At 38.5% G+C, this 49,455-nt stretch carries 35 protein-coding genes and 4 pseudogenes; 19 read left to right on the top strand and 20 right to left on the bottom strand.

The window, feature by feature from the left end:
- Positions 1-192: 192 nt before the first annotated feature.
- A pseudogene (locus tag JCM17102_RS27940) lies at positions 193-596 on the top strand (hotdog fold thioesterase).
- 7 nt (positions 597-603) lie between these two features.
- On the opposite strand, the gene JCM17102_RS15550 reads toward JCM17102_RS27940, so the two are convergent.
- Entirely contained in the window at positions 604-1,476 is an 873-nt protein-coding gene (locus JCM17102_RS15550) for a DUF3108 domain-containing protein (RefSeq protein ID WP_033886944.1), read from the bottom strand.
- Positions 1,427-3,331 (bottom strand): Ig-like domain-containing protein, encoded by a 1,905-nt coding sequence (locus tag JCM17102_RS15545; protein WP_025075836.1) that lies wholly within the window; start codon positions 3,329-3,331, stop codon positions 1,427-1,429. The genes JCM17102_RS15550 and JCM17102_RS15545 overlap by 50 nt, the downstream gene beginning before the upstream one ends.
- Positions 3,332-3,693: 362 nt before the next feature.
- Here JCM17102_RS15545 and lacZ point away from each other — a divergent pair, with 362 nt between their 5' ends.
- The 5 genes and pseudogenes from lacZ to lpxA all read left to right on the top strand — a co-directional run bounded on the left by lacZ (position 3,694) and on the right by lpxA (position 13,581).
- Positions 3,694-6,801: a beta-galactosidase, LacZ type gene (gene lacZ / locus JCM17102_RS15540; RefSeq protein WP_025075835.1), complete on the top strand. Its 3,108-nt coding sequence runs from the start codon at positions 3,694-3,696 to the stop codon at positions 6,799-6,801.
- 184 nt (positions 6,802-6,985) lie between these two features.
- Positions 6,986-8,152: an efflux RND transporter periplasmic adaptor subunit gene (locus JCM17102_RS15535; RefSeq protein WP_025075834.1), complete on the top strand. Its 1,167-nt coding sequence runs from the start codon at positions 6,986-6,988 to the stop codon at positions 8,150-8,152.
- A gap of 16 nt (positions 8,153-8,168) precedes the next feature.
- Positions 8,169-11,389, top strand: a pseudogene (locus tag JCM17102_RS27935) (efflux RND transporter permease subunit).
- 11 nt (positions 11,390-11,400) lie between these two features.
- On the top strand, positions 11,401-12,792 hold the full coding sequence (locus JCM17102_RS15525; protein WP_025075833.1) for a TolC family protein: 1,392 nt from the start codon (positions 11,401-11,403) through the stop codon (positions 12,790-12,792).
- An 18-nt stretch (positions 12,793-12,810) separates the two neighbouring features.
- Positions 12,811-13,581, top strand: a complete 771-nt coding sequence (gene lpxA, locus JCM17102_RS15520; protein WP_025075832.1) for an acyl-ACP--UDP-N-acetylglucosamine O-acyltransferase — start codon at positions 12,811-12,813, stop codon at positions 13,579-13,581.
- A gap of 476 nt (positions 13,582-14,057) precedes the next feature.
- Here the strand turns inward: lpxA and JCM17102_RS15510 are convergent, their stop codons facing one another.
- Positions 14,058-14,705, bottom strand: coding sequence for a carbohydrate-binding family 9-like protein (locus JCM17102_RS15510; RefSeq protein WP_025075831.1), 648 nt, complete (start codon positions 14,703-14,705; stop codon positions 14,058-14,060).
- Positions 14,706-14,924: 219 nt separating this feature from the next.
- Here JCM17102_RS15510 and JCM17102_RS15505 point away from each other — a divergent pair, with 219 nt between their 5' ends.
- The 4 genes and pseudogenes from JCM17102_RS15505 to JCM17102_RS27930 all read left to right on the top strand — a co-directional run bounded on the left by JCM17102_RS15505 (position 14,925) and on the right by JCM17102_RS27930 (position 20,984).
- The gene (locus tag JCM17102_RS15505; RefSeq protein ID WP_025075830.1) at positions 14,925-15,869 is read left to right on the top strand and encodes a tRNA-dihydrouridine synthase family protein; all 945 of its coding nucleotides are present in this window, start codon (positions 14,925-14,927) and stop codon (positions 15,867-15,869) included.
- 244 nt (positions 15,870-16,113) lie between these two features.
- Positions 16,114-17,340: a DcaP family trimeric outer membrane transporter gene (locus JCM17102_RS15500; RefSeq protein ID WP_025075829.1), complete on the top strand. Its 1,227-nt coding sequence runs from the start codon at positions 16,114-16,116 to the stop codon at positions 17,338-17,340.
- A 105-nt stretch (positions 17,341-17,445) separates the two neighbouring features.
- A complete protein-coding gene (locus tag JCM17102_RS15495; RefSeq protein WP_025075828.1) occupies positions 17,446-19,452 on the top strand; it encodes a hypothetical protein in 2,007 nt (668 codons plus the stop codon).
- A gap of 326 nt (positions 19,453-19,778) precedes the next feature.
- Positions 19,779-20,984: pseudogene (locus JCM17102_RS27930) on the top strand (IS256 family transposase).
- Between the two features lie 199 nt (positions 20,985-21,183).
- On the opposite strand, the gene JCM17102_RS15485 reads toward JCM17102_RS27930, so the two are convergent.
- The 13 genes from JCM17102_RS15485 to JCM17102_RS15430 all read right to left on the bottom strand — a co-directional run bounded on the left by JCM17102_RS15485 (position 21,184) and on the right by JCM17102_RS15430 (position 34,701).
- Positions 21,184-21,585: a hypothetical protein gene (locus tag JCM17102_RS15485; RefSeq protein WP_025075827.1), complete on the bottom strand. Its 402-nt coding sequence runs from the start codon at positions 21,583-21,585 to the stop codon at positions 21,184-21,186.
- 4 nt (positions 21,586-21,589) lie between these two features.
- The gene (locus JCM17102_RS32545) at positions 21,590-22,963 is read right to left on the bottom strand and encodes an RHS repeat domain-containing protein (protein WP_025075826.1); all 1,374 of its coding nucleotides are present in this window, start codon (positions 22,961-22,963) and stop codon (positions 21,590-21,592) included.
- Between the two features lie 137 nt (positions 22,964-23,100).
- Positions 23,101-23,325: a hypothetical protein gene (locus JCM17102_RS32540; protein WP_025075825.1), complete on the bottom strand. Its 225-nt coding sequence runs from the start codon at positions 23,323-23,325 to the stop codon at positions 23,101-23,103.
- 243 nt (positions 23,326-23,568) lie between these two features.
- On the bottom strand, positions 23,569-24,276 hold the full coding sequence (locus JCM17102_RS30955) for a hypothetical protein (protein ID WP_199901482.1): 708 nt from the start codon (positions 24,274-24,276) through the stop codon (positions 23,569-23,571).
- On the bottom strand, positions 24,273-24,722 hold the full coding sequence (locus JCM17102_RS30950; protein ID WP_199901481.1) for a hypothetical protein: 450 nt from the start codon (positions 24,720-24,722) through the stop codon (positions 24,273-24,275). The genes JCM17102_RS30955 and JCM17102_RS30950 overlap by 4 nt, the downstream gene beginning before the upstream one ends.
- Positions 24,723-24,724: 2 nt before the next feature.
- Positions 24,725-27,919, bottom strand: coding sequence for a DUF6443 domain-containing protein (locus JCM17102_RS15460; protein ID WP_025075823.1), 3,195 nt, complete (start codon positions 27,917-27,919; stop codon positions 24,725-24,727).
- Between the two features lie 16 nt (positions 27,920-27,935).
- A complete protein-coding gene (locus tag JCM17102_RS15455; RefSeq protein WP_025075822.1) occupies positions 27,936-31,592 on the bottom strand; it encodes an RHS repeat domain-containing protein in 3,657 nt (1,218 codons plus the stop codon).
- A gap of 118 nt (positions 31,593-31,710) precedes the next feature.
- Complete coding sequence (locus JCM17102_RS30710; RefSeq protein ID WP_175551330.1) at positions 31,711-31,812, bottom strand: smalltalk protein; 102 nt, start codon at positions 31,810-31,812, stop codon at positions 31,711-31,713.
- A gap of 52 nt (positions 31,813-31,864) precedes the next feature.
- Complete coding sequence (locus JCM17102_RS15445) at positions 31,865-32,320, bottom strand: N-acetylmuramoyl-L-alanine amidase (protein WP_025075821.1); 456 nt, start codon at positions 32,318-32,320, stop codon at positions 31,865-31,867.
- A gap of 222 nt (positions 32,321-32,542) precedes the next feature.
- A complete protein-coding gene (locus JCM17102_RS15440) occupies positions 32,543-33,037 on the bottom strand; it encodes an HU family DNA-binding protein (RefSeq protein ID WP_025075820.1) in 495 nt (164 codons plus the stop codon).
- A 328-nt stretch (positions 33,038-33,365) separates the two neighbouring features.
- Complete coding sequence (locus JCM17102_RS32245; RefSeq protein WP_306302483.1) at positions 33,366-33,653, bottom strand: hypothetical protein; 288 nt, start codon at positions 33,651-33,653, stop codon at positions 33,366-33,368.
- The gene (locus JCM17102_RS24225) at positions 33,575-34,288 is read right to left on the bottom strand and encodes a DUF4373 domain-containing protein (protein WP_306302482.1); all 714 of its coding nucleotides are present in this window, start codon (positions 34,286-34,288) and stop codon (positions 33,575-33,577) included. Before JCM17102_RS24225 ends, JCM17102_RS32245 begins: the two co-directional genes overlap by 79 nt.
- Before the next feature lie 62 nt (positions 34,289-34,350).
- The gene (locus JCM17102_RS15430; protein WP_033886942.1) at positions 34,351-34,701 is read right to left on the bottom strand and encodes a hypothetical protein; all 351 of its coding nucleotides are present in this window, start codon (positions 34,699-34,701) and stop codon (positions 34,351-34,353) included.
- A gap of 417 nt (positions 34,702-35,118) precedes the next feature.
- On the opposite strand from JCM17102_RS15430, the gene JCM17102_RS15425 reads away from it, so the two are divergent.
- Positions 35,119-35,832, top strand: coding sequence for a helix-turn-helix domain-containing protein (locus tag JCM17102_RS15425; RefSeq protein ID WP_025075818.1), 714 nt, complete (start codon positions 35,119-35,121; stop codon positions 35,830-35,832).
- Positions 35,833-35,983: 151 nt separating this feature from the next.
- Here the strand turns inward: JCM17102_RS15425 and JCM17102_RS15420 are convergent, their stop codons facing one another.
- Positions 35,984-36,547: a hypothetical protein gene (locus JCM17102_RS15420; RefSeq protein WP_025075817.1), complete on the bottom strand. Its 564-nt coding sequence runs from the start codon at positions 36,545-36,547 to the stop codon at positions 35,984-35,986.
- 78 nt (positions 36,548-36,625) lie between these two features.
- Positions 36,626-37,909 carry a DUF2851 family protein gene (locus JCM17102_RS15415; RefSeq protein ID WP_025075816.1) on the bottom strand — a complete coding sequence of 428 codons (1,284 nt, stop codon included), beginning with the start codon at positions 37,907-37,909 and terminating at the stop codon, positions 36,626-36,628.
- Positions 37,910-37,992: 83 nt separating this feature from the next.
- On the opposite strand from JCM17102_RS15415, the gene dapB reads away from it, so the two are divergent.
- The 5 genes from dapB to JCM17102_RS15390 are packed head-to-tail and all read left to right on the top strand — an operon-like array spanning position 37,993 to position 43,984.
- Complete coding sequence (dapB, locus tag JCM17102_RS15410) at positions 37,993-38,757, top strand: 4-hydroxy-tetrahydrodipicolinate reductase (protein WP_025075815.1); 765 nt, start codon at positions 37,993-37,995, stop codon at positions 38,755-38,757.
- A gap of 35 nt (positions 38,758-38,792) precedes the next feature.
- Positions 38,793-40,283, top strand: coding sequence for a signal peptidase I (lepB, locus tag JCM17102_RS15405; RefSeq protein WP_025075814.1), 1,491 nt, complete (start codon positions 38,793-38,795; stop codon positions 40,281-40,283).
- Positions 40,271-41,212 (top strand): signal peptidase I, encoded by a 942-nt coding sequence (gene lepB / locus JCM17102_RS15400; protein WP_025075813.1) that lies wholly within the window; start codon positions 40,271-40,273, stop codon positions 41,210-41,212. Before lepB (JCM17102_RS15405) ends, lepB (JCM17102_RS15400) begins: the two co-directional genes overlap by 13 nt.
- Positions 41,213-41,247: 35 nt before the next feature.
- Positions 41,248-43,359, top strand: coding sequence for a C10 family peptidase (locus JCM17102_RS15395; RefSeq protein ID WP_025075812.1), 2,112 nt, complete (start codon positions 41,248-41,250; stop codon positions 43,357-43,359).
- Position 43,360: 1 nt separating this feature from the next.
- Positions 43,361-43,984 (top strand): WbqC family protein, encoded by a 624-nt coding sequence (locus tag JCM17102_RS15390; protein ID WP_025075811.1) that lies wholly within the window; start codon positions 43,361-43,363, stop codon positions 43,982-43,984.
- A 272-nt stretch (positions 43,985-44,256) separates the two neighbouring features.
- Here JCM17102_RS15390 and JCM17102_RS24220 read toward each other — a convergent pair whose 3' ends face one another.
- Positions 44,257-45,294: an SGNH/GDSL hydrolase family protein gene (locus JCM17102_RS24220; RefSeq protein WP_373278902.1), complete on the bottom strand. Its 1,038-nt coding sequence runs from the start codon at positions 45,292-45,294 to the stop codon at positions 44,257-44,259.
- A gap of 139 nt (positions 45,295-45,433) precedes the next feature.
- Positions 45,434-46,653 (bottom strand): annotated as a pseudogene (locus JCM17102_RS27920) (M16 family metallopeptidase).
- 105 nt (positions 46,654-46,758) lie between these two features.
- On the opposite strand from JCM17102_RS27920, the gene JCM17102_RS15375 reads away from it, so the two are divergent.
- The 3 genes from JCM17102_RS15375 to JCM17102_RS15365 are packed head-to-tail and all read left to right on the top strand — an operon-like array spanning position 46,759 to position 48,850.
- Positions 46,759-47,292, top strand: coding sequence for an LOG family protein (locus tag JCM17102_RS15375; protein ID WP_025075810.1), 534 nt, complete (start codon positions 46,759-46,761; stop codon positions 47,290-47,292).
- Between the two features lie 44 nt (positions 47,293-47,336).
- Positions 47,337-47,942, top strand: coding sequence for an SIS domain-containing protein (locus tag JCM17102_RS15370; protein ID WP_025075809.1), 606 nt, complete (start codon positions 47,337-47,339; stop codon positions 47,940-47,942).
- Positions 47,930-48,850 carry a carbohydrate kinase family protein gene (locus JCM17102_RS15365; protein ID WP_025075808.1) on the top strand — a complete coding sequence of 307 codons (921 nt, stop codon included), beginning with the start codon at positions 47,930-47,932 and terminating at the stop codon, positions 48,848-48,850. Before JCM17102_RS15370 ends, JCM17102_RS15365 begins: the two co-directional genes overlap by 13 nt.
- The last annotated feature ends 605 nt before the right edge of the window (positions 48,851-49,455 follow it).

Here is a 49,455-nt window from a genome sequence, read left to right as displayed (position 1 = left end):
AGTTTTGACCGAAAAACAAAGCCATAGTAGCAAATAATCTGCCGAATATACATATTATTTCTTTTATTTGCGTCATTTTATTAGGTATTTATTGTAAGTTAGGTTATCTTTGCTATTCGTCAAAAACAATATTTATTGGATAATTTAAATATCCATAGCTCAAAATCAACACATCAAATTATTAAATTAATCATGACACCACAAGAATTTTTCATGAATGATTTATTCGCAAAAAATGCGGGCGTAGTATTGCTTGAAGTCCGCGAAGGATATAGTAAAACAAAAATGGAAATAAAAGCAGAACACCTCAACGCAGGTGCACGTACACAAGGAGGGGCCATTTTTACTCTGGCAGATCTGCACTTGCAGCTGCAGCCAATTCACACGGAACACTTGCTTTCTCCCTCTCGTCGAACATAACATTCCTGCGTGCCAGCGGTCCGGGTGATACCCTTTATGCCGAAGCACGCGAACGTTATATCGGTCGAAGTACAGGTTGCTATCAAGTAGATGTCACTAATCAACATGGAGAGCTGATTGCAACTTTTGAATCAAGCGTATTCCGAAAAGATCAAAAGGTTCCCTTCGAAGTCTGAGTCCGGCTTATTTAACGATTGAAGTCATCGGATAACGATTACCGGTAACATCATTCAAGAATGCTTTTGCTGATCCAAAATTCAAAAACAAGTCTAAACGAACAGGAAGGTGGTTCTTATCATCTGATACAAAGAAAGTAATCACCTCCTTCTCTTTACCTTTCTTATCATATTCCACCAATGAAAAGATCAGACAACGATATGTAATACCATTCTCTGCTTTCACATTTTCTTTTCCACGATAGATAAGTGTTTGTTCCTCCACCTTACGTCCTGTAGCCATCGGAAATTTAATCTTATCACCGACTTTATAATCAGCAGGATCATAGGAACGAGCCTGAGCCAAAATAGTCAGCATATCATAAATACAACGGCTATCACTAGTCTCGTCTTCATAAACTTCACCTGTACGCGGGAAAGAGCGTTTCTGATTTGCAAAACAAAGTCCGTCTTTATAAGAAAACCAAGCCTCATCGACGGTGTAACGTTTACCTTCTTCAGCCCCTTTACGGAAATAACGGGGCTCCAGCTTCTCTCCCATTACACAAGTCAATGTGTCACGCATCTTAAAAAAGAAGTCCGCACGTTTACTGCCTAAGGCTAACAGGTTAATACGAAATGCAGGTTTGGAATGATACGTAGTTGCATTGGTTGTTAAGCTGGCAATTCCGGCCTTTACCCAAACAAATTTCCAATTAAAATACAAGTCATACATGACATGTTCTCCTGACTGGAATGCATCATTCTTCGCTTCACACTGAGCATTAACAGGAAGCCCTATACTTCCTAACAATAACAGAATAAATCCGATGGTGAATGCGCGTCGCAAATTATCGGCGGCGCCGTTCATCACTATTATTATTTTTTCTTTTATCTTCATCTGGTTTTTGTTTTTTAAGTTCGTCGAGTTTTTGTTTATCAAGAGGAGTAGAATGAATATCCCACGATTGCTTGGTCAGATCCCAATTTGCTTTTGGTTCCAGAATCATATTATAATAATAGACCTCCTCTGGTTGCAATCCCTTTTCAAAATTTCCTGTATCCCACTCACCGTTTCCATTCCTGTCATTAATCAAACGAGCAGAGTATTTCCCCGGATTTAAGTAATAGAAGTCAGCAATTCCATTGACAACTCTCCGCCGACGTACCACTTTATCTTGCGCATCTAATAGTTCGACAAAAGCCGAAGAATCCGCCCCCGTTATATTGAATACAATGCTGGCATATTCATCTTCACTACGTACCTTAAACCCTTGTTTTATTTTATCAGTAAACAAGCCATATATCCCATGAAATGCTGTAGAATCTACTGCAAATTCATATTCAATCGTCGGTTCCCAATCATGGTACAGATTAAATTTCTTTATATCAATCGAATCATGTTCAAATTCAAAAGGCACGTCTTTCCAAAGAGTATCTACTTTCTGTCGAAGGTGAATAGCTGCACTGTCAAAATAGGCAATTGGCTCCTCAAAAACCAAAGAAATAGAACCATATACGTCCATTGATGAAGGAGCATCCACTTTTACAGATAAGAACTTTGTCGGTTCTACTTCTTCCTCATCGTCTTTCTTTTTCTTCTTTTTCTTCTTTTCAGGTTCTTCTTTCACTAGTTTCTGTTTCGACACAAGTCTCAACGTATCTGTACGAGGAACTAACTGATTCAATGTATCCGTATAAAGATAAGTCAGGCTAAGAGCAAGCGTATCCTGTTTATACAAAACAGAATCTTTCACCCAATAATGAATGGTATCATTACGATGAGTCTTTTCTATAACAAAAGCCTCCTTTTCATCGAAATTTAATCCTTTCAACACAGGTAAAGTATCCGCCTTATTTGCAAAATAAAGAGTAAATTTCTGCGGCACAAGACGCTCCGATTTTATCAAGTACTGAGAGTTATTGAGTTCCTTAAAAGCACGAAGTATGAGATTATCCGGCAAATAATGAGTATATTTCTTTTCAATGATTGTGTCATAAGTCAATGAATCCACCCATGCTGTATCCATACGCACACGCTCTTCCATCGTAGGTATAACCAAAGAATCATTAAAAGCAATCATTTCGCTCTTCTGATTAAAAGTAAAGTTCTGGTCGGCATCCATCAATCCATAGATACGATATTTACCAGGAGCAATTCCACGAATTGAGAAATGCCCGCGACTGTCAGTACGTGCCACGCGGTCAAAAGGTAGTTTAGTGAAAGCTGAATCATTGAGATTGGAATGTAATCCGACTAACATTCCTTTAATAGGCTCGAGGTTAGAAGCATCAAGCAACGTTCCGGCTACTTCCATTGTATCAATCTGTGCACCCGTGGAGAAAGTAAATGCAAAGTTACCCAGCGGATTACCCTCATTATTATCCACAATAGCATCAGAAAAATCGATTGTATAAGTAGTATTCTCTTTCAAAGAGTCAAGCAGGTTCACCTGTATTTTCTTTCCGGTAGCCTTAATCTCAGGTTGTTGTATCTGAGGAGGTGAAACAACCACTTTTTCTGTTGCTTTCTCTATCTTGATGAATTCATCAAAAACAAGAGATATCTTATTCTTTTTAACGTTTGTAGCACCTGCTACCGGTGTACTACCCACAAAACGAGGAGGAGTCTTATCTTTCTCTCCACCCATCGGTTGTCCGATGCTTGCACAGGAATATATCACAGCTACCAATGTTGACACTGGTAAAACTCTGCGAACTATATGCTTTATCTTTTGATTCTCAAATTGTAACATGTTGCAAAAATAAAGTTTCTTCATCAATAAACACTAACTTTCTAGCTAATTTATTAAAAATCACAAATTCTTTAGGAACTAGCTAGCTATAACGGAAGCACTATTCCTTATTCTATAAGCTATTCAAAGTGTATTCAATATCTGTTTGGATTAAATATACTTTGATAGATAACAAAACAGAGAGAAAGTATGTTTCTTCTCTCATTACTTAAAATCTATTATAAACTATTTCAGATGGGCTGTTTATTCTATTTTTCAACTAATTTATTTAATTGTGACCTTAATTGAATAATTATTTGTCTTTTACTTTTCAATAATTGCCTATCTTTGACCCCGTAAATTCAAACCTAATACAAAAACCCATGAAGAAACAACTGCTTTCCTGCTTTTTGGCTGCACTTGGATTGACAGCTATTCAAGCACAAAACTTCAATGAGTGGAAAGATCCGGAAATAAATGCCGTGAACCGCTCTCCCATGCATACTAATTACTTTGCCTACGCATCAGCCGATGAAGCACAAGCTGGCATCAAAGAAAACTCAAAGAATTTTATGACACTCAACGGTCTTTGGAAATTCAATTGGGTAAAAGACGCAGAAGCACGCCCTACAGATTTTTATCAGACAAATTTCAATGATAAAGGCTGGGATGAGCTGAAAGTACCTGGTGTTTGGGAACTAAACGGATATGGTGATCCGATTTATGTAAACGTCGGATATGCCTGGAGAAGTCAATTTAAAAATAATCCTCCCGAAGTTCCTACCACCAATAACCATGTAGGATCTTACCGTAAAGAAATCATCCTTCCAGAGGATTGGAAAGGGAAAGAAATACTTGCTCATTTTGGTTCTGTAACTTCCAATATGTATCTTTGGGTAAATGGACGTTACGTAGGTTATAGTGAGGATAGTAAACTGGAAGCAGAATTCAACCTTACCAAATATCTCAAGCCCGGTAAGAACTTGATAGCGTTTCAAGTATTCCGCTGGTGTGATGGTAGCTATTTGGAAGATCAGGACTTTTTCCGTTATTCCGGTGTAGGACGTGATTGTTACTTGTATGCACGTGATAAAAAACATATTCAAGACATCCGTTTAACTCCTGACCTGGATAGCCAGTATAAAGATGGTACTTTAGACGTAGCTATTGACTTAAAAGGTAGCGGAACAGTAGCCATTAACTTATCAGATGTACAGGGAAATAGTGTAGCGACAGCCAATCTGAAGGGTTCCGGTAAACTTAATACTACCCTTTCCATTTCAAACCCGGCGAAATGGACTGCTGAAACTCCGAATCTTTACACTTTGACTGCCACCTTAAAAGATGGGAATAAAGTGACTGAAGTCATTCCTATAAAAATTGGTTTCCGCAAAATTGAATTGAAAGACGGACAAATTCTTATTAATGGTCAGCCGGTACTCTTTAAAGGAGCCGACCGTCATGAGATGGATCCGGACGGTGGTTATGTTGTGTCTCTTGAACGTATGCTACAAGATATCCAAGTAATGAAAAAACTCAATATCAACGCTGTACGTACTTGCCATTATCCGGACGACAACCGTTGGTATGACCTTTGCGACCAATATGGATTATATGTAGTAGCCGAAGCCAACATCGAGTCTCATGGAATGGGATACGGAGACAAGACACTTGCAAAGAATCCTGCTTATGCAAAAGCACACATGGAACGTAACCAACGCAACATTCAACGTGGATACAACCATCCTTCTATCATTTTCTGGTCATTAGGTAATGAGGCAGGTATGGGACCAAATTTCGAAGCATGTTATACATGGATAAAGAATGAAGACAAGACTCGTGCCGTACAATATGAGCAAGCTGGTACCAGTGAGTTTACAGATATTTATTGCCCGATGTATTTAGACTATAATAATTGCATCAAATATTCTGAGGGAGACATACAGAAACCACTGATTCAATGTGAATATGCACACGCTATGGGTAATTCTGAAGGCGGATTCAAAGAATACTGGGATATTATTCGCAAATATCCAAAATATCAGGGTGGATTCATCTGGGACTTCGTTGATCAATCCTGTCATTGGAAAAACAAAGATGGCGTAGATATTTATGGTTATGGAGGTGATTTCAACAAATACGACGCTTCTGACAATAACTTCTGCGACAATGGTTTGATCAGTCCTGATCGTGTACCAAACCCACATGCTTATGAAGTGGGGTATTTCTATCAGAACATCTGGACAACTCCGGCTGATCTTGCAAAAGGTGAAATCAACGTTTATAATGAGAATTTCTTCCGCGACTTGTCTGACTGTTATATGGAATGGAGCTTATTAGCAAATGGAGAAATAGTTCAAACCGGTATTGTAAACGATTTAGAAGTGGCACCTCAGCAAACGGCCAAGATACAATTGGCATTCAACACAGAAAAAATATCACCTTGCAAAGAACTGCTTCTTAATGTAAATTATAAACTTAAAAAAGCTGAGACTTTACTTCCGGCTGGGGAGGTTATCGCTTATGACCAATTAAGTATTTGTGATTACAAAGCACCAGATCTAAAATTAGAAAACAAACAAACTTCTAATATTGCAGTCACTGTTCCAAGTATTCGAGATAATGATCAAAACTACCTAATCGTTACCGGTCAGGACTTTTCTTTAGAATTCAACAAACATGACGGTTATCTTTGCCGCTATGACGTGAAGGGAATACAATTAATGGCACAAGGTAGCAGCCTGACTCCCAACTTCTGGAGAGCTCCCACAGATAATGATTTTGGGGCTAACCTGCAACATAAATATGCTATCTGGAAGAATCCGAAGTTGAAACTAACATCATTGAAACATGCTATCGAAAATGACCAAGCGGTTGTTCGTGCAGAATATGACATGAAGCCAATGGGAGGTAAGTTATTCCTTACCTATATTATTAATAATGAAGGAGCAGTAAAAGTGACACAGAAAATGACTGCAGACCAAAGTCAGAAGGTCTCTGAAATGTTCCGTTTTGGTATGCAACTGCGTATGCCACTTGCCTTTAATGAAATAGAGTATTATGGTAGAGGACCGATAGAAAATTATTCTGACCGTAACCATGCTGCAAGACTTGGTAAATACCGTCAAACTGTAGACGAACAATTTTATCCTTATATCCGTCCACAGGAAACCGGTACAAAAACAGATATCCGGTGGTGGAATATGCTGAATATCGGTGGCAATGGTTTACAATTTGTTGCTGAAGCTCCATTCTCTGCATCTGCATTAAACTATACCATTGAATCATTGGATGATGGCAGTAACAAAGACCAACGCCATTCACCCGAAATAAAGAAAGCCAACTTTACAAACTTCTGCATCGATAAGGTACAAACAGGGTTGGCATGTGTTAATAGTTGGGGAGCAATACCATTGGATAAATATCGTCTTCCATATCAAGATTATGAGTTTAGTTTTATTATGACCCCGGTATTTCATCAACTAAAGTAAAAAACATAGTTAAAAAACACGATATCAGAGTACAAGAATACCGAATTTAAAGTACTTTTGCAGTCGGAAACTGATTTTTCTCAATCAGTTTCCGACTGTTTTCTTTAAATCACCTATCTTACTCATTGAACAACACGCCGGCAACAAACGCATAATCATTAAAAAAACAGATAAATAGTTTAGTATGAAAAGTAGAATTGTTTTATTTGCATTTTGCGTAGCCCTATTGTCTAGTTGTGGCAATAAGGGAAACGATACGGGAAAAGTCCCTGAATTTGCAGTACAAGAAGTACAAAAGAGCACTGCATCTTTAATATCTTCTCATCCTGCAACAATCGAAGGAAAACAAGATGTAGAAATCCGTCCGCAAGTATCGGGATTTATCACGAAATTATGTGTAGACGAAGGAGCTACTGTTCGCAAAGGACAAGTTTTGTTCATTATTGATCCCGTTCAATATGCAGCTGCAGTACGTACTGCGGAAGCTGCTATTAAAACAGCTGAAGCTGCTGTAAATACTCAACAAATAACTGTTGATAATAAGCGTGAACTAAACAAGAAACAGATCATCAGTAACTATGATTTGTCAATGGCAGAAAATTCTTTGGCGCAAGCACAGGCACAATTGGCACAAGCACAAGCGCAATTGACTACTGCCAGACAAAACTTATCTTTCACTCAAGTAAAAAGTCCGACAGACGGTATCATCAACAAGATCCCTTATCGTTTAGGAGCTCTAGTAAGCCCTTCAATGGCAGCACCAATGACTACAGTATCTGAATTGGGAGAGGTTAATGTATATTTCAACATGACTGAGAAAGAACTGTTGGCCATGGCAAAAAGCGGTGACATTAAAGAAGAACTCAACAAAATGCCGGCTGTAAAGCTACAATTGATAGATGGAACAATGTATGATGCAGAAGGTAAAATTGAAATAGTAACCGGAGTCATTGAAAACGGTTCTGTACTTATGCGTGCTAAGTTCCCTAATGACAATCACATTCTACATAGTGGTGGTAGTGCTAATATTCTCATTCCTTATAATATGGAAAATGCGATTAACATTCCTCAATCAGCAACAGTTGAAATCCAAGACAAGAAATTTGTTTATATATTACAACCGGATAACACTGTAAAATACACAGAAATCACAATTTTCAATCTAGATAACGGAAAAGATTACTTAGTTACTTCCGGTTTGAATTCCGGAGACAAGATCGTTATAGAAGGCGTGCAAACACTGAAAGACGGAATGAAAATACAACCTATCACTCCGGCACAAAAAGAAGCGAACTATCAACAAGCTTTGAAAGATCAACACGATGGCAACTTAGCCACTGCTTTCAATTAATAATTCAGATAACCGTATGAAATTAGATAATTTTATTAACCGTCCGGTACTATCAACAGTTATTTCTATTTTGATAGTAATCTTGGGTGCTATTGGATTGGTAACATTACCTATCACCCAGTATCCGGACATTGCTCCTCCTACCGTATCGGTAAGAGCTACTTATACGGGTGCAAGTGCATCAACCGTATTAAACTCCGTAATCGCTCCGCTGGAAGAGCAGATCAACGGTGTAGAAAATATGATGTACATGACTTCCAACGCATCTAACACAGGTTCCGGTGATATTTCTATATATTTCAAACAAGGAACGGATCCAGATATGGCGGCTGTCAATGTACAAAACCGTGTTGCTATGGCACAGGGATTATTACCAGCCGAAGTTACCAAAGTCGGTGTAACCACTCAAAAACGCCAGACTTCTATGTTAGTCGTATTTTCACTTTACGATGAAAGCGACACTTATTCCAACTCATTTATCGAGAACTATGCCAAGATCAACTTGATTCCACAGGTTCAGCGTGTACAAGGTGTAGGTGATGCGAATGTAATGGGTCAAGACTATTCCATGCGTATTTGGTTGCGTCCGGACGTAATGGCCCAGTATAAACTAATTCCAAGCGATGTAGCTGCTGCATTGGCAGAACAGAATATCGAAGCAGCTCCCGGTCAGTTTGGTGAACGTAGTAATCAGACTTTTCAATACACCATCCGTTACAAAGGACGTTTACAACAACCGGAAGAGTTTGAAAATATCGTTATCAAGTCACAACCGGGTGGCGAAGTTCTTCGCCTGAAAGATATTGCAAAAATAGAGCTAGACCGTCTGGGATATAACTTTACCAACCGCGTAAATGGACATAAGGCTGTTACTTGTATCGTTTACCAGATGGCAGGTACTAATGCAACCCAGACTATTACCGATATAGAAAAGCTTTTGGATGAAGCGTCTAAGACTCTGCCTACAGGATTGAAGTTAAACGTATCCATGAATGCAAACGACTTCTTATTTGCTTCTATCCATGAAGTATTAAAGACTTTGATCGAAGCATTTATATTGGTATTTATCGTAGTATATATCTTCTTGCAGGATTTACGTTCTACATTAATCCCGACTATTGCTATTCCGGTAGCTTTGATCGGTACCTTCTTTATCCTGTCATTGATCGGATTTAGTTTGAACCTGCTGACCTTATGTGCTCTAGTTCTCGCCATTGCCATTGTGTCGATGATGCGATTGTGGTCGTCGAAGGTGTGCATGCCAAGCTAGACCAAGGTTACACATCCGCCCGCCAAGCCTCTATCGATGCAATGCGTGAACTGGGAGGTGCTATCGTATCTATTACATTAGTTATGATGGCGGTGTTTGTCCCCGTAAGTTTCATGGGTGGTACAGCAGGTACGTTCTACCGTCAGTTCGGTTTGACCATGGCAATCGCTATTGGTTTGTCCGCATTGAACGCTTTGACTTTGAGTCCTGCCCTTTGTGCTATATTCCTGAAACCACATACCGGTGATGGACATGAAAACAAGAAAAAATCGTTCGTAGATCGTTTTCATGCCTCGTTCAATGCAGCATACGATTCTATTTTGAAACGATATAAGAAACGTGTACTGTTCTTCATTCAGAAGAAATGGTTATCTTTAGGATTGGTTGCTATTTCTATCGTATTGCTTATATTCTTTATGGGAACTACACCGACAGGTATGGTACCTAATGAAGATACCGGTACATTGATGGGTGCAGTAACATTGCCTCCGGGAACTTCACAGGACCGTTCTGAACAAATATTAGCACGTGTTGATAGCTTGATCGCTTCCGACCCTGCCGTAGCATCACGTACATTGATTTCAGGATTCAGCTTTATCGGGGGGCAGGGACCTTCCTATGGTTCTTTCATTATTAAATTAAAAGACTGGGATGAACGTTCTGTAACACAAAACTCCGACCTGATTGTTGCCACTTTATATATGCGTGCGCAGAAGATTATTAAAGAGGCACAAGTATTGTTCTTCGCACCTCCGATGATCCCGGGTTATTCGGCATCTACAGATATTGAAGTAAATATGCAAGATAAAACCGGTGGTGAATTAAATAAATTCTTTGATGTAGTCAATGATTATACGGCAGCATTGGAAAAACGTCCGGAAATCAACTCGGCAAAGACCTCTTTCAACCCGAACTTCCCACAATATATGATCGATATCGATGCAGCAGTTTGTAAAAAGGCAGGTATTAGCCCGAATGACATCCTTACTACCATGCAGGGATATTACGGAGGTTTGTACGCATCCAACTTCAACCGTTTCGGTAAGATGTATCGTGTAATGATCCAGTCAGATCCATTATCACGTAAGAATTTGGAATCTCTGAAAAATATCAAGGTTCGAAACAACAGTGGTGAAATGGCACCGATCAGTCAGTTTATATCTGTGAAGAAAGTATACGGACCGGATATTATCAGTCGTTTCAATATGTACACTTCAATGAAAGTAATGGTTGCTCCTGCTCCCGGTTATACTTCCGGTCAGGCTTTGCAGGCACTTTCTGAAGTAGCGCAACAGAATCTTCCGACAGGATATACTTACGAATTAGGAGGTATGGCACGTGAAGAGGCACAGAGTAGCGGCAGTACAACAGGTTTGATTTTTGTTCTCTGTTTCGTATTCGTTTACCTATTGTTAAGTGCACAATACGAAAGTTACATCCTTCCGTTGGCTGTATTACTTTCGATTCCATTCGGTTTGCTGGGTAGTTTCTTATTCGTTAATGGAATGAGTGCTATCGGCAGTATATCGTCATTGAAGATGATTCTGGGAACGATGTCCAACAACATTTATATGCAGATTGCCTTAATCATGTTGATGGGTCTGTTGGCGAAAAACGCCATTCTAATTGTAGAGTTCGCCCTCGACCGTCGTAAGATGGGTATGAGTATTACTTGGGCAGCCGTTTTGGGTGCCGGTGCTCGTCTCCGTCCTATTTTGATGACATCACTCGCTATGGTCGTAGGTTTGCTTCCGTTGATGTTTGCATTTGGTGTAGGTGCTCATGGTAACCGTACATTGGGTACAGCTTCCATCGGTGGTATGTTAATCGGTATGATTTGCCAGATTTTCATTGTTCCAGCCTTATTCGTTGTCTTCCAATATCTGCAAGAAAAAGTAAAACCGATGGAATGGGAAGATATCGACAATGCAGATGCTGAAACAGAGATTGAACAATACGCTAAATAATGAAATTCGATATGAAGAAACAGATTATATATATGTTGTGTGCAACTGCTCTGCTGAGCAGCTGCCACATCTATAAGTCATACGACAGACCCGAAGATATTAATACCTCCGGCCTGTATCGCGACCCAGTAGCGGAAAATGATACAGTGGTCTCGGATACAACAAACTTCGGAAATCTGCCATGGAAGACTGTATTTACCGACCCACAACTTCAATCACTCATTGAATTGGGACTGAAACAAAATACAGATTTACAATCCGCTATTTTAAAAGTAAAAGAAGCGCAAGCTCCTTTACTGGCAGCTAAATTGGCCTATGCTCCTTCACTGGCTTTATCACCGCAAGGTACTATCAGTAGCTTCAATCATAAAGCTGCTTCAAAAACCTACTCTCTTCCGGTGGCAGCCAGTTGGGAAATAAGTTTGTTCGGTGGAATATTGAACACAAAAAGAGGTGCTGAAGTTAATGTTAAACAAATGCAAGCTTACCGCCAAGCTGTTCAAACTCAAATCATAGCCAATGTTGCTAATATGTATTATACGTTGATGATGTTGGACAAACAGCTGGAGATCAGTCGTGAAACAGCAGAAATTCTGAAACGGAATACAGAAGCGATGGAAGCGATGAAAGAGGGTGCAATGTATAACATCAACAGTGCAGGTGTAGAACAAAGCAGAGCTGCTTATGCTCAGGTACTGGCTTCATTGCCAGATATCGAACAGAGTATTCGTGAAGTAGAAAACTCTTTATCAGTTTTACTTGGTCAGGCTCCGCAAAGCATCAAACGCAGTACATTAGATGCACAATCGTTGCCAAGCGAATTCTCAGTAGGCGTTCCTTTACAGTTGCTTTCAAACCGTCCTGATATCAAAGCTGCAGAAATGGCTTTAGCAGCTTCTTACTACAATACCAATGTGGCGCGTTCCAATTTCTATCCTAAGATTACATTGAGTGGTTCAGCAGGATGGACCAATAGTGCAGGTTCAACAATTATCAATCCGGGCAAATTTCTAGCAACTGCTATCGGTTCTTTAACTCAACCATTATTCTATAATGGTTCTAACATTGCCAAACTGAAGATTGCCAAAGCACAGGAAGCAGAAGCAAAATTAGCCTTCCAACAAGCGTTATTGAATGCCGGAAGTGAAGTCAGCAATGCTTTGAGTTTATATCAAACAACCAGTGAAAAGGCAGAATCCAGAAAAATACAGGTAGAAGCTGCACAAAAAGCTGCTAACGATACCAAGGAATTGTTTAACTTAGGGACCTCCACTTACCTGGAAGTTCTGTCGGCTCAACAATCTTACCTGAGTGCACAAATTTCTCAGGTTTCCGATACATTTGACCAGATGCAAGCAGTAGTAAACCTCTATCAGGCATTAGGTGGTGGAAGAGAAGATTAACTTTAAACATATACTATTATGATTAGTCCGTTAGCTTATGTAGACCCTGAAGCAAAAATAGGAAAGAATGTAACCATTCAGCCTTTTGCTTATATCGAAAAAGGAGTGGAAATAGGAGATGATTGTATCATCATGTCTTATGCTAGTATCCTGAAAGGAACAAAAATAGGAAAAGGAAATAAAATACATCAGAATGCAGTCCTGGGAGCGGAACCGCAAGACTTTCACTATACCGGAGAAGAAAGCAGTCTGATTATCGGAGAAAAGAATGATATCCGCGAAAATGTAGTCATTAGTCGTGCCACTTTTGCCGGGAATGCTACAAAAATCGGAAACGGTAATTACCTAATGGATAAAGTACACCTTTGTCATGATGTCCAGATAGGCAATAATTGTGTAGTTGGCATTGGGACCACCATTGCCGGAGAATGTGTATTGGATGATTGTGTCATCCTGAGCGGAAATGTTACCCTCCATCAATATTGCCATATAGGAAGCTGGACACTCGTACAAAGTGGTTGCCGTATTTCGAAAGATGTACCTCCATACGTAATTATGTCCGGAAATCCGGTTGCTTATCACGGAGTAAATGCCGTAGTCTTGTCACAGCATCACAATACGTCAGAGAGAATTCTCCGCCACATTGCTAATGCCTATCGTCTGATTTACCAAGGTAACTTCAGCGTACAAGATGCAGTGCAGAAAATCGTTGATCAGGTACCAATGAGCGAAGAGATTGAAAACATTGTAAACTTTGTCAAGAGCTCGGAGCGAGGAATTGTAAAATAACAGATAGTTACTTGCCAATAAAAGCAAAGGTGGTGTTCTACAAAAGGCACCACCTTATTTTATTTGATTATAGTCCATGTCAGCATTTCCGGCTACTATTTCCATTTTAATTCATCTTTCCTTCATCTTCATATTTAAGGATATTTATTTGTAAATATGAAGATGAAGGAAAGAAGGTTTGCATTAATAAAACACTGCGAAAACGCTATAGAATTTCAGAAAAAGATTGTTATGTTTGTATCCAATCTTCCTCATCTTTAAAAAAAAGACTGAAGAGTTTACAAACAAACTTCCCAGTCTTTGTGGAGCAAAAAACATACGGATAATCGGATACAATCAAGTACTTCTCTTATGTAAACCAACCACTTCTTTCACTTCAATCAACCGCATGATCTAACAGAGTCATGCGGTTGATTGAAGTGAAAGATATACTTGTTTTTCCCAATTTCAGTTCATCTTTTTATTTATGAAGAAACCTATTCAAATTCCAACATTCCAAAGAAATCCGGACGATGGAAATTCGGTTGTTCTATCACAATCGGATTCCATGAAAGGAAATGGGGCGTTTGTAAATCATCGCCACATTTATAAAAATTAGCTTTAATCTCTTTTCCGTCCAATGAATGTATCTGATGTTTAAAGAATACTGCATAAGGAATGATCAATGCAACTTCCCAAGTAATATCTCCATCTCCTATGCGTTCTTCAAACGGTTCTTTTCCTAAACTAGCCCAACGCTGTACAAGGGATGTTATTTCCTCCGGAGCATGTTCACGTCCGTCACGAGTAGCTCCGGCACCAATCAATATTGTTCCAATACAGTTGCACTCTATATTATAATATACTCCGTCTCCCGCCGGAATAGAGAAGAACTCGACACAAGAATCGGTCCATACAGCCCCGTTATCTTCTCCATATTTTGCGCGAACACTCGCCTCTTTTACCTTAAAATGTAATAAAACAGCATCTTTTGTATGAGCAATCCGAAAACTAACTTTAGGTTTGTAAGGATATGCAACCCAATTAACGCATTGAATTGGTTGAAAATCGATTTTTTCTTCATCGAACAATTTAGGAAGTGCAAAAGCCTCAACATTAGCAGCACTAATTTTCTTTACTTTCATATTTATTTCATTTGAAATGCATACAAATGTAGTCACTTTCTATCAATAAGCCAATCGAAAATGAAATAAAAACTAATATATATCATAAATTATCCGAATAGATAATGAACATTCAAATACAGAGTAACAATCAGACTTTAATCAATTTAACATCAGAAAAAGAGGAACTGTGAGGTCCCTATCTTTTACTTTCAGTATCTTTGCGACAAAAATAACATAATGCAAGAGCTTCTTCCCATCCATTTCGCTCCATTACAAGGCTATACTGAAGCTATTTACCGTAATGCACATGCCACCTGTTTTGGAGGTGTAGATACCTACTATACTCCATTTGTCCGGTTGGAGAAAGGTAATTTTCGTAATAAAGATAAACGGGAAATAGATGCAGAAAACAATCATGTACCTCACTTAGTTCCTCAACTATTAGCTTCATTACCAGAAAAGGCAGAAACGATTTTATCCCTTTTCATCGAGAAAGGTTACAAGGAGGCAGATATTAATCTAGGCTGTCCGTTTCCACTATTGGCTAAACGACATAATGGTTCCGGCATTCTTCCCTATCCGGAAGAAATAAAAGCGTTACTAAGTATAGTCACGAAATATCCTCAAATCAGTTTCTCTATTAAAATGAGATTGGGATGGGAGAATCCGGACGAATGCATTCAATTAGCACCTATTCTGAACGAATTGCCTTTACGTCAGATAACTATGCATCCTCGATTAGGTAAACAACAATATAAAGGAGAGGTAAACCTTGAAGGGTTTGCTAGGTTCCAGAATATATGCAAACACCCGCTAATCTATAATGGTGATATCAACAGTGTAGAGGAAATTCAAGCCATCAAAGAACAATTTCCTACATTAGCCGGAGTTATGATAGGTCGTGGATTATTGGCCAACCCTGCATTAGCTTTGGAATACCAATCAGGAAAAAAGTTATCTTCTGACGAAATGGCTAAGAAGATACGGGAAATGCATACTATCGTTTACCAACAATACGAACAACAACTCAACGGTGGAAACACGCAGCTTGTGAATAAAATGAAATCTTTCTGGGAATACCTTCTTCCTGGTGCAGATAAAAAATCATTAAAGGCTATACATAAGAGTAATTGTATTGATAAATATCAACAGGCAGTTAGTAATCTTTTTAGTAAGTTATAGTCTTAAAGTCTTCCTTCTGTAGTAAAAAAGCAATTAGAAATATTCTTTAAATACACAAAAAGAGGACTTACAAGCAAATGTAATTACAATAAATAATAATAAAGTCGTTTATATGAGTTTTATTTCTCTTCATAAACGATTTTATCATTTATAATGGACCATTACATTTACAGTTTTCTAGGATTAAAGTCTGAAAAACAAATAGATTTTTGTAATTTTGCGTCTGTTTATAAACAAGCACATTATGAAGAAATACTGTTTTATCGTACTAAGTATCCTGATTACCTCAGGTGTCTTCGCACAAAAGAAAAACTTTAGTTACAAATTCTACGGACAAATCCGCACTGATCTTTTCTATAACAGCCGCGCAAACGAAGAGACTGTGGACGGATTATTTTATATGTACCCAAAGGATAAAATACGTGATGATGACGGTAATGATTTGAATGGAACAGCAAATGGTAGTTTCTATATTCTTTATTCCCGTTTAGGAATTGATGTTGCCGGACCGAAATTAGGAACAGCAAAAACTTCTGCTAAAGTAGAAGTAGATTTACGCGGTTCAGGTAGTTCATACTCAACTGTCCGTATCCGCCATGCCTATCTGAATTTGAATTGGGGTACTTCAGCTTTATTAGTCGGACAAACTTGGCATCCTTTGTTTGGTGATGTTTCCCCACAAATACTCAATCTAGCTACAGGAGCTCCTTTCCAACCTTTTAATCGTTCACCTCAGATTCGTTACCGTTATACAGATAGGAACTTGCAATTGACAGGAGCATTGCTTTGGCAATCTCAATATCTGTCACAAGGTCCTGCAGGTAAAAGTCAGGCATATATAAAAAATAGCTGTATACCTGAAGTCTATGTAGGTGCAGATTATAAATCAGAAGGTTTGTTGGCAGGCGCGGGTATTGAACTGCTCTCGTTAAAACCACGTACACAAGCTATCGGAGAAAACGGCCATACTTATAAAGTAAATGAACGAATTACAACACTATCTTATGAAGCTCATGTAAAATACACTAATAAAGATTGGTTTTTAGGTGCTAAAACTGTTTTAGGTTCCAATCTGACTCAGGCTTCTGGATTGGGAGGTTTTGGAATTAAATCTACCGATGAACGTACAGGAGAACAGAAGTATACTCCGATAACAGTATCAAGTACTTGGGTGAATGCTGTTTATGGCCAAAAGTGGAAACCAGGGATATTCGTCGGTTATGCCAAAAACCTCGGAACAAGCAATGAACTGCAAGCCGGTAGCAAGCTTTATGGCACAGGTACTAATCTTGATCAACTTGTTACGGCAGGAGCTGAATTGTCTTATAATGTATCGAATTGGAAATTCGGATTAGAATATACGCTCAGCACCGCTTGGTATGGTTCTGTGGAACATTCAAGCGGAAAAATTATAGATACACATGCTGTTTGTAACAATCGTATTGTAGCTGTCGCTATGTTTCAGTTCTAGATATTCCCAAAACCGTTTACCATCCCCTTCACGTCATGGACCCATGGTACATATTAGTGAAAAAGAATATAAACGAATCATATCAGCTTTTAAACATTAAAACCTATGAAACACATTTTTTTTCTTTTATTTCTATGCCTCTCTTGCCAATTCACTCAAGTAGCTAAGGCAGAAAATCGCTGGAGGATCAATCCAAACGGAAGTATCACATGGAATCCCCAAAAGGGAGAAACTCATCAAGATCATATTGAAATGAGTGGTTTGAAGGTTTCCTCCGTTATCCGCTATGGAGTTGATGAAAAAGGAACATTTATGGTAAACAGAAGTATTGTTTGGCCTATGTTGCGTACTGTTCCTAACAATACACACGCTTCTCTCACCCGCAGATTTGCTTGGAATATACCTGATATGATTTCTGTAAACGGACAGAGCCTGCAAAGTGAAAAGGTAGAAAATGTTACTTTGAATGGTATTATCACAGTAAATAGTGTGTTCAAAGCCAATAGAGGAAATGTTGCACTTACACGAATATTATTTCCATCCACTGATAAACCTGCCTTCTGCGAGAAATATGTATTACGTAATTGCAATGATCAGGAAATCAAAGTAGAAATACCTCAGTCACGTTCTGTCATTCAGACTCAGCCGGAACAGGGAGTAGATGGAAGTTACCGTTTAGTAGCAGAAATCCAAGGAGGAAAAACGGTAGTACTAAAACCGAATGAAGAGGTTACTTTCAGCGTCTTTTTCACCGGATATAAACCCAATGAGAATGAACTGGTAATGGATGTGGATAAAGAACTGAAAGCACGCGAAGCATTGGTTGCCACGTTATGGGACAACCTGATATTGGATACACCAGATCCTGTTATTAACACGATGTTTGCTTTTGCCAAAATCCGTGGTGCGGAAAGTATCTATGATACGAAAGGCGGCTTGATGCATGGTCCCGGTGGAGAATCTTACTATGCGGCTATTTGGGCAAACGATCAGGCTGAGTACATCAATCCTTTCTTTCCTTATCTGGGTTATGAGACAGGAAATCAGTCAGCATTGTGTTCATTCCAACATTTCGCACGTTTCATGAACCCAGAGTATAAGAAGATTCCAAGTTCGATCATTGCCGAAGGGTTAAGCACTTGGGGCGGAGCGGGTGATCGTGGCGACGCTGCCATGGTAGCGTATGGAGCTGCTCGGTATGCATTGGCTAGAGGAAATCAAGAGGAAGCTAAAAAGTTATGGCCACTTATCGAATGGTGTCTTGAATACAATAAAAGACAATTGAATCCGGAAGGAGTAGTAGCGTCAGACGCTGATGAATTGGAAGGACGTTTCCCTGCAGGAAAAGCAAATCTTTGTACTTCTTCTTTGTATTACGACGCACTTTTATCTGCCTGTCATTTAGGGAAAGAAATCGGTGTTAGTTCTACACTATTGGCTCAATATAAGAAACAAGCCGGACAATTGAAAGAAAACATGGACCGTTACTTCGGAGGTGAAGTGGAAGGCTTCAATACCTACCGCTATTACAAAGAGAATGATAAACTCCGTTCATGGATTTGTATTCCATTGACAGTAGGAATCCATGATCGCAAAGATGAAACAATTAAAGCATTGTTCTCCCCTAGCCTATGGACCAAAGACGGTTTACTGACCGAATCAGGAAGTAAAACATTCTGGGACCGTTCCACTTTATATGCTTTGCGCGGTGTCTATGCCTGTGGAGAGGCAGAGAAAGCGACTGAATACTTAAGATTTTATTCCAATGAGCGTTTGCTGGGTGATCATGTTCCTTATGCTATCGAAGCGTGGCCCGAAGGTAATCAACGTCATTTATCCGCCGAAAGTGGATTGTATGCACGTATTATAACGGAAGGTATGTTTGGTATCCGTCCTACAGGACTTCGTTCATTTACACTGACGCCTCATCTGCCGGAAAGCTGGGATCACATGAATTTAAGAAGTGTACGAGCCTTTGAAAAGGAATTCGACGTGGAAGTGAAACGGTCAGAAAACGGAAAGAATGAAGTATCTGTCCTCATAGCTGGAAAACCGATATTCAAACAGATGATCAAAAAAGGAAAGACTATTCAAATTCGTCTGCCTAAGTAAATATGGGATAAAGAGAATTGCAAATCAACGATCTACCGAATGAGCGTTATTTATCTTAATATTTACAATAGTCATTAGTAAGATATGTCACTTGTGAATGGCGACAAACGTCCGTTCATCCTCCATCGTTCATGCTTTTTATTCTTTTTACAAAGATAAAACAGAAAAGTTTTTTGTCAAATATTTAGTGAAAATGTTATGTTATTACTATGGAAGGCGGTTTACTGAATATTAGTGACTATCCATCTGATTGTGTAAATAGAAAACTACGGGATTTTTCTCGTAGTTTTTTTATTTATGTATTAACTTTGTAAAAATCAGATTTTATGGACATTCCTAAAGAATTTTTAAGTAAAGAGTTTCTGTCCCAGTTTAAGACAGGCGAAGATGTGACTGCTTTCATGAAAGAGCTTCATACTCGTGTTTATGAACAAATGCTGGAAGCAGAGATGGATAACCATTTAGGTTATGAAAAACACTCCAATCAAGGAGATCATAGTGGCAACTCCCGCAATGGTAGTTATAGGAAGCAGATTCAAACCGAGATGGGTGAATCTGTTATTCAGGTTCCTCGTGATCGGGAAGGTGAATTTGAGCCTATTGTTGTTCCCAAGCATCAATCCCGCGGCTTATCTATCGAGCGTCTTGTCATCTCTCTTTATGCCAAAGGTATGAGCGTCGCTGATATTGAGTCGGAAATGCAGGAAATATACGGTATTAACCTCTCTACCTCCGCTATCTCCATTATCACCAATAAAGTTCGCCAGGCTGCAACAGAGTGGCAAAATCGTCTTTTGGACAGTTTATATATGATTGTCTGGATGGATGGCATCGTATTCAAAGTCAGAGAAAACGGCAAAGTGATCAACAAGACTGTTTACCTATGTGTAGGTCTGAATAAGGAAGGCTTGAAAGAAGTATTGGGTATGTGGATTGGCAAAAATGAGAGTGCCGCTTTCTAGACGGGCGTTTTAACGGATCTCAAAGCCCGTGGTGTAGAAGATATTCTGATTACAGTTACTGATAACCTGAATGGATTTACGGAAACCATCAAGAGTGTATTTCCTGCCTCTACTACTCAAATATGTGTGGTACACCAAATTAGAAACCCCTGTCGCTATGTCGTCTGGAAAGAAAAAAAGGAATTCACTGCCGATTTAAAGAACATCTATAATGCACCTACTAAAGAAGCAGCTGAGATGGAGTTGGATAACTTTGAGCAAAAATGGGGTGCTAAATATCCATATGCGATACGCTCATGGAGAAATAATTGGGAAGAACTGACCGTGTTCTTTGATTTCCCCGTCGAGATTAGAAAGATTATCTATACCACTAATCTTATTGAAAATCTGAATGGGAAAATTAGAAAGTACACCAAAAATAAGCTATCATTTCCAAATGATGATGCACTGAAAAAATCTGTCTATCTGGCCATTAACGAAATCCAAAAGAAATGGTACCAAACTATTTGGAAGTGGGCATTGATATTTAACCAATTTATTACTATATTTGAAAACAGGATTCAAGTATAAAACCCGAATCCTGAAGTTTTCTATTTACACAAGATTGTGGACAGTGCCCTTGACATACGTTTTTGTTAATTGAAAGTTTAACGAACTATTGTGATTATCAAAGTAAGTATTAATATATTTAAGAAAATATTATTATCTATTTCTATTTATTAGATAGTTTCATTTTGATATTTAGTATAAAATATTTTATATTTTCCGGTTATATACCTACTATATCTTGTTCTGGAATACTAAAATCCCAATTACAATTATAAGTACTATCTTCTTCTGGATCATGTTCAATAATACTACAAAATATATTAGCTACAAAATCATTTTCAAAATAAAGTTTTAAATCATATTGTGGAGATAATTCGTAAGATAAAAGTTTTTTTCCAATTAATTTTTCAACATTTTTATTCATACATCCTATTAGAGGTGTTCCATCGTCCCAACTTGTTGTTATAACAGTTCCTTTATATTCAATTCTCCAAGTACAATTAATGGTATAAAATGTTTTATTTTCAAATTCAATTACCAAGATAGAACCGGCTCCACCGCCAGTTCTACTATAATTAACTGTTTTTCCTATTGCTTTTGATAATAGATTGTGTATATTCATTTTTTTATTTATTAAAATAATCTTTTATTAATTGTTCTATTTCATTATAACCATATCCTTCTCCAGAAATCATATCATGTAAAGTTCTTTTTTCTTTTTTATCAAGATTATACTTTTTAGATAAATCTTCAACTTGTTTATTTTGTACATCATGGTTACCAGACATATTTCCTTTTGATTTTCCCATTTTTTCTTTGTCTGACCTTCCTTGAGCAAATCCACTTTTTCCTGCATCAAAAGTATTTGTTGTAGAAAACGGGCGAAACATTGATATAAATATATTCTTTACTATATTCCATCCAGATTTTGTGCTGGCAAAGAATAAATCATATTCTGGATAGACATTATTTAATCTTCCTGCATCTGGATATTTATATGGATTCTTTCTTTTTATAGCAGCCCAGTTATCATTTCTTGCAAGTGCTGGAATCGTTATTCCCATTACGGTTAAGCCATCTATTGGATCCCAGTAAGTTGAACTATAATAAAAAACATTCTTTTCATCATTAAATGTTAGATTAGCTAAAAAATCGGCATCTGTACTATGATTCCATGAAGAAAAATTGAATGCTTCAAAGAATCCAATATTTTTTCCGTATCCACCCGAGATAGTATTTATGAAATTTCTGATTTCATTTTGATTATTTGTACTCCAATAATCCATACCATTCGGATCAATAAAACTAATTGGGTTATTTCCGCAATAATTGTATGTACTTAATGAGAAATACTTTTCCGCCATCGGATCCACCCCATGCCATCTTCCTATTGTAGCATCATACCGCCTTGCCCCGTAATCATACCAATCCAGTCCATTGGTCCTATCCAGCTCCTTCCCATTATATTTATATGGTTGAATATTGGTAGAGCTGGTAAACACCCCTCCGAAGGGATAGTAATGATTTGTCTCTTCCACTTTTCCGTCCTTATCCACTACCATCCGGTTGTTTCCCAAATGATCTTGGATGAAGTAATGCAGTTTAGCGTCCTTTACCGTCATATATCCATCTTGGGTGAGCACCTTCACCAACACCCCATTTTCATAGATCGCATTGTTACAGAAATCAGTGGTTACCGTATTGCTTCCCGTTACACGAGTAGTCCGGAATTTCGTTCCGTCCGCTGCGTACAGATTAACAATACTGTTCCCTCCTTCAAATTGTACCTTACTTGGCAAATCTAACCAATTATATTGAATCAGGGTAATTTTCTTGTTTAAATCTTTAGTCAGATTTCCATTTTCATCATAGACATATTCCGTTTCCAAATTTGATCCGTCCTTGAACTCAAATCCATTTCCATAGACGTTGGCGGTACCATTGTCTTTTACCGCTTTGAGTTGATTCCCATTATATGTCAGATTCAGATTATCTACCACTCCATACGTCGATGCACCCGTCTGCCCGTAACGAGATAATCCCAGAATATTTCCCTGCCTATCATACCCGGTAACCTGCTCGTTAAATCGATTGGCATTTATTGAAATATTATCCCCTTCTCCGTAAACGGCATTCTTCAGCTCGACAATCCGTCATATGTAAATTTATATCCTCTAATTGTCGTCTCGGCTCCTGCTTTCCACGTCATACTACTGATATTCCCATTGAAACACGACGTTCCCGCCCCATTATTATAATACAATGTTTGCTTGAAGTACGGACTCTGAATACCTGTTACCCACCCACGAATATTATACGAAAAACTTTCTCTTGCACGTTCTCCGTATTTTTTGGCGATCATTTTATCTACTGAGTCATACTCATAACTAATCTTGTCCGTAACCGTTCCATTCCATTTGTATAGTTTGTCACATTCTGTCCTTTCATGGCCTGTAGTATCATGATATCCATGAAACTGTCGAGGCGGATTATGTGTATAGGATATGCTTTACAAGACCTTTCTGTATTGAGAAAAATAGCTTTGCATATGGTTTCTAAACAGAAAGACAAATTAAACATAAGGAGAAGATTATACAAAGCGACTTTAGAGATGAACTGCCTCAAAGAGATATTGAAAAAGCGATGCGTTTGCCTTGCTTCCGTATTTATCTGTTTCACCATCAGAGTATATGTTATATATACTATCATTTACCCAAAAATTATATCGGTCAAGAATAGTGGGGGTATAAACTTTAAACTCCTTATTCCATAGGATTCCTCGGACCGTATCGGGTATTTGAACAGGATGTTTCGGAACATAAAAGATAGAATCATAGAACAAGTCATATAATTTGTGCGCATATTTTTGCGGAGGTGTATTTTCTAAAATAATCGGCTCTTTTACGGTAGATAAGCCAAATTCCATTTCTTTATGTGGCTCAATTGAATATAATCCGGAAGAGATCTTATGAAATCCGTTATCGTTATATACCCATATCCTTTTTAGATTCAAAGGTATGGAGTGTTTTCCATTTTTTATTATAAAGCTACCGTATAAATCCGGGTCCAATCCCACCAGAAGTATGGAGTCTGATTTATTGAATATTGACATGCTAATTGATATCATATCCGGAGAAGAAAATTTTTCAATTTTTCCACTTTCTCCATGAACACTAAAAAAGTCTGATGCCATATCTATAACAGCCGAATCTTGCTCTCCTCCATAAAAATATCTTAGTTGTGGATATTTGTAGTTCTTAACCTCCTTATCAATTTGTTCAAAAACAGATTTATTTGATTGTTTGTCTTTCATATATACCCATATTCGTGTATCTTCCTCTCATGTTCGGGGAAATCACGCTCTGATGTTATTCCTAATATTTTACAAACTTTCTTTTCGCTCAGAGCTTTTTTCCCTTGTGAATAGAAAAGAATGTATTTATCTTTATATTTTAAAGCGTTTGTCGGTAAAATAACTCCTGGTATAAGGATCCCGTCATCCTCTCCTCTACCTATATAAAGCCCTAATCCAAAATCAATTTGTTTAGGATGTATAAAACATATATGAGCTTTCCATGTATCAAACTGATAAACTTGTATAACCTTTTTACAGTCCGGATAGAAATCGATTACGGACTTAACATGTTCTAAAATTTCCGGATCTATGTCATCGCTATTTACCCCCTGACAGGCAATTGTCAGGGGGATAGTTAATACCATTACTGCATTAATCAAAAAGTTAATTAGTTTATTTTTCATAATTACTTAAATTGTTGAAATATATATTTCATTAAATCATCCATAGAATTTATTTTAATGGATTTTGTATTGTTTTCTTTATCAGTATATTTAAATAATGATTGTTCATCTTTAAAATAGATGCTATATTCTACATTTGGAAAAAATTTGATACCGTCCATATCTTTTTGTGAAGCAAATGGATTGTAAGGATGTGAGTGAATATCAAATATAGCTTTGAAATCAGAAAATAATGGTTTTTCTGATTGAGTTAATCCATGTATATTTGTAACTGAGTTTTCACTATTATTTGTTCCTAATATATAAGTTCTTTTTTTGCTCCTAAAACCACCCTTAAGAGTCCACTCAACAGCTGTATTATCTGTTGCAAATAAAAAGACATTGGCAGCATCGTATGCTAAATTAGTAGAAGCGAATTGCATTCGATCATAACACTTCCTATCGTTCTGAGACTCCACAAATCCTTTTAATAATGATTTATCAAACACTCTGATACTTTTCCAATTTGGCTCTGGCTGTGTCGCTTTTGGACCATTAATACCACTTGCATACAAAACATCTACTATTCTATCGGTTTTACGCATCATATAAATAGCTCCATTTCTATTCAAAACATAATCATCTTTTCCATCTAGGTCAATTCTTATTATTGGATTATTTTTACAATAAGTATATAATCCCCAATTGACATATTTTTCTCCTGATGGATCTACTACATGCCACCTTCCTATTGTAGGATCATATTGTCTTGCTCCATAATCCAACCAATCCAGTCCATTACCCCTATCCAGTTCCTTACCGTTATATTTGTAAGGTTGGATATGTGGAGAATTGGCAAACAATCCTCCGAATGGATAATAATGGTTTACTTCCTCCACTTTTCCATCTTTATCCACTACTACCCGATTGTTTCCCTGATGATCCTGAATAAAATAATGAAATTTAGAGTCATTCACCGTTATATATCCGTTCTCTGTAAATACCTTTACCATCACCCCATTTTCATAGATCGCATTTTTATAGTAATCGGTAGTTACCGTATTACTTCCTGTTGCGTGTGTTGTTCGGAATTTCGTTCCGTCCGCCAAATACAGATAATTAATACTATTCCCACTTTCAAACTGTATCTTACTAGGCAAATCTAAACAATTATATTGTATTGTGGTAATTTTTTTGTTTAAATCTTTAGTTAAATTACCGTTTTCATCATAAATATATTCTGTTTCCACATTTGCCCCGTCTTTGAATTCAAAGCCATTTCCATAAACAGAACTTGTCGCATTATCCTTTACTGATTTTAATTGATTACCGTTATATGTCAAATTCAAATTATCAATCAGCCCATAAGCCGATACTCCTGTCTGTCCGTAACGTGATAAACCAAGAATATTCCCATTGCTATCATATCCGGTAACTTGTTCGTTGAACCGATTGACGTTTGACGTAAGATTATCCCCTTCTCCATAAACAGCATTTTTCAGCCTTGATAGTCCATCATATGTGAATTTATAGCCTCTTGCGGTTGTCTCCATCCCTGCCTTCCACTTTATACTGCTAATATTTCCATTGTAACAGGGTGTTCCCGTTCCATCTGTGTAATGTACGGTTTGTGAAAAGTAAGGACTTTGAATTTCTGTCGTCCATCCACGAATATTATATACCAGACTCTCCATAGGCTTACCTCCATATTTCTTGTTAATCATTCTACCTACAGCATCATACTCGTAAGTGATATTATCTGTAGCCTTTCCATCCCATGTATTTGTTTTCGTCAGCATCCTTCCGCGATTATCATATGTATACACCGTTTCCATTGTATTTGTTCCTATAACTTTCTGTTGTTTTAATACATTTCCTGTGAAGTCATAAGTCATATTGGTATAGCTTAATCCTTTTTGCGGGTGACTGCATATTGTTTGTATCGGACGACTGTAAAAATCGTAATAAGTGGTTTCCGTCATCCATTCATCTGTTCCGATAACCCTTAATTTCACACTTGTCTTGAGTCCTGAAACACTGGGATTGGATTGCGTGTTGTATCCGTTAAACTGTTTGAATGGATGGGCCGTTACGACATTGCTAGCTCTATAGTTGTCATAAACTATATATTGCAATGCTGTACGCGTACCTGTTGGCATATAATTCTCACTATTCCATGCTACTTGCTGCAACTGGTTGTGTGATAACATGGAGGATAGAATTATTTCCCCGTTTTCAATGGCTCTGTTTTGAGTGTCATAGATAAAATAACTCCACTTCGCCACATTTGCTACACGTTGTTTTCCATTTTGTATCAACACTACTCTGTCTTGTTGGTCGTACACCATATAAACAGGTTGGCATCCCGGGAGACGTTTGATTATGATGCGGTTGTACTTGTCATAAGCATAATAGTAAGATAACTTTTCCAGTGCAGAAGTGTTTATTGTTGTTGTTCCTTCCAATTGATAACTTATTTTGGGGGGCAATATATAGCGAAGTTGGTTATGGTCGTCATACACATAATATGTTTGCATTCGTTCATTTCCATCAATAGTCACTGTCAATACTGTCAGTTCATTGTTGTTTGTGAAAGTTTCAGTCCGGTGACCATCTTCATCGGTAACTGTTGTTTTCTGTAATGTCCCTTCCTTATAGTATTCGCCAGCTATAAGAGTTCCATTTGAAGACACTTTATATAGTTTCACCTCTTCATTGATATTTATTCCATAAGTTGTATTTACACTTTTCTCATTCGTATGCCAGGCTTTTCCCGGTCCTGTGTGCTTCACAACTCTCATTAACGGACTTGCTTCATATTGTGTATAGGTAAAGGCATAATCCTGTTCTTCTGTCCCATATATGTTCCAATGGGAAGATTCAAACATATTGGCATCAAAAGCCCCGTTATTTACCTCCTTGACATACGGCAGATATTCTTTTTCTACCTGTCCCAGTGTGGCATATTCATGAGGAACCATCAGGTCCGAAGTTCCCGAGGGGCTCCCCGATATTTGTATCTCCTGCCACTTCCTACCAAAACCGTCGGTATAAGTGATATCATGTACAGCTCGTGCCCCGTCACCCGTTTGGGAAGTCGCATCCAAATATGTCTTTTCGGCTGTATAATTGCGTGTATTTGTATAGTTTGTCACATTCTGTCCTTTCATGGCAAGAAACAGGATCAACATGCATATCATAATTGTTATTCTTTTCATATTCTGTTATGTTTTATTAGTTGATAATCCGGTTATACTTATATTCCTTCAAAATATTCCCTAATCGATCCTTTATCTGTGTCACTCTTCCCGCTTTGTCATAGGTATAGAATTCCACCTTTCCTTCCTGATCGAATTTTGCATATACCGTTCCGTCGGCATTGTATGAAGTGGCATTGAAAGTTGCCCCTTCGGGTACCAATGCCATATATTTTCCCTGTGAAGAAGCTGTTACTTCCGTAACGCCTGTGTATGCACCCAAATCAATGTCATACACTTTCAGCGATGACCTGTCTTCGCTTTCAACGGCATGCTCTGTCCTTCCGTTTGCATGAGTGACATATACCGAAACATCATTCTCCTCACTTAAAATGTACAATTTTAACTGCCCGGCTCCATACAGTGAATTCAATGTTACCGAATAATTGGAGTTTGTCGGCTTTTCAATCTCATACTTTATCAGATGCAGGTATTCAAAAAGTTTCTGTCCGTCACATGCTATTATTTTTTCCATTGCTGCCACAAACTGCTGTAATGCTTGATATTTGGGGTATTGCCGGATGAATTGTGTGTATTCCTGTTTGAAAATATTTAGTATTCTTTTCTCGTTTTCGGAGATTGCTTCAAAGCAGTTTTGAGCCTCAGTCAAATCAATATTCTTACTTGCCATTTCTTCTGCAAACCGGATAATGAAATGGTGTTCGTGAGAATCCAGAAAACCAAGGAAATGATAATCATCCACTTCATTGGGAATTACTTGCAATATACGTTTGCAAAACATGTAGGTACCTTGTAGTCCGGTTATCGCCGTAATGATATCTTCCCTGTTGATATTTCCTCCTTCTGTATTTTTATACGAATCCCAGGCACTACCCTGTCGGGTATTGCATTCCAACAACAGGTTTCCAAAATTGTCATAAGCATAACTTTTCTTCTGTATTCGTCCGTTTTCTTCTACAGGCATCGTGGAAGTTTTGTTGGTGCCGTAATGCAAAGTAACAGAGGAAAAGTAATTATCTTCACCATAATTAAACAGCGCGGTTTCTTTTTCGGCCGTCTGACAGACGACGGAAGTTTCAGGAACATACATGAATGCTTCGGTTGGCAGAATAAGATTTTTTCCCGAAGCTTCCTCTTGATATTTCCATACCGTTTCATTAATCAGTTTTCCTTCGCTGAGTGTACTTTCTTTAACAATCGGTGAAAGCAGGTTTTTCTGCTTCATTTTATCAATGACCAAATCCACTCCGTCTGCTATATCCGTTACCCGTTTACATACTTTCGTAAGAACTTGTCCGTTCGATCCGGTACTTACCGTTCGAGTGGGGAACATTGACTTTGGATTATCATAATAATAGTCAGTCCGCCTATACGGGGTATCCTTGTCAAGTCTGTATTCCACTTCCTCCTCCAATACGGTTCTCCCCCCGTAACGCAAGTAATAAAATCCGGAAGCATTGTTCGGTGACAGGCGTGGTTCGATATTATGTTGATACATCTCATTTCCTTTCACATAATCGGTTGTCTGAGAGTTATAATATATTTTTAAAGCGTTCCCATCCAAATAATAATCCGACGGTTGCATTTGAGGGAGCGCACTATTATAGTCAGATAATATTTTATACTTATATTGAGTCGTTTGCAGCAGATTTCCATCCGCATCATATACTTCTTTTTCTGATAATAGCCCGGCTGCCCAGAATGGATAATTGACATTTGATATCGGGTCTGCTATCCGGTAATGATAAGCATTGTATCCTTTGCCATGAATTGTTTCCGTTACCTGTGGATAATAAAGTCCGTTATTTCCCATATTCGTGATAAGATATCCTTTTGGGCGCACTCTGTCATAAATAATTTGATCGCAAAAACCGGAATAGCAAACATTTACTGCATTGCTCCATGAAGAATACATACTTTTACCCGGCGATGGGTAGCTGTAAGAAATGGTATCATTCCGATTATTCCCGTTGTCAAATAATAGTGTTTTCAGACGGATTCCTCCATAGTCATTATATGCGCTGGTTCTGTTTTTTTCATATTCAATCCCTATTTTTCCTCCGTCAGCCAAAGTGATACTTTTTAATGAATGCAAGGCTGTCAGCATCTCATATTCTTTCCCTGACGTATTTCGTGCTCTGCAATATCCCCAAAGATCAGATTCTATTCCATTTGGGGGTGTTGGAAAATCAGAGAAGTTATAATAGCCGAATTTCATGTTGCCTGTCTCTTTGTTTTCTTTCCCGTAAAAGGATACTTTTTTCAGACATGTTGCATCCTGTGTGAGGGAAACAGATGATAAAAGTGTTTCATCCCGATTATACAGTTTTATTTCAGACAGATAAGGTGCTGTTGTATATTCAGTATATGTAAATTTTATGATCCGTTCAGGAGTGATAATCATGTAGAGCAAAGGTGAAAGTATATCATAGCAACTTCCTCCCGCTATTTCTTTTTGGGTAATCGTTCTTATTTCAATCAGGCAATTGTGTACACTGTTTGCCGCCGCTTTCAGATGCATACCGGCCAATCGACCGTTATAAGAATCTGATAATTGATCGCAATACTTTGAAAGTGATGTCAGTGTATTCTCCAATTGCAAAGATGCGGACGTCATTTCCTTGATATTTGCCAGTATACCGATCAGTCTGTTATTGTTTTTTACGATAGTATTTTCAAGAGGTTGAAAAAATCCTTGTCCGTATTTTGTGAACATCACCATTTGAGCATCTACCTCCTTAAGCAAAGCTTCTTGCGAACATGCTTCCAGGTGATATTGTGCAGTTTCAATATCCTCTGTAATTTCTGCCTGATATTTTTTATAATCAAACGGTTGCTCTTTCATGGGCTTACCGTAATAATAAGTCATTGTGTACGAATCCCGGATTTCTTGATTGCTTATTTTACCTGTCGAGCCGGGGCCCGTATTTTCCACACTGCCTTTATAACAGAATTCAATCGGTGCTCCGTTGTATGGGAGGATACGGCTAAGATGCCATGCCGAATTATATGCGTTATGGGAAATAGCATTGACAGTGGAGACATCCACATGCCTGACATTTGTATTCATCTCGACCTGCCGGTAAATATAACGGTCACCATTGTTATCTGTTACAATCCATCCTGTAATTTTGCCGGAAGTATGCTCACATTCGATACGTACATCCGTTTGTTCCAGCGGTTCGGCATATATCTTTCTGTTCTTATCAACACGAATGATGAAATCCACTTTCTGTCCGTTGAATACAGCTGTAAAGATATCGCTTTCACCATCTCTTTTGCGAAGTCCTACATTCTTTGCATCATCCTGTAGAGGGGTGGAGTTACTTTCGGATTGTAGATAACCAAAGAATGTATCTTCATCGGGAAATCCTCCACGCATCGTACGGGTGACTATTCCTCCTGCATTAAGCATCCAATTATAGCCGAGGAATCCGGGAGAGTCACTATCCTTTACTCCTTTTCCAATATAATCCAGCGAAACAGGTAATTCATAATTTCCTGATCTCAATTTGTATAAGGGTACTTTGTAACTGAATATCCCCGTTGAATAATCGACCAGTACATTTTTCTGTTCGGTCAGGTTTTGTGTTTGCCCTCCAGGTTTAAAATCCTGCGCCCATCCGTTTAGTGTGAGGAGTAGGAGAAATAATAAGTATGTTATTCTTTTCATGATTGTGTTTATTAATTAAGTTTTAAATGAAAGCCGGAAGTCCCTTTCCAGTGTTCTGTTCCTGTTCAAAGGACTTCCGGCTTATAGATAACGTTTGTTTATTGGCTGTATATACAGTCTACAGATTCATTGCATTTGCCCCCAGTGCTCCCAGCACTGCTGAAGCCACAGCGATAATTGCTTTTAGGATTATATCCCATGTTGATTTTCCGATTGCCATCGTTTTTTAACTCCTTCTGATACTTTAAATAGTCGTTTTAACTCAAATAACTCTAATCACATGTTTGTGGAAGCAATTCTTTTACTTCGAAACATGGACACATTTTGATCCATTCTTCCGGCTCAATCTCACCGTTACGGTTCAAGTCGGGACTCAGATCCCGATGTCCGCACACCCGGCAACCGGGAAACCGTTCGCACAACCGGTGAACCAACAGCCGGAGAGAAGCCTTCTGCTCCGGTGTCCGGGTATCTGCCGGGTGTCCCCGGCAGTCCAGACCGCCTTCATAGCAAATTCCGATACTGTTGGCATTAAAACCTTTTGCATGTGCCCCGACGCGTTCGAGAGGCCGGGCGAGATGGACCGAGCCATCCTTACGGATGTAGTAGTGATAGCCTGTCCCGTTGAACCCACGACGACGGTGAATCAGGTCCAGATCCTCTGGTGAGAGCGTACAATCCTCCCTCGTGGCAGAACAGTGTACCACGATTAAATTAATAATTCGCATGTTTGTAGATGATTATAGGTAAATAAATAACTGGTTACATTCGTTTAATTAAGTTCTCTGATTCTCAGTCAGCTTAGTTTCAATTCCTAGTTTAACTTTTAGTTTAGATTCGATTTCTAGTCTTATTAAATTCTCCGGACTCTTGTTTAGCTAAGTTCCTATATTCCAGTCTTCAGTTAAGTCATTACAGCTGTTGCGTTCTGTGTTTTCGGTCATTGAAAATTACAGAGTAGGATCCGGTGATTCTCCACTGTCGCCTCCTTCATCCGGCTTATTTGTTTCTCCACCACCGGAAGCTGTGTTTTCGGCACGATCAAAGCGGACACATCGCGCTCCCGTCACCATTGAGCGAGTCGCCATGGTACCATCAAGATTCTTTGTACATGCGGGGAGGAAGCGGACTGTGAGTGAAGCTTGCGAAGCGGACACCTCATCGGAAGTTTCAACTCCGTTACCACCGGATTTCATCACCATGCGAAAAGTGCCAAAGCCATCCAGAGTGACACTTTCGGATGCTTGCAGATGTTGGGCTACTACTGTCACCAGATTGTCCAGTGTGTTTTTTACGTCACCCGGAGAGAGGGACGAGTAGGCAGCTATCTCTTTTGAGATCTGTGAAGTACTGACATTTCCTGCGCGCAAGACACGCGGATAAAATAGTTTTTTGCCGTCCTTATTCTTCAGAATAGACTGAAACGGCCCGTATAAAATTGGCATAATAGTAATTATTTATTTAGTTAAGTAATAGTTTGTTTTTGTCTTTAAGCTTATCGACATTACAAAGATACAAATCTATTTTTTAATATTGGGAAAATAGAAAAAAACATTCTCAATTAAATTCTTAAATCGCATCTACAGTTTACAAACAAGACATATAACACTAATTATCAATACATTATTACAACAAACACGAAATTAATTTCTATGATTAAAAATCTATTAGAATCAAAATCCACACTTATAAGATCTTTCAATTCACATGAGTATAAAGAATAAGAGTAGCACTGCCATCCCAAAGAAACCCCACAAGAAATATAAATATTATTCATACAGTCGACTTCTTCTTATTCACAAGGCTCAACAAGTAACGTCCCGGCAACTTGATTCTCCCGCCACTATCACGCAATACACAGATACCTCTCCATATTGCTCCACCGATAGCACCATAGTTGCTTTTTCGGATGAGAGCGTATTGCTCTGAGGGGGAAATACCAAAAAGTCTGAGATTAACCAGTAGACCTTCATAATTACGGTCTATCCCGTCGGTAGGAGGACGAAGTTGGTCAATGTCTTCTTGTGTCCACTCCTTACGTTTACCAGAATTCTCACCCACCTTTGTTGTTTCCTCTTCCTCCCCACATTTTCAGGGGGAGGATTAAGGAGGGGATATTCTATACTTTGCTTTGCTATGCTATGTTGTAGTATGCTATTCTGTGCTATGCTATGTGTACCTGGCGTTACATTTTGAGGGATTAATGTCACATTTTCACTTGTTAAACTTATCTTCTCATCGGTATCTCCTTTACACTTACGAATTGATTTTCCCTTAGTTTCATCCTGAGGTTCAGAGAGTTCTGCAGCTTCCAGAAGGCAGTAATCAGGTTCCAGCTGAGACACATTCCGACGACGGGTACTGAAAAGATATTGCCGCTGTATCTCGACTGAAGTCAGAATACAATGTTTTTCGAACATTCCGGCATCAAACAGTCCGTAATCTACTGCCAAACGGACAATTCGCTCCACGTCGGAAGCATTTCTTTCGTAAAGTCCCGCTGAAAGGTCTTCGTAGAAAAGACTGTCAGCACGAACATAATAACCTTCGTCCGAATAGACATAGGAAAATACTTCTAACAGAATGCCTAGCACCGCATCACCTTCACGCTTCATCAGCCGACGAACCGCGCGGTCGTAAATAAAGTCCACACTAATAGGGAAATAATCTAATCCCCGTTTTTTTATTCTTGCCATGATTAATTTGCTTTAGTATATTGATTACTTTGTTTTGATGTTATATCGTTATTGATTATTGTTTAAACGTAATCTGTCCGGTTTGCTTCCTCTTCGAGAATTTTCATTCTTTTATGTTTAACACTCTGGCGCACCACTTTCAATGCATGCAAAATGAGTTCCATTCGCACTATCGGATCTTCTACTTGTGTAATGACAAGATAAGAGTATTTGTCCCGTTGTTCTTTTCTAATCCAACTTCCGCTATTGTATCGACGACGGCCAATTTCTTTCCGACATCCCTTGCAATAGATGTCCAGACACTGAGTTTGTCTGTTCACGTAGAAAAATTCTTGTGGAAGTTCACGTCCGCATTGCTTGCAGACAGAAGAAACTGGTAAGTTTTGTATTGAAATTTTCGCTTTTGTTTTCATATCATTAATTATTAATTCAATAAGTAAATCGTTTTATTTTAAAAAGTGATATCCGTATGGATCTGAATTGGTGGGTATATATATCCAGCATAATGAATATATATATTCAGCACGACAGGCATATATATACAGCTTGGTGGCCATATATACCCGCTACAAATAGTTAATATGCTCATTAAGGAGATCGTGAACAAGTTTTTTTGCAACCGGCCATAAACTTTCTTTGCTTTTTCATGGTTATTCCATTTTTAATTTATACTTTTGAAACAAATTAGTAATTATCGTATTGCAAAGATAGAATAATTTTAATTTAAGAAACCGATTGTTTTAGAAATTAATTCTCAATTATTTTATAACAAGCTATCAATGAGGGAGTAATTACTTCTCAATTATTTACATCATTTTAAACACTAGAAAATGGATACATTTTTAGACGTTACAGCTATTGTGAAGCGTGCCAAACAAGCTCTAAATTTTAAAAGAGATAGTGAACTTGCTGATTATCTGGGAGTTTCTAGAGCTACAGTTTCAAACTGGTGTGCTCGAAACCGAATCGATTTTCCTTTATTACTAGATAAAATGGGAAAGGACATAGATTACAACTGGTTACTTGTTGGGAAGGGAAATCCTAAACATCATCCGATCTTTTGTAACAGCCAACTGGCACAGGGAGAAGTAGAGATTATTCACAATCCAAAAACAAGAGAAGCAATCAATGACCGCAGTGTAACGCTGTATGATATCACAGCGGCAGCCAATCTGAAGACCCTCTTCACGAACAAGCACCAATATGCGGTAGGCAAGATACAGATTCCGAGTATCCCTCTCTGCGACGGAGCAATTTATGTGAGTGGAGATAGTATGTACCCGATTCTTAAATCGGGTGATATTGTGGGATACAAGGAAATAAACAGTTTCAGTAATCTGATTTATGGAGAGATGTATTTGGTTTCGTTTAATATCGAGGGAGATGAGTATCTGTCGGTAAAGTACGTGAACCGTTCGGACAAAGAGGGATACCTAAAATTAGTTAGCTATAATACTCATCATGAGCCAATGGATATTCCGTTTACTTCTATCAATGCGATGGCGATAGTGAAATTCTCCATCAGGAGACACATGATGATGTAAGAAAATAAACTTAATAAATAGTTTATTATTAGTAACTTGAGTCTGGAATATATTTAGCCGAAGCTTTTCTTAGGCTCGTATTTCGCAGGTTTCACAGTTTTAGTGGCATAAAGAACTGTGAAATCTGTGTAATTTATAGATTCAACTTCCTTTAAGGATGTAACTCCTTAAAAGCTGCATTCTCTTCCTGAACATGCTGAATAGTCTGTTTCAACTCATCGATAGGCAAATCATAACCATACCAGCCCGTATAGCAATCTACCACGTACCACTTTCCATCTGTTTGCAATTCAAACTCAACACGTAAATCTACCTCCGATTCTTCATAACCGGCTTCGAAAACTTTATGCTTAGGTTCGTTTAACGTGAATTTCGAGACATATACTCCACCTTCATCCTGCGCAATACGTTCTTCTTTCAACATTTCGCTATCCAACAACGGCCATTTTTCCTTGGTAAAAGGAAAAGTTTTCTCCGTTTCCCCGTCATCTGCCAACAAAGTAATCGGAGTTTTCAATGGAAACTTGATACGCGTATACTGAAAAACGGCACTGGAAGTAAACTTATTCAGGAATGAGTTGAAGTCCTCCCCTTCCTGTGTCATAACGGTGGTCTCACCAGTCTTCAAATTGGAACAAATACCATAAGAATACAGTGACACACCTGTCAGTAACACTGTGATTAACAGGCAAAATACAAACCTTTTAGTGCTCATATAACAATTAATAAATGAATAAATATCAGTGGTATTTCAATTCACGACACAAAGATAATGACAAGTTCAATATTTCAATCATTTCTTGCGTAAATACTCATAGCCGAAACGACAATATAAGCATTTCCTTTTATCACAATATTCTTTTTGGAGTTGGATTAACGCTTGACTGTCTGCAGCAGTAGTAACAGGAAGTCCCGCATCACTCCATGATCGGACTATATGATTGTTTTCAGCTTTCAGTTCTTCAAGAAAACGTCCGGCCCGGTTACACATTCCCTCTTCAGCTTTATGTAAGCCATAAGTATACAAAAAAGGAACGACTGTATTTATAACAATCAAATCCAGAGAACGCTCTCCCATCGGTTTTTCTTTATGGGAAGAAGTACGCCCAAAAACAAAATGATCTTCCCAATAAGAGGAAGTACGGGTAGCCAATAATTTACGGACTTCATCCAAGGTTTCAGCTTCCAGAAGCCGAGAAAACAATTTGTCTGCTTTATGATAAAGATAACCCAACTGAGCCAAACGAATATATGGAAAATTCTCCGGACGCAGGCGTAAGAAACGCCATAAAGTAGCATCCATCATCTTTGTAAGCTCAAACTTATGTTGCATGTAACGAAACTCTTTTCGTAATCGAAGGCTATACTCATCTTCCTGTTCCTTTTCCAGAAATGTCTCTTCCAATAAGCCTGCCTGTCCAAAGAAAAAAGCCTCCACCTGAAACAGATCATCCCGATGTTTATCTATTGCACGAAACGGAAGCATACACGCCCAAGTTTCAAAAGCATCACCATTCAAACCAAAACCGTAATTACGAGCAAGGGTAATGAAAAATGCATCTTCCCAATGATTATTGCAAAGTTTCAAACGATGAGTGATCAACTCTGCTTTTTGTTCTAAACGTTCTGTTTGCAAAGCGGTTAGCCAGGAATGGACAATCAGCTTCGGCAATGAACCGAGAATGGAAAGACAAGCCGGATATTGTTCGGCCTCACAGAGTTCCTGATAATGAACACGTACATATTCGGGACACTCTAACTGTAACTGAGGAATTGATTCACCATTCGAACGGATCACTTCCGTATCGATATCAGAAGCTATATGCAAAATGACAGAATCATAAGCCTTATCGTGGTCGTGTCCATGACGATACCAATCGGAAGAGTGTGTATGAATTTCGACGTTACCGGCCCATAGTGTACCATTTATTTTTAGCTTTACGTTAAAAAAGTCTGGTCCTGAATCAGCATTATGTAGTCCCGAATCAATGACTTCAACTGGCAAGCCTGTAGTTGTTTGCAGCACTTTGAGAGGGAATAATCTGTGTTTCCACACATAGTGGAGAAGGTGTTCCATGTTAAGAAGACGTTAATATAGAGCACAAATGTAATAAAAACCTTATATTTGCGACTATTATTTTGAATATAAGTCAGAAAACGATGAAAATAGCATTAATCGGTTACGGAAAAATGGGCAAAGAGATCGAAAAAGTTGCCCTCAGTCGCGGACATGAGATTGTCTGCATTATCGATATCAACAATCAGGAAGACTTCGAGTCGGAAGCATTCAAATCGGCTGATGTAGCCATTGAGTTTACTAATCCGATGGTTGCTTACAATAACTATATACGTACTTTCAAAGCCGGAGTAAAATTAGTATCGGGCAGCACCGGATGGATGGCAGAACATGGCGAAGAGATTAAGAGACTTTGTATGGAAGAAGGAAAAACTCTTTTCTGGTCGTCCAATTTCAGTCTGGGAGTTACTATCTTCTCTGCAGTAAACAAATACTTGGCAAAAATCATGAACCAGTTTCCGGCTTATGATGTCACGATGAGTGAAACTCACCATATTCATAAGATGGATGCCCCGAGTGGTACTGCTATCACATTGGCTGAAGGTATACTGGAAAACTTAGACCGTAAAAGCGAATGGACCAAAGGTACCTTATTAGCACCGGATGGTACTGTTAGCGGTACTAACACCTGTGCTCCTAACGAACTTCCTATTAGTTCCATCCGTGAAGGGGAAGTATTCGGTATCCACACAATCCGCTATGAATCGGATATTGACAGTATAACTATCACTCACGATGCCAAAAATCGCGGTGGTTTTGTTTTAGGCGCAGTTCTCGCAGCAGAATATACAGCCCAACACGAAGGTTATTTGGGTATGAGTGATTTATTTCCATTTTTAAACGATTGAGCTTTCTATTCAAATTCTATATAAACTAGTTAGTTATGAGACAAGCCACACGCGCACAATGGATCAAATGTGCCATTGCTATCATTCTTTATCTCGCCTTCCTCATCTGGGTACGAAGTTGGTGGGGATTGATTGTTGTTCCTTTCATTTTCGATATTTATATCACTAAAAAAGTACCTTGGTCATTCTGGAAAAAATCCAAGAATCCGACAGTACGTGGTATTATGAGCTGGGTAGACGCCATTGTATTCGCATTGGTCGCCGTTTATTTTGTGAATATCTATATCTTCCAAAATTATCAGATTCCATCTTCTTCTTTAGAGAAATCACTGTTGGTAGGAGACTTTCTGTATGTCAGCAAGATGAGCTACGGACCACGCGTACCGAACACTCCGCTCTCTATGCCACTGGCACAGCATACATTACCTATTTTCAACACCAAATCTTATATCGAGTGGCCGCAATGGAAATATAAACGTGTCCCTGGCTTCGGAAAAGTTAAACTGAACGATATCGTTGTATTCAACTTCCCCGCAGGAGATACTGTAGCAACGAACTTTCAACAAACAGAGGATTTCTATTCGTTGGCTTACAGAGTAGGAAAAGGTATCTATTCCAAACCAATAAATATGGATAGCCTGAATCGTGAGCAACAACGATCTATCTATGATTTATATTATGCAGGCGGACGTAAACAGATACTGGCAAATCCACGCGTTTACGGAGATGTAATAACCCGCCCCGTAGACCGTCGCGAGAATTATGTAAAACGTTGTGTAGGCTTACCGGGAGATACCCTTCAAATTGTAAACGGACAAGTAATGATTGATGGTAAAGCTATTGAGAATCCGGAAAATCTTCAATTCAATTATTTCGTTCAGACAACCGGACCTCTCATTACTGACGAAATGTTCCGCGAACTGGGCATCAGCAATGACGACAAATGGTTGTTGGATGATAGCAATTATGAAGGTACCCTATTGAGTATAGGACTGGATGGACGTAACGAACAAGGAACTTTAAATCCTGTCTATCATCTTCCTCTAACAAAAAAGATGTACGATACTCTGTCTGGTAACAAAAAGCTTATAAGCAAAATCATCATGGAACCGGAAGATGAAATGTTTGCCGGTCAAATGTATCCGCTGAATCTGTATACCAAATGGAACCGTAATAATTACGGTCCGATCTGGATACCTGCTAAAGGAGCTACTATCACATTAACAGAAGACAACTTACCTATCTATGAGCGTTGCATCGTAGCATACGAAGGTAACAAATTGGAAGTGAAGCCAGATGGCATCTACATCAATGGTGAGAAGACCAATCAATATACCTTCAAAATGGACTATTATTGGATGATGGGCGACAATCGCCACAATTCTGCCGATTCACGTTATTGGGGCTTCGTTCCCGAAGATCATGTGGTAGGTAAACCAATTGTTGTCTGGTTATCACTCGACAAAGATCGCGGATGGTTTGACGGTAAGATTCGTTGGAATCGTATTTTTAAATGGGTAGACTAAAACATTTCAAATGGATATTGGCATTCGCCGGAGCAATAGTTATCGTGCTTCTGCTCCGGGGATTTGCTTTTACGTCCTGCCTCATTCCCTCCACCGGCATGGAGAATTCTCTTTTGGAAGGCGAACGCATCATCGTCAATCGATGGAGTTATGGCTTGCGGATCCCTTTCATGTCTGTGTTCTCTTATCATCGTTGGTGTGAACGTCCTGTGAAAAAACAGGATATTGTAGTTTTCAATAATCCCGCAGCTATCCAACAACCGATGATCGATCGCCGGGAAATCTATATCAGCCGGTGTATCGGTACACCCGGTGATACATTACTGATAGATTCTCTTTTTACTGTAGTCTCTCCTGAAGTTCAATTCAATCCGGACAAAAAAAGACTCTACTCATATCCTGCCGGTAAAGAGAAACTGATGACTTCACTTATGAATACCCTTTCCATCACTGACGACGGGCTAATGGGTAACAATGACAGCACGCATGTACGCAGTTTCAGCCGTTACGAGTTTTATTTGCTCAAACAAGCAATCAACAATCAAAACTGGCTTCAGCCTCTAACTGAAAATAAAGATAATGATCCGAAGCCACTTATCATTCCCGGAAAAGGAAAAGTCCTGCGAGTATATCCCTGGAATATCACTTTATTACGGAACACCCTTGTACTGCATGAAGGAAAACAAGCAGAAATAAAAAACGACACACTCTACGTAGACGAAAAACCTACACAACATTGCTATTTTACAAAAGACTATTACTGGATGGGAGCTAATAACTCTGTCAATCTCTCCGATTCACGTCTGTTCGGATTCGTTCCACAAGATCATATCATTGGAAAAGCATCACTTATCTGGTTTTCTAAAGAAAAAGGGACAAGTATAACAGACGGATATCGGTGGAACCGTTTTTTTAGAACGATAAAATAATACAAATCGACTCTAATACAAAATACATAAAGATTATGAAAAAGGCAAAGACTATTCTGTTATTCATACAGGTATTGCTGTTCTCACAGTCACTTTTTGCTGCTCCGATAGATGATAAGACCGCTCTCGAAATAGCAAATAAATTTTTGTTTGATAACAATAAAAAGGTCCTACGTAATTATGAACATCATATTCTCACTTCCAGTCAGCTTTATGTAATCAATTACTCGTTTAAAGGTGAACCAAAAGGATTCATCGTTTTAGCCAATGAGGATAGTATGCCCTCACCTGTATTAGCATTCTCCAAAGAAGGCAGAATAGATCTTAATAATAGTACCATGCAATCCATCCTGAAACAATATAGCAAAGAGATATCAGAATGGCGAAAAGGAAAAACTCAATCTGCAAAAGAAGAGACTATTTATTATCAAAAGAAAAATTCTTCTTGCCCTCCCCTGCTGAAAAGTAGCGTTCTCTGGAATCAGTACTTTCCTTACAACCTGCTGATACCAAGAGATGCCGACGGAAAAAGATCACTTGTAGGATGTACGGCTGTTTCTATGGCGCAAATCATGAAATATTACGAGTATCCGAGCCATGGAACAGGGACTTTTACTTATACAAAACCTACAAAAAAAGGAAAAGCATTCTCGGCAACCGTTTGTTATGATTCGTTGTCTATCAACTGGAAAGCTATAGCAGATAACTATAATCCTGAAGATTCCGTAGCTGCCTCCACCACTATTTGTCCCCTACTTTACCATTGCGCCGTTGGGGCGGAAATGATTTTCGGATCTGAGGCTTCGACAGGTTTCAGTGCACCGGCTTCCAATGCTTTTGTCAGGTATTTCAACTATCATCCGGGAATATATCATTTAGCAAAGAACACATTAACCGACAGCCAACTTCAACAGCTCCTCTACCGGGAAATGGAAGCCGGACGCCCGGTGATGTGTTGCGGACACCAGCATTTTTTTGTCTGTGACGGATTCATCGACGACTTTTTCCACTTCGACTGGGGATGGAAAGGATCAATGAATGGCTATTACAAACTTTCTGCTTTAAATCCAAACACAGAGAATTTCCAAATGATGACTCATCTCACTGTAAAGATACGTCCGAGAAACTTTGAAGAACATCATAAAGTTGTCAGTCTAGTCCAACCGGGAACCCTAAACCGACTTCTCTCAGATAACGAAGCACAAACTCTAACTTCACTTACCATAACTGGTAAACTAAATGCGAAAGACTTCCGACTATTACGAAAGATGGCAGGAGGAAGCGACTCCGTTTGGGAAAACCCTGGAGAATTACGCATATTAGATCTGTCAAAAGCAGAAATAGTAACCGATTATGAAAACTACTATTTTAGGAAAGATCTCCGGAAAGCAAACTGGACAAGATGGTTCAATGGCAAAGACACTCCTGATGGAAATCCCAAAGAATTTAAGTTTGCAACCATGGACGAAAAAGAATGGGAACTCTTTTGCAAACTTGGAGGAAATATCGACAAGGAAGGATTCTGGAAATTTGTAAAAGAAGGAAACGATTACTTTTTGCAATATCATACCGTTTCAAATATTATCAGTGAAAACATATTCAAGGATTGTACCAACTTGCAAAAGGTCTTATTGCCTAAACAAATTATCAATATTAAGCCATATGCATTCGATAACTGTATCTCCCTACAATCGATACAAATTCCATCTCACACAAAAGATATAAGTTCAAAAGTATGGATGAACTGCGTTTCTTTGGAATCTATCTCAGTAGACCCCGCTAATCTTTATTTTGCGGCTAAGGACGGAGTACTATATTGCAAGGACTTCATAACATTATTATATTATCCACCTCATAAAAAAGATTCTACTTATCTATTACCACAAAGTATACAAAAATTATACACTTATGCTTTCTATGAGAACCAATTCTTACAGAAAATAAGTTTATCGAAAGGAATCAAAAAAATTCTTCCATATACTTTTTCATTCTGTCCTTTGCTCCGTTCGGTCAAGCTTCCGGACGGGTTAGAACAGATTGAGCCAAACGCTTTTTTCAAGTGTTCAAAGTTGTCTGAAGTCAATCTTCCGGCAAAGTTTCAGAATGCAAAAAGATCAATATTTGTCCAATGTAATCAGTTAAAATAGAATGAGAATAGCTTATTTATCATCCGCCTATTTGGCCCCAGTAGAATATTACACAAAATTAGCGACCTACGATAAAATCTATATAGAACAGTATGACCACTATATGAAACAGACTTATCGTAACCGTTGTACCATTTCCGGTCCAGATGGTGAGTTGGCTCTCTCCATCCCTACCGTTAAGCCCGATACATTAAAGTGTCCAATGAAGGATATCCGTATCTCCGATCATGGTAACTGGAGACATCTTCATTGGAATGCTATCGAATCGGCCTACAACAACACTCCCTTTTTTGAATATTACAAAGATGATTTCCGTCCTTTTTACGAAAAGAAATATGAGTATCTAATTGATTTCAACGAAGAATTGTGTAATTTGATCTGTAAACTGATAGATATTCATCCAAATATAGAACGCACTTCGGAATATAAAATGGATTTCTGTCCTGAAGAAACTGATTTTCGTGAACTTATTCACCCCAAAAAAGACTTTCGAACTGTGGACCCTGAGTTTATCCCACATCCTTATTATCAGGTATTTGAGAATAAACTAGGTTTCCTACCTAATTTAAGTGTCATAGATTTGCTTTTCAACATGGGTCCGGAGGGGCTGTTAATACTACAATAGAAGAAGGTCCACTCTTCAACACGCTACAATAAAGTTTTTTAATGGCAATTATCTTGCACCTTGCACTCCAATGCTTCCAATAGACTGACTATCAAAAAGAAAGCAGGGTGCAAGATGTATGTTGCAGATGTGTGTAAGATAATGTATTTTACACACATTATATCCTCTTGATTTTGGTTATCCGGTAAACCTAACAATCCGAATTCAAATTATGTACATTTACAGCTTGAGCTACTAAGCAAGCAGATATTTACAAGTGGAGCATAAATTCATCACTCTTTATCAAACTTAACCTTTAGAATCTTACTAAGATGAGGCTTATATTTCTGTAACATTCTGTCAAATCCCAGATCATTTGGATGGACTCCGTCAGTGCTTCCTTCATGATCTGTTCCCAAGAAATGATCTTCTTTTATAAAATACAAATTCTTCACATCATTCTTTCGCAATATTTCTATTTGCCTGGCAATAGCTTCATTCTGTTGTTTCACCCATTTTTTCACTTTCTGATCAAAGTTTCCTTTTTCCCGTATCAAAGTTTGTATTACAATAATAGGTGTATCCGGATGTTTACTACGTAATGTCATCACGAACTCTGCTGCCCGTTCAGTTATCTCAGTAGGAGAAGGATTAGGAATACAATCCAGAATAAATGCATCCGCATCAATATCGGCAACCATATCAGCTACCTCTTTTTCCATTTTACCATTACCACTTAATCCCAAGTTAATAAAATTATACCCGCTACTACGGGACAATCGCGATGAATAAGCCATACCAGGACGACTAGCAGAAGCCCCTTGCAAAATACTGGACCCATAAATCACGATTTTGTTTTTAAACGGATTTTGTCCTGCACGAATGTATGAATCAGAAGTTGTTCCTATCTCCAAACTTTTTAGTTCATCATATAAAGGAAGGTACAACAGACATTCTTTTTCTTCAGTGCCCATGTTATTCACTAGCACACCTTCCGAACTTACACCACTGGGTGAGCCAACTCCTGCAAATTGCCATTTTCCATCACGTTTAATATATAAGTCCAATCCTTTTTGAGCAATTCCTGTCATATTGCCCATCCGTCCGCTATTAGTTACTGTCCATTTTGCTTTGATCACCGGACTGTTCGTTGTAAAGCAAATAGCTAGTCCTGCCGAATTTGTGAACAATCTCTTCACAGCAGGAGGCATCTGATTATATTTCGCGGTATCTACCCGATGAAAATATTCACCTCCCGGCATCGCCTTACCCACTAATAAAAGTTCTTTTGCTGGGGTATAATTAAAATCAGACTTTTGTTGCTGCCCCAAAATCGAAAAGGGAAGTAATAAGAATAAATAAAGACAGAAATTTCATGTTAAGTTTTTCATGGGGAATATAAATTTAGGTAATTAATAAAATCAGTTTTAATAACTCATAAGATCTATTATCCAAAATAGTACCAAGAGGTTATCGATAAATTAACGTAGATAAATACTCTTCTGCAAACATTTCATTAGCAACTTCTAGTAATTGTTCCGAAGTCAGTGATTCAATACGTTTGAAAACAAGCTCTGAAGATTCATATTTATGATAATGTAAGAATGTCTTCGCCATACCCAACGCATTATTTTCAAAATTGTCCGAAGCCACACCGATCTGTCCAATCAATTGTTTTTTGGCAGCTGCAACTGTGAAGAGGTCATCTTCACATCACGCATTCGTTTCAATTCTTTATAGGTTAGTTTCAGACAAGTATCCATATCCTCCATATCTGTTCCGAAATAAATGCAAAAAGCACCTGTATCAGTATAAGAAGTTAGGTTTGACTCCACATTATACACCAGTCCCCGACGTTCACGAAGAGACACATTCAATCGACTGTTCATCCCAGGACCTCCCAGAATATTATTCAGCAAATATAAAGCCGACCTCTTATCGTCGTAGGCATTATATCCACGACTTCCAATCATCACATGTGCCTGATGCGTATCCTTTGGAACTACCAAATGCTCCGGTACATAAGGAGGAGGAGCAATCCGTTGATTATTCATTGGCATCGCAGGAATATCAGATAAATACTTTTCTGCCAAGCGAATGATCTTCTTGAAATCATATTGTCCCTGTACAAAAAAAACCATATTACCTGGTCGATAAAACCGATGGGTAAATGAAAGAACATCCTCCGTACGGAAACTGCGAAGCAAGTCCGGCTTACCCAAAATATTCCTTCCCAAAGGATGATTACGGAAAATCATATCCTCGAAATCATCAAAAATGAGTTCCGACGGATTATCTTCATACGACTGAATCTCGTCAATGATCACCTCCGTTTCTTTCTCAATTTCATGCTGCGGGAAAGTCGAATAGAATACAATATCTCCCAGCAACTCAAGTGCCCGCTCCAAATGTTCGGTCAGAAAAGCAGTATAAACCATCGTTTCTTCCTTATTGGTATAAGCATTTAAATCACCTCCCACATTCTCCATACGGTTTAAGATATGCCATGCTTTCCGTTTCTCGGTCCCCTTAAAAATCAGATGTTCCACAAAATGCGCCATTCCTTGCTCATTCTCAGCCTCATCACGTGTTCCTGCATCAATAGCGAAACCACAATAAGATACTTTTGAAAGGGTTGGTTCATGTATAATGCGCAGGCCATTTTGCAATGTATATTCGTTATATTGCATTGTTTTCTACTTCCTTATTGAATTAATACCGCAAAAATACAATAAAACTTATTGTCGTTTATAGAAAATTGCAGATATTTGTAGACTATAATAGTAACAACGTGTATGAAAAAGATAGGAATTTTCTGCTCAGCCTCCGAAAACATTGACAAAATGTATTTCGAAAGCGCCCGCCAAATAGGGAAATGGATGGGAGAATCTAATAAAACGTTGATTTATGGAGGAGCAAACCTCGGGCTGATGGAATGCATTGCCGGTGCGGTAAAAGAATACGGAGGAACGGTGATTGGTGTCGTACCTTCGAAATTGGAAGAGAATGGAAAGGTAAGCAAATGCCTGGATCAGATGATCCATACACAAAACCTAAGTGACCGCAAAGACATCATAACAGAAGAATCGGATATATTGGTCGCCTTACCCGGAGGAGTAGGAACACTCGATGAGGTTTTTCATGTAATTGCCGCTGCTTCTATCGGATACCATCAGAAAAAAGTAATCTTCTACAATGATTATGGATTTTATAACGAGCTATTGAAAACACTTAGCACATTAGAAGAGAAAGGTTTTGCCCGACAACCCTTCTCGAGCTATTATGAAGTTGCCGAGACATTGGACGAATTAAAAGAAAAAATAAAATAACGTGCCCAGACAACAAACGGACACAATCAAGCACCCAACAAGTTATGATAGATTCTATAAAACAACTTTTGCAGCAGGAAGCACAAGCCGTATTAAATATCCCAGTTACGGACGCTTATGAAAAAGCTGTAAACTTAATAGTTGAACAAATCCACCAGAAGAAGGGAAAGTTAGTCACTTCCGGTATGGGGAAAGCCGGTCAGATTGCGATGAATATCGCTACGACTTTTTGCTCCACAGGAATTCCTTCTGTCTTTCTACATCCTAGCGAAGCACAACATGGTGATCTAGGTATTTTACAGGAAAATGATTTGCTATTGTTGATCTCCAATTCGGGTAAGACAAGAGAGATTGTCGAACTGACTCGTCTGGCTCACAATCTAAATCCTGATTTGAAATTTATCGTCATCACAGGCAATCCCGATAGTCCACTTGCAGATGAATCCGATGTTTGCTTGAGCACAGGACACCCGTCAGAGGTTTGTACACTTGGGATGACGCCCACTACATCAACCACAGCTATGACTGTTATCGGTGATATATTGGTAGTACAGACCATGAAAATGACAAAATTCACCATTGAAGAATATTCTAAACGTCATCATGGCGGCTATTTGGGAGAAAAATCAAGGTCATTATGCGAAAAGTAGTCGGTATCGGAGAAACGATCCTCGATATCATCTTTCGGGGTGAACAGCCTTCTGCAGCCGTACCGGGAGGCTCTGTATTTAACGGCATCGTATCTTTAGGGCGAATGGGAGTCAATGTTTCTTTCATTAGCGAGACGGGCAATGACCATGTAGGTAATATCATCCTGCAATTCATGCGCGAAAACCATATACCGACGGATTATATCAATGTGTTTCCGGATGGAAAATCACCGGTATCTCTTGCTTTTCTCAACGAGCAAAGAGATGCTGAATATATCTTTTACAAAGATTATCCTAAACAACGTCTGGATGTATTATTTCCCAAGTTACAAGAGGATGATATCGTAGTAGTCGGCTCTTATTATGCGCTAAACCCCGTATTACGGGATAAAATTCTGGAACTACTCGACCAGGCACGTGAAAAGAAAGCAATTATCTATTACGACCCCAACTTCCGCTCTTCACACAAGAATGAAGCGATGAAGTTGGCTCCTACTATCATCGAGAATTTGGAATATGCAGATATTGTACGCGGTTCAAAGGAAGATTTTTTCTATATGTACGGCATGCAAGATGTAGACAAGATATACAAAGATAAAATCAAATTCTATTGTCCTCGGTTTATTTGCACTGCAGGAGCCGAAAAAGTGGCTTTGCGTACAGGTATTGTTAGTAAAGATTATGCAATAGAACCATTGGAAGCTGTGAGCACTATTGGAGCGGGAGATAATTTCAATGCCGGATTAATTTATGGATTGCTTAAATACGATGTACGATATCGTGACCTGAATAATCTGAATGAGGAAATTTGGGACAAAGTGATTCAATGTGGAAAAGACTTTGCCACAGAAGTTTGCCGCAGTTTCAATAACTCGATATCTGTAGAATTCGCAGAGAATTACAAATAAGACAGAGAATTAATTCTCACAGACATTCCTACGGATCAATGCTGTATAAAAGTTCCTATCAAATTATCTTAGAAACTTCAATTTGATAGGAACTGCTTTTATCATTACGACTAAGCTATAATCGTTTGCCGGAAAAATTTCATCTTCACAGATCAACAGAAGTATCTGTTTGTATACGATAAACCCGGTTATTTACATCTTTTTCAATGAACAGACAGAACCATTCCAATCTGTCCTCTTCCATCAGTCAAATCTCATTCCTTATCCGAATATATTCAGCATTTAGTTTGATTCAAGAAATAGATTATAGAATTATGCTACGTAAAGTTATTGCTATTTATTCTCTCTATGCAATAAACTGTCTGTTACCTTCCTTGCTAACGAACTTCACATAAGATTGCGTTCTCTTTACCGCAAACTAAGCCAAACAAAGGTACCATCTATTAACAACATCATCAAAGTTTGCAGACTTCCAATGGCAAAGAAGCTTTTAATAAATACCTATTTTCTTCTATAACTAATGCCCATTCAAAATCAGTTTGAATCTTGAATATAATTATAATATATATAAGAAACTTTTCATTATCTTTGTATAGTCTGAATCT

Origin of the sequence: Bacteroides faecichinchillae JCM 17102 (assembly GCF_000614145.1) — a bacterium.
In the GTDB taxonomy this organism is placed as follows: domain Bacteria; phylum Bacteroidota; class Bacteroidia; order Bacteroidales; family Bacteroidaceae; genus Bacteroides; species Bacteroides faecichinchillae.
This window is presented reverse-complemented; position numbering and strand designations above follow the sequence as displayed.

Excerpts from the sequence above, each read along its gene's own strand:
- JCM17102_RS15420 (WP_025075817.1), bottom strand. The coding sequence starts at position 36,547 with ATGAGCACTAAAAGGTTTGTATTTTGCCTGTTAATCACAGTGTTACTG.
- JCM17102_RS15510 (WP_025075831.1), bottom strand. The coding sequence starts at position 14,705 with ATGAAAGTAAAGAAAATTAGTGCTGCTAATGTTGAGGCTTTTGCACTT.
- JCM17102_RS15395 (WP_025075812.1), top strand. The coding sequence starts at position 41,248 with ATGAAAAAGGCAAAGACTATTCTGTTATTCATACAGGTATTGCTGTTC.
- JCM17102_RS15390 (WP_025075811.1), top strand. The coding sequence starts at position 43,361 with ATGAGAATAGCTTATTTATCATCCGCCTATTTGGCCCCAGTAGAATAT.
- JCM17102_RS15425 (WP_025075818.1), top strand. The coding sequence starts at position 35,119 with ATGGATACATTTTTAGACGTTACAGCTATTGTGAAGCGTGCCAAACAA.
- dapB (WP_025075815.1), top strand. The coding sequence starts at position 37,993 with ATGAAAATAGCATTAATCGGTTACGGAAAAATGGGCAAAGAGATCGAA.
- lepB (WP_025075814.1), top strand. The coding sequence starts at position 38,793 with ATGAGACAAGCCACACGCGCACAATGGATCAAATGTGCCATTGCTATC.
- JCM17102_RS15455 (WP_025075822.1), bottom strand. The coding sequence starts at position 31,592 with ATGAAAAGAATAACATACTTATTATTTCTCCTACTCCTCACACTAAAC.
- JCM17102_RS15415 (WP_025075816.1), bottom strand. The coding sequence starts at position 37,909 with ATGGAACACCTTCTCCACTATGTGTGGAAACACAGATTATTCCCTCTC.
- JCM17102_RS30955 (WP_199901482.1), bottom strand. The coding sequence starts at position 24,276 with ATGAAAGACAAACAATCAAATAAATCTGTTTTTGAACAAATTGATAAG.
- lpxA (WP_025075832.1), top strand. The coding sequence starts at position 12,811 with ATGATTAGTCCGTTAGCTTATGTAGACCCTGAAGCAAAAATAGGAAAG.
- JCM17102_RS32540 (WP_025075825.1), bottom strand. The coding sequence starts at position 23,325 with ATGATCGCCAAAAAATACGGAGAACGTGCAAGAGAAAGTTTTTCGTAT.
- JCM17102_RS30950 (WP_199901481.1), bottom strand. The coding sequence starts at position 24,722 with ATGAAAAATAAACTAATTAACTTTTTGATTAATGCAGTAATGGTATTA.
- JCM17102_RS15445 (WP_025075821.1), bottom strand. The coding sequence starts at position 32,320 with ATGCGAATTATTAATTTAATCGTGGTACACTGTTCTGCCACGAGGGAG.
- JCM17102_RS15375 (WP_025075810.1), top strand. The coding sequence starts at position 46,759 with ATGAAAAAGATAGGAATTTTCTGCTCAGCCTCCGAAAACATTGACAAA.
- JCM17102_RS15550 (WP_033886944.1), bottom strand. The coding sequence starts at position 1,476 with ATGAAGATAAAAGAAAAAATAATAATAGTGATGAACGGCGCCGCCGAT.
- JCM17102_RS15430 (WP_033886942.1), bottom strand. The coding sequence starts at position 34,701 with ATGAAAACAAAAGCGAAAATTTCAATACAAAACTTACCAGTTTCTTCT.
- JCM17102_RS15545 (WP_025075836.1), bottom strand. The coding sequence starts at position 3,331 with ATGTTACAATTTGAGAATCAAAAGATAAAGCATATAGTTCGCAGAGTT.
- JCM17102_RS15535 (WP_025075834.1), top strand. The coding sequence starts at position 6,986 with ATGAAAAGTAGAATTGTTTTATTTGCATTTTGCGTAGCCCTATTGTCT.
- JCM17102_RS24225 (WP_306302482.1), bottom strand. The coding sequence starts at position 34,288 with ATGGCAAGAATAAAAAAACGGGGATTAGATTATTTCCCTATTAGTGTG.
- JCM17102_RS15460 (WP_025075823.1), bottom strand. The coding sequence starts at position 27,919 with ATGAAAAGAATAACAATTATGATATGCATGTTGATCCTGTTTCTTGCC.
- JCM17102_RS15525 (WP_025075833.1), top strand. The coding sequence starts at position 11,401 with ATGAAGAAACAGATTATATATATGTTGTGTGCAACTGCTCTGCTGAGC.
- JCM17102_RS15505 (WP_025075830.1), top strand. The coding sequence starts at position 14,925 with ATGCAAGAGCTTCTTCCCATCCATTTCGCTCCATTACAAGGCTATACT.
- JCM17102_RS15440 (WP_025075820.1), bottom strand. The coding sequence starts at position 33,037 with ATGCCAATTTTATACGGGCCGTTTCAGTCTATTCTGAAGAATAAGGAC.
- JCM17102_RS15485 (WP_025075827.1), bottom strand. The coding sequence starts at position 21,585 with ATGAATATACACAATCTATTATCAAAAGCAATAGGAAAAACAGTTAAT.
- lacZ (WP_025075835.1), top strand. The coding sequence starts at position 3,694 with ATGAAGAAACAACTGCTTTCCTGCTTTTTGGCTGCACTTGGATTGACA.
- JCM17102_RS15495 (WP_025075828.1), top strand. The coding sequence starts at position 17,446 with ATGAAACACATTTTTTTTCTTTTATTTCTATGCCTCTCTTGCCAATTC.
- JCM17102_RS15500 (WP_025075829.1), top strand. The coding sequence starts at position 16,114 with ATGAAGAAATACTGTTTTATCGTACTAAGTATCCTGATTACCTCAGGT.
- lepB (WP_025075813.1), top strand. The coding sequence starts at position 40,271 with ATGGGTAGACTAAAACATTTCAAATGGATATTGGCATTCGCCGGAGCA.
- JCM17102_RS30710 (WP_175551330.1), bottom strand. The coding sequence starts at position 31,812 with ATGGCAATCGGAAAATCAACATGGGATATAATCCTAAAAGCAATTATC.
- JCM17102_RS15370 (WP_025075809.1), top strand. The coding sequence starts at position 47,337 with ATGATAGATTCTATAAAACAACTTTTGCAGCAGGAAGCACAAGCCGTA.
- JCM17102_RS15365 (WP_025075808.1), top strand. The coding sequence starts at position 47,930 with ATGCGAAAAGTAGTCGGTATCGGAGAAACGATCCTCGATATCATCTTT.